A 57,671-nucleotide genomic window follows, 5' to 3' on the forward strand; every position below is an offset into this window, starting at 1 on the left:
CCCTTTGTTCGCACAGCAAGGCCGCGCGACGGCCCCGATGAGCCCGCGTCGCCGCGCTGTTTTACCAAGGAAAATCAATGCCTGAGGTTATTTTCACCGGGCCCGCCGGCCGTCTCGAAGGCCGCTACCATCCGGCCAAGCAGAAGAACGCGCCGATCGCGATGGTGCTGCACCCGCACCCGCAGTTCCACGGGACGATGAATCACCAGATCGTCTATCAGTGCTACTACGCCTTCGTGCATCGCGGCTTCTCGGTGTTGCGCTTCAACTTCCGCGGCGTCGGCCGCAGCCAGGGCTCGTTCGACCACGGCACCGGCGAATTGTCGGATGCCGCCTCGGCGCTCGACTGGGCGCAGTCGATCAATCCCGAAGCGCGCGCCTGCTGGGTCGCCGGCTTCTCGTTCGGCGCCTGGATCGGCATGCAGCTGCTGATGCGCCGCCCCGAGGTTGAGGGTTTCATCTCGATCGCGCCGCCCGCCAATCTCTATGACTTCTCGTTCCTGGCGCCCTGCCCGTCGTCCGGGTTGATCGTCCATGGCGAAAAGGACGCGGTGGTGCCGCCCAAGGACGTCAACACCCTGGTCGAGAAGCTGAAGACCCAGAAGGGCATCGTGATCGACCAGCAGATCATCCCGGGCGCCAACCACTTCTTCGACGGCAAGCTTGAGCCGCTGATGGAGTCGGTGACCAACTATCTCGACATGCGTCTCGCCAACGTGCGCTGACGACCGCGCACGCCTACGACAACGTGCGCTGACGCCATTTGCCCAGACCGGCCGCTGGTTCGCCCCGCGGCCGGTTTTTCGCTAGCAAATCGGCGCTACGGCCGCGCGATCAGGCCGCCGGTGATCGGGATTTTGACCCCGGTGGTCGCCGGATAAGTGAGCGGCAGCCCGCGCAGCGCGCGCACCGCCAAAAATCCAAACGCCTGCGCTTCCAGCGCCTCAGCCGACCAGCCATGCGCGTCCGCGCAGCTCACCGTCGCCGGCGCCAGATAGTCACGCAACATCTGCACCATCACCGGATTGCGGGCGCCGCCGCCGGCGACGATCCAGCTGTGCGGTGGCCGCGGCAACAGCGGCACGATCTTGGCAATCGCCGCCGCGGTGAACGCGGTCAGGGTCGCCGCGCCATCGGCCGGGCTCAGCTCCGGCAGCGTCAGCCTGGCGAACTGGTTGCGATCCAGCGATTTCGGCGGGGCCTGTGCAAAGAACTCCTGCTGCAGCGCCTCATCCAGCCAGCGCTGATCCGGCCGGCCCTGTGCCGCGAGCTGGCCGCCGCGGTCGAACGGCTCGCCGGTGGTTTTCGCGACGAAATCATCGAGCAGCGCGTTGCCGGGGCCGGTGTCGCAGGCGATCAGCAGCTCGCCGTCGATATAGGTGATGTTGGAGACGCCGCCGATATTGAGCACCACGATCGGCCCCGGCAGTTTGAGCGCGCCCGCCAGCGCGCGGTGATAGACCGGCACCAGCGGTGCCCCCTGCCCGCCGGCCGCGACGTCGGCCGCGCGCAGATCGTGCACCACGGGGATGCCGATCGCCTTGGCGAGCTCGGCCGCCGCACCGATCTGCACTGTCAGCTGCTGCGCCGGCCGGTGCAGCACGGTCTGGCCGTGGAAACCGACCAGGTCGATCGCCTGGCGTGCGACCCGTTGCCGCGAAAGAAAGCCCTCGACCGCCTCGTCATGCGCCATGGTGACCATGCGCTCGGCCTCTGCCAGCACGCCGGGCCGGTCCTGGCGGTTGGTCAGCTGGGCTGCGTCCGCCAGCGCCTGCCGCAGCAAGGCGCGCTCCAAATCGCTGTAGGGCCGGTAATCAGAAGGGCCGAGCCGCGTCACCCGCCGGCCGTCGGTCTCGATCAAAGCGACATCGACGCCATCGAGCGAGGTCCCGGACATCAGGCCAAGTGCCGTCATCAGCATGAGCAGAGCTTCCAGCAGGTGGTGCGGACATGGCCGTTCAACCCTTGTCTCACGCAGCCACATCTTATAATGCCACCCGATGCGCTGGGCGGCGTTGCCTTGAGATCGCCCCTCCGTCGTGTCGAAACGGGGGCGACGTAAGAAGATCAGAGTCGCGAAATCATGACTGCATTTAAATCGGACCTCCTCAACCTCCTGCAAAGCCGAGGATTTATCCATCAGATCTCGGATCCGGAGTCGCTGGACGCACTGGCGGCGCGCGGCGAGGTGGTCGCGTATGTGGGCTATGATTGCACCGCGCCGTCACTGCACGTCGGCCATCTGTTGTCGATCATGATGCTGCATTGGCTGCAGGAGACCGGCAACAAGCCGATGGCGCTGATGGGCGGCGGCACCACCCGGGTCGGCGACCCGTCGGGCCGCGACGAGACCCGCAAGATTCTGACCTATGAGCAGATCGACGCCAACAAGGAGACGATCAAGACCACGTTCTCCAAGCTGCTGCGCTTTGGCGAAGGCAAAACCGACGCTAGGATGGTCGACAATGCCGACTGGCTGACCAAGCTCAACTACATCGAGATGCTGCGCGACATCGGCCGTTATTTCTCGGTCAACCGCATGCTGACCATGGACTCGGTGCGGATGCGGCTCGAGCGCGAGCAGGAGCTGTCGTTCATCGAATTCAATTACATGATCCTGCAGTCCTACGACTATGTCGAGCTGGCCAGGCGCCACGGCTGCAATCTGCAGATGGGCGGCTCCGATCAGTGGGGCAACATCGTCACCGGCGTCGATCTCGGCCGCCGCATGGGCACCCATCAGCTGCACGCTTTGACCTGCCCGCTGCTCACCACTGCCTCGGGCGCCAAGATGGGCAAGACCGCGGCCGGTGCGGTCTGGCTGAACGGCGACATGCTGTCGCCCTATGATTACTGGCAGTACTGGCGCAACACCGAGGACGCCGACGTCGAGCGCTTCCTGAAGCTGTTCACGCTGCTGCCGATGGATGAGATCGCGCGGCTCGCCAAGCTGCAGGGCTCGGAAATCAACGAGGCCAAGAAGATCCTGGCGACCGAAGCCGCCGCGCTGATGCACGGCCGCGAGGCAGCCGAGCGCGCCGCCGAGACCGCCCGCACCACGTTTGAGGAAGGCGGCATCGCGCAGGATCTGCCGAGCATCACGATCGCCCGCGCCGAACTCGACGCCGGCATCGGCGTGCTCGCGGCATTCGCGGAAAAGACCAATCTGGTCGCTTCCAATGGCGAAGCGCGGCGCCAGATCAAGGCGGGCGGCCTGCGCGTCAATGACGAACCGGTCACCGACGAGCGCATGGCGCTGACCGGCGCCAACATCAACGCCGACGGCGTGATCAAGCTGTCGTTCGGCAAGAAGAAGCACGTGCTGATCCGCCCGGTGTAAGACCCGAACGGCGAAGTCTTTAAGCTCGATCGCGCCCGCGCGGTCGAGCTTATTCATGCTTGCAAGTGATGAGTGATGGCAGCGATGCGGCGCTACTTCTCACTACTCATGCCAACGGCGATCGATAGCAACCCCTCCGCACGTCATGGCCGGGCTCGTCCCGGCCATCCACGTCTTTGATATTGCAGCGATTCAAGGCGTGGATACCCGCGACAAAGCGCGGGCATGACGTGGTCTTCGCGATCCCGGCTAATTATTGGGGCTGGGAAACTCGTTCGGGTTGTTCTGACGCCCGGTGCCGAATTCAAAAATCTTGCGCAGCACGCCCGGCGCCATCGCCGAGATCGGATTGACGCGCAGCACCGGCGAGCCCGGTGTTCCCACCACTTCGTAAGTGACGCCGATCAGTCCCTCATTGCTGCCGCCGCCCAGGAACAGCCCGACCACCGGGATTTGCCCAAACATGTTGTTGAGGCCGTACATCGGCACGAACGTGCCGCTCATCCGCACCTGATTGCCCGGATAATCGATGCTGCCTTCAATGGTGGCGCCGATCATCGGCCCCTTCACCACGCCTTCGCGAATGGTGAGCTGGCCGTTTTGCCGGGTGAATTCGGCGCGCAACCGTGAAAATGCCAGTCCCGAATTCGCGCCCTGATTGGCGCCCTGGGCGCCGCTGGCGACCACGCGGTCGAGCTGGGTTTCGCCTTTCACGGTGAAGTCGCGGACGTTGAGCAGACCTTCGCGCTCGCGCGGGTCTGACACCGGCGGGTCCATCGCCAGCGACAGCTGGCCGCCATACATCTTGCCGTAGGTGTCGGTGAACCGGAAGAACGAGCCTGCGTCATTGGTCTCAAGATAGATCACTTCGCGGCCCTGCACGCGGCCGCGCAGATCGCCGGTCAGCGAGGTATCGCGGCCCAGCTTGCCGTTGAGCGCAAAGCTGCGGATCGCACCATTGCGGCGCGACAGCTTGGCATCGACGCTGCGCAGCGTCTCGCCGAAATAGCCGGCGACCACGCCGAGCTTGACGTCGATATCGACATCGAACGCCTTGGACTTGCTCTTGGCGTCGTTGTCGCGCCCGGAGATCGCCGATTTGATGAAGCCGCGGCCGTCGAACACGTCGCCGCGCATCGTCACCTTCATCACGCCGTCCGGCGCGCGCTCAGCTTTCAGCGTCGCCTTATCGCCTTCCGAGGGCGCGTAGTTCGGGAAGTTGGCGTTGACCAGATCACCATTCTCGTCGACTTCCAGCGCGCCCTTGATGTTGGCGCCGGCGCCTTCGATCACGATGTCCTCAAACCGGGTGGCCTGCGGCCGCTGCAGCAGAGTGAACACCGCGCGGCTCGACTTGCCCTGCGCCTTGACCCAGCCCGGCAGCACATTGTCGACCTTGGCCGCAGTCAGATCAGCATCGATGCCGAGCCGGGTTTCGCGATCCGGTTCGCTGATCTTGCCCGACAGCTTGACCGGAATGGCGCCGCTCAGGCCGCTGCCGAGATCAAAACCGAGCCGCGCGCGGCTGGCGTCATCGAGCGTGGCCTGCAGCTTGACCTCGGCGTCGCCTTCGCTCGGCTTGCGATATTCCAGCGCGGCGGCCTGGCCGTTGATCTTGACGTCGCCCTTGATCTGAAAGCCCTGGGTGTTGGCCACCACTTTCAGGGCATTCGCCTCGAGCTTCTGGTTCATCACCAGCTTCTCGGCGGAAAAATTGGTGAGATCGGCGGTCACCGCGTAGCTGGTGTCGGCCTTGGTCAGCTCGCGCTTGATCGGCATGCCCATCGCGACCTGCGCCGCCACCATGCCTTTGCTGGTGTTGGGGTCGATCAACGCGCCGCCGACATCGCTGAGCCGATCCGAGGCCAGGATTTCGGCAACCGCCGCGACCTGCCCTTCGACCCGGAACTTGACCTTCGCCGGTGCCGGCTTCGGCGCCATGTCGGGCACCTCGAACACGATGTCCGACATCGTCAGCCGCCGGCCCTGCGCGGTATCAGCCACCGCCTGGCCGATCGTGACCGTCGCCGTGCGCCCGGTCACCATAGCCTTGAGATCGCCCTCGCGGATCGCCGGCATCTCGTCGACCGGACGGATCATCGCGCCGGTGGCGACGATGTTGACCGCGAGCCCCTCATCCGGGATCGGCGGGCCGCGCCGCGACAGATTCTTGAACGGCGAGTTGACGGCGATATCGATGCGCTGGATGGCGCCGCGCGCAATCCGCTCGATCACCCATTCGCGCAGTTCCGGCACGATCAGGATCGGCCACATGCGCTTCAGGGCGCCGACCGACATCGGCGTGCCGGTGAAACCCAGCGTCAGACGCGGTTCGCCGGCATAGTCGATGAAGCCGCTACCGGCGACACCGATCTCGCCATTGCTGATATTGGCCTGGGTGATAGTCATGCGGTGCGCGTCGGTGTCGAAGCGGATGCCGATCGCGATCCGATTGAAGATCAGCGGCGGCTCCTGCTCCGAGCCGGGCAGCACGATGGTGCCGCCGCTCAGACCCAGCTGCCAGTCGTTGGAGCGATCATTGGGCGGCTCGAGATGGGCGAGCAGCGTGACGCGATTGCCGCCAGCCACCACTTTGAACGGCGCAACCAGCACCCGCCGGCCGGCATCCCATTCGACGCTGAGCTCGGCCTGATCGATCGGCATCGGATATTCCGGGGTATCGAGGTCGGTGATGTGCCCGGCCCCGGCCACTAGTTTGCCGCGGAAGAAGGTCGGCACGCCGTCGCGGCCGAGTTCGCCCTTCAATTCGCCGCTGAGCGGCAGATCGGCGGTGTAGGTGAAATCCTTCAGCCGCAGCGCCAGCAAAATGGTCTTGGTGGAGACATTGTTGGCGCGCAGCTCCACCGGGCGCACGCCATTGGTCTGCGGTCCGACCGCAACGCGCAGCGACCAGGCGCGCTTGGGATCATCGCCAGCCTCCGCCTCCTCGCCGACACTCATGACAATGCCGCCGCCGCTCGGCCGGCGCAGGCTCAGCGCGACGTTCTCGAAGGTCAGGCGGTTGCCGCTCTGCTGATCATCGACAATCAGATTGCCGCTCTTGAGGCCGATTTCGTTGAGGTTCTGGCCATCCAGACCGCTGAGATTGAGGCTATCGAGCCAATCCAGCCCGGCCAGCAGGCTGGCAAAGGCTTCGTCGCGGCCATGCGTCCGGACCGCGGTCGCGGGTGCGCCCGGCGATGGCGTTGCGGCCGGGGTGCTGGGCGTCGCGGCGGGCGGCGGTATCACTGTCTTGGCGATACCGGTCGCCAGCGGCCGCGCCGTGTCGCCGGTCGAAACCGTCACCTCGCCATCCGGGGTGATGCGAATCGCGAGCTCGGCATCGACCAGCTTCAGGCTCTCGGCGCGCAGCCGGCCCATCAGCAGTGCAGCGCCGGACAGCCGGACCTCGGCTTTCGGCGCGGTGGCGACAATGGCGCGTTCGCGGTCCCGCACCACGATATTGCGGATGCGCACCGCGACCCGAATCCGGCCGGCGCGCTCGATCTGGGTGCCGCCGATTTCGACGGTGTTGCCATTGCCGAGGTTTTGTTCGATCGCGGCCACCAGCCATGGCGTCGCCAGATCGAGACCGATCGGCCCGGCACCGAGCCGCAGCCACAGGCCGCCAAAGCAGGCGGTAAACAGCGCACCGAGCACGGTGACGGACAGCACGATGCGCGGCAGCCAGCGGCCGCTGCTCAGCCAGCTGACCAGCGAATTGGTGCCGTCGGCGAAACGATGGAGCCGCGCCTGCGGGCTCGACAGCAGCATCCGTGCGCGCTGCGAGCCGTCTTCATCATGGTGATGATCGGGCCAGCCGTGCTCATGCCAACCATCGGGCTCGGATTCGGCACGGGGATGCGGCGTGGGGGGCGGCTCAGTCCTTGGCATAGGCTCTCAATGGGAGCGCGTGCGCGACGCCTGATTGTCCTTCGGCATATGCCCGCTGCCACGCTCCCCGCGCAGCTATCGCGGCCCTGCTGCCAATCCTCGTTCGATTACGAATGTGCATCTCCCGGCCCCGTGAGCCTTGCTCGCAACGGGGACTGCTGGTCACGAATCCGGTGGACCATACCCCGACGCCTACGCGCTTGCCCAGATGCACCTGATTGCCACCACGTCGGTGAACCGGCGATTATTGGCCCGCGGAAAGCGACGAAAGGAAGGCGCATGACCAAGCAACCGCGTAACAATCATTCTAGTTCCGGCGCGACAGCCAAAGCAGCGGCGCCGCGCAGCAGCCGCAGCAAGACGGCCGCGCCGCGCAAGACTGCCAAAAAGGTGGCGGCCGATGACGCGCCAGCGAAGCGCAAGACAGCCTTGGCCTCAGCGTCGCAGGGCGCCGGCGCCAAATCGTCAAAGAGCGCCGCGGCTCCTGCGGCGAGCGGCGCGCTGGCGGAGGGCGACCGCGCTCCAAGCTTCTCGTTGCCACGCGATCGCGGCGGCACGATCGGCCTTGCCGATTTTGCCGGGCGCCAATTGGTGGTGTTCTTCTATCCGCGTGCCGGCACCTCCGGCTGCACGCGCGAGGCGGTCGATTTCACCCGGCTGGCGGCGGAGTTTGAGCGGGCCAACACCGCGCTGCTGGGCGTCTCCGCCGATCCGCCGGCCGCGCAGGACAAGTTCCGCGACAAGTATCAACTGACCATGCCGCTCGGCTCCGACGAGCGCCACGCCATGCTGCAAGCCTACGGCGCCTGGGGCGAAAAAAGCCTGTACGGCAAGAAGTTCGAGGGCATCATTCGCACCACGGTGTTGATCGGCACCGATGGTCGCGTCAAACGCCTCTGGCGCAAAGTCAAAGTCGATGGCCACGCTGAAGCTGTTCTTGCCGCAGCAAAAATGCAGCCGTGAGCGGCTGGTCTTACCCGAATGTTAACTATGAGGGGGTCAAATCCGCCGGCGAACTAAGCCGGCGGATCTGTATTCCGACCGGCGCCTGGAAGCCAAGATGCCTCACCGTTCCGGTCCTCCTCCTCAACCCATGCCGCACTATGGCCAGCACCATGGCCGTCCGCCGCAGCGTTACCCGGCCTCTGCCCATCCGCGCCACGCGGTCGCCGCGGCACCTGGCGGTTACGCGATCGTTCATGCCGGCAGGCAGGTGCGGATCGGGCCGGTGCTGTTCTGGATCGTGGTCGGCTCGGTGGTGCTGCTCGCGCTGTGGACGGCGGCGACCGCGACTTATTTCGCGTTCCGCGACGACGTACTGACCCGGTTGATCGCGCGTCAGGCCGAGATGCAATACGCCTATGAGGACCGCATCGCCGAGCTGCGCGCCAAGGTCGATCGCACCACCAGCCGGCAGCTGCTTGATCAGGAACAGTTCGACCAAAAGCTCGAACAAGTGATGCGTCGCCAGAGCCTCTTGGAGTCGCGCACCAACGCGCTCGGCACGCTGCCGGACGTCGGCATTACCGGCTCGATCGGCAAGCCAGCGCGCCAAGCCCCGATCACCGATTTTGGCAGCTCCAGCATCCCCAAACCGTCGCCGATCAGCGACACCGTGATCTTCGTGGCGCCGCCCGACCGGGAAGCCCGGTTGGAATCCCGCACCCCGAATCGCATTGCCGCCGGCCCGACCCAACTGGCCAAGAACGCCGGCGTCGACAACGTCATCACCAAGCTGCAACGCTCGCTCGATCAGATCGAAAGCCGGCAGGTCGCCGTGCTCAACGTGGTCGAGGAGAGTTTTGAAAGCCGGGCGCGACGCATGCGCGGCGTGCTCAGCGACCTCGGCCTCAATGTTGCGCAGATGGAAGCCGCGACACCGCGCGGCGGCATCGGCGGGCCATTCGTGCCGGTCAAGACGCCGTCCAGCAACAGCGCCAGCTTCGAGAAGCAGCTGTATCGCATCAACATCTCGCGCGCCCAGGTCGAGCGGCTCAACCGCACCCTGGCGCTGGTGCCGTACCGCAAGCCGGTGGTCGGCGAAGTGGAATTCAGCTCCGGCTTCGGCGTGCGCACCGACCCGTTCCTTGGCCGTCCGGCGATGCATACCGGCCTCGATTTCCGCGGCAGCATGGGCGATCCGGTCCGCGCCACCGCGCAGGGCAAAGTGGTCGGCGCCGGCTGGAGCGGCGGCTATGGCCGCATGGTCGAGATCGACCATGGCAACGGCCTGACCACCCGCTACGGCCACCTGTCCGCGATCAACGTCAAGGTCGGCGACGTCATCAAGATCGGCCAGATCGTCGGCGCCGTCGGCTCGACCGGCCGCTCGACCGGCCCGCATCTGCATTACGAAACCCGCATCGACGGCGAGCCTGTCGATCCGCAGAAGTTTTTGCGCGCAGGCGTGCGGCTCGGCGGCGCGGGTTAGTCACGCCACGGCGATTGATACCAACCACTCTGCAAGTCATGGTGGCCGGGCTCGTCCCGGCCATCTACGTCTGTGATTGAGCTGAGCTGTTAAGACGTGGATGCGGCGACAAGCGCGGGCATGACGGGTCTCGCCGGCATCAATCAGCGCCCGTTATAGAAAAAGCGCGCGGCGGGCGATCACAACCCGTCGCGACGTCAGATTCAAACTACAAGCTGATCGACAAACGCCAACGCGATTGCCGTTGCTACACAGGCAATCGCGTCAGCTAGTAAGCGTGATTAATCCACGTCCTCAACGCTGCCCGGCCCGCCGCCGAAGGCGCGCTGTGCCAGCGTTGCGGCCATGAACTCGTCGAGATCGCCGTCGAGCACGCCGGCGGTGTCCGAGGTCTGCACCCCGGTGCGCAGGTCCTTGACCATCTGATAGGGCTGCAGCACGTAGGAGCGGATCTGGTGACCCCAGCCGATATCGGTCTTGGCGGCTTGGTCGGCGGCGGCCTTTTCCTCGCGCTTCTTCAGCTCGATCTCATACAGCCGCGCGCGCAGCATGTCCCACGCCTGGGCGCGGTTCTTATGCTGCGAACGGCCGGCCTGACACACCACCGCGACGCCGGTCGGAATGTGCGTGAGCCGCACCGCCGATTCGGTCTTGTTGACGTGCTGACCGCCCGCGCCGCCCGAGCGCATGGTGTCGACGCGAACATCGCTCTCGTTGATGTCGATCTTGATCGAGGTGTCGACCACCGGGAAGATCTGCACGCTCGAAAACGAGGTGTGACGGCGCGCGTTGGAATCGTAAGGCGAAATCCGCACCAGGCGGTGCACGCCGGCCTCGGTCTTCAGCCAGCCATAGGCGTTGTGGCCGGAGATCTGGATGGTCGCCGACTTGATACCAGCCTCTTCGCCCTCGGTCTCTTCGAGATACTCGATCTTGAAGCCGCGCTTTTCAGCCCAGCGCACATACATGCGCAGCAGCATCGACGCCCAATCCTGGCTCTCGGTGCCGCCGGCGCCGGCGTGGACTTCGAGATAGGTGTCGAACCGATCGGCTTCGCCGGACAGCAGCGCTTCCAGCTCGCGCCGCGCCACTTCCTTCTTCAAAGCTTTCAAGGCGGCTTCGGCTTCGGCCACGACGGCATCGTCGCCCTCGGCCTCGCCGAGTTCGATCATGCCGACATTGTCCTCAAGCTCGTTTTCGACCTTGCCGATGCCGGCCAGCGCATCCTCAAGCGAGGTACGCTCCTGCATCAGTTTTTGGGCCTTTTGCGGATCGTTCCAGAGCTCGGGGTCTTCAGCGAGCTTGTTCAGCTCAGCGAGGCGTGCAGTGGCTTGGTCGACGTCAAAGATGCCTCCTCAGCAGCCCGACTGACTGCTTGATCTCTTCGACGAGCCTTTCGATTTCGGCGCGCATGGGAACTCTATATTGCGAGGGATCGCGTGAAGCGATGTGTTGCCTGCGGTGTAACGACGACTGCGGCAAAGCGCAATCGTCGAGATCGTCAATACAACCCGCCGGTGCCGGGACGCAGAATCATGCGATCGGCTTCAGGCGGCACCGTCACCGAGCGGCCATCGGCATCGGCAACACCGATCACCGAGTAATTGTCCGGCGGCGCGGTGCCCGGCTTGAACGCCTCAAGAATGGTGCGGCCGCTTTCGGGGCCGGCACGCATGCCGCTCTTGGCGTCGACGCGGATCAGCTTGATGCCGGCCGGCACGCGGAACGGCACCGCCGGCTTGTCGGCCAGCGCCAATTTCAGGAAATCCTTGGCGATCGGCGCCGCCAGATGACCGCCGGTCATGCCGCGGCCGAGATTGCGCGGCTTGTCGTAGCCGACATAGATGCCCACCACCACATCGGGCGAGAAGCCGATGAACCAAGCGTCCTTCTCGTCATTGGTGGTGCCGGTCTTGCCGGCAATCGGCTTGCCGACCTCGCGGATCACGGTCGCGGTACCGCCCTGCACCACGCCTTCCATCATCGAGGTGATCTGATAGGCGGTCATCGCGTCCAGCACCTGCTCGCGGCGGTCAACGAGCTGCGGTTCGGCCTGGTTCTTCCAGCCCTCCGGCGCCTCGCAGCCGCGGCATTCGCGCTGGTCGTGCCTAAAGATGGTGCGGCCGTAGCGGTCCTGGATCCGGTCGATCAGCGTCGGCTTCACCCGGCGGCCGCCATTGGCGAACATCGAATAGGCAGTGACCATGCGCATCACCGTGGTCTCGCCGGCGCCGAGTGCGTAGGAGAGATAGTTGGGCAGATCGTCATAGACCCCGAAGCGCTTGGCGTATTCGCCGATCAGCGGCATGCCGATATCCTGCGCCAGCCGCACCGTCACGGTGTTGAGCGAGCGCTGCAGCGCGTTGCGCAGCGTGGTCGGGCCATAATACTTGCCGGTCGAGTAGTTCTCCGGACGCCAAACCCCGATGCCCTGGCCCTGATCGATTTCGATCGGCGCGTCGATCACCACGGTCGAAGGCGTGTAGCCATTATCCATCGCCGCCGAATAGACCAGCGGCTTGAACGACGAGCCCGGCTGCCGATAGGCCTGGGTGGCGCGGTTGAACTGGCTCTGGTCGAACGAGAAGCCGCCGACCATCGCCAGCACGCGCCCGGTCCACGGGTCCATCACCACCATGGCGCCAGACACTTCCGGCAGCTGCCGCAGCCGGTACTGACCCTCGACGCGCGAACCGTCCTTGTTGACCAGCGGGTCGGCATAGATGATGTCGCCCGGCGACAGCACCTGCGACACCGAGCTCGGGGTTTTGCCGCGGCCCGGCCCGGAAGCAGCCTTTGCCCAACGCACGCCATCAAGCGTGATCAGGCCGATCTGGCGCTCCTTGGAGACGGCACCGCCGAGTTCGCGCCCTGGCTGAAAGCCGATTCGAGCCGAGTGGTCCGAGGTCTCCAGCACCACGGCCATGCGCCAGGGCGAGACGTCGGACAGCGATTTCACGTCGGCGAGTTTGAGCCCCCAATCGCCGGACACGTCGATCTTGTTGACCGGGCCACGCCAGCCCTGAGCTTCGTCATAACGCACCAAGCCCGCGGTCATGGTCTGACGCGCGAACACCTGCAGCTTAGGATCGAGCGTGGTACGGACCGACAGCCCGCCTTCATACAGCTTCTTCTCGCCATAGCGCTCGAACACATCGCGCCGCACCTCCTCGGCAAAATATTCGCCGGCGAAAGTGTGCGCCGCATTGGCACGGCTGGTGACGGCGAGCGGGTCCTTGCGCGCCTTGTCGGCGTCGGCCTGCTTGATCCAGCCGTTCTCCATCAGCCGGTCGAGCACGTAATTGCGGCGCTCAATGGCGCGGTCGCGGTTGCGGACCGGATGCAGCGCCGCCGGCGCCTTGGGCAGCGCAGCGAGATAGGCGGCTTCGGCGACGGTCAGCTCGTTGACCGACTTGTCGAAATAGACCAGCGAAGCCGCGGCGATGCCATAGGCACCGAGCCCGAGATAAATCTCGTTCAGATACAGTTCGAGGATGCGGTCCTTGGAATAGGCCCGCTCGATCCGCATCGCCAGCAGCGCTTCCTTGATTTTGCGGGTGAACGACACCTCGTTGGTCAGCAGGAAGTTTTTCGCGACCTGCTGGGTGATGGTCGAGGCGCCCTGCGGCCGGCGATTCGAGCCGATGTTCTGGGCATAGAGCAGCGCGGCGCGCGCCAAGCCCTGATAATCGATGCCGCCGTGCTCATAGAAATTCTTGTCTTCGGCGGCGAGGAAGGCGTTGATCACCATCTTCGGCACCGCCTGGATCGGCAGATACAGCCGGCGCTCGCGCGAATATTCGCCGAGCAGCGAACCGTCGGCCGCATGCACGCGGGTCATCACCGGCGGCTCGTAGTCCTGCAACTGCGAATAATCTGGCAGGTCCTTCGAGTAGTGCCAGATCAGCCCGGCGACTGCCGCAACGCCGACCAGGAACACGATGGTTCCAACGGCGAACAGGAAGCCCATAAACCGAAACAGCAATCGCATTATCGAGATTCCGATCCAACCCGGGTCTAATCCCGGTCTGTCGCGCGCCGACTGGCCAAAACCCGGCAGCAGCCCCCGAAAACCGGGCGCTTGTCATGGCAGCCGACATCAATCGCGCGCGTCGCCTTTGTATAGGAGACGCTGTGGCCAAACTAGGGCTTAGCCACGGTTTTTCAGTTGGGATTGGCGGTCGTCGAGACCACCCGTTTGCCGAAGAAGCCATCGACCGCCTGCGCCACCGCGCCCACGGTCTTGCTGCGCCAATCCTCGGAAACCAGGTGCTTGAGGTCGCCCTTGTTGGTGACATAACCAAGCTCGATCAGCACCGAGGGCACGTCCGGCGCCTTCAACACCCTGAATCCTGCCGACTTGAGCGGCCGCTTGTGCATGCGTGCTGCCTGTTTCATTTCGGCGACCAGAATGCGGGCGAAGCGGTTCGAGAAGGTTTTGGTCTCGCGCTGCGCGAGGTCGATCAGAATGTCGGCGACCTCGGTTGGTTCCTCGGTGAGGTTGACGCCGCCGATCGCGTCCGCCTTGTTTTCGGCGTCGGCCAGCCGCTGCGCCTCGGCGTCCGACGCCTTGTCGGACAGGGTGTAAACGGTGGCGCCCTGGGCATCGCCCTCGCCGCGCGGCAAAGCGTCGGCATGGATCGAGACGAACAGCGCCGCGGAATTGTTGCGCGCCACCCGCACCCGATCGGCCAGCGGAATAAAGGTGTCGTCGGTGCGCGTCATCACCACCCGGTATTTTCCGGATTTCTCGATCTGGTCGCGCAGCGCCAGCGCGAAATCCAGCACCAGCACCTTCTCTGATTCGCCGCTGGCGGCCTGGGTACCGTTGTCGATGCCGCCATGGCCGGGATCGAGCACCACCACCGGGCGATCATCCGGCACTGGCATCGGCACCGGCGCGTCGGCGGCGTTACCGTCGCTGGCGCCGACCGCGGCGCGCAGTTGCGGCCGATCCTCGGACGCCAGCGCTTGCACGAACGCGGTGCGGTCGACCGTTTCCAGTTCCAGCACCAGCCGCGGCGGCTGGCCGTTGGCAGCGCCGAGCACATAAGATTTTTCGACTTTGGCCGGCCCGGTCAGATCGAGCACGATGCGCGAGCCGCCCGGCATCACCAGCCCATAGCGGAATGCCTTGATCAGCCCGCGGCCCTGGGTTCCGGTCCCGGCCGGCAACCGGAAATTGACCTGCGGCAGGTCGATCACCACCCGATACGGATCGGCAAGCACGAAGGCGCGCTGCTGCACCTCTTTGTCGAGATCGAGAATGAAGCGCGTCTGCCGTTCGTCGCCGGCGAGCCTCGCCTCCGATACCACCGGGAAGCTGGCATGGATCGCGCCGGTCGACTCCTGATCGTCAGCCAACGCCAAGCGCGGCGGCGCGAGAAAGGCTGCAACCAACGCCAATCCCAGGACCGCTCCCAACACAAATTTATGATTTGCGCGGCGAGCCAACGATTCCTCTCTCTTCGTGAGGGTGCTTATTGCATTAGAAGTGTACGGTTAACTCGAGTTTAAGCGGCAACGGGTGATTCAGATAGGGCGATATCCTCGTGTGACGCCTCGCTTGCCAGCGCTAGGCATTCGACGTATGTACGAGGAGCTGACGGTATTAACTCACGGTTGCGTCGCATTAGACCTCTTGGCGCACGCCAACACCTCTGCAGTTTTTTCGGCTGAGGTGTTGCGGTTTCCGCCCCCTTCCCGGCAAGCGCAGCGCGCGGCCGGGGTTAGAGCGGCGGTTGATCCAAGGGGTGTCCGATCCCGGTCCCAACAGCACCAGGGACGTTGTGCGGCACGACATGACCAACGATTTCGGCCTTAGGGCCGCGATTTGCGAAAGCCGGCGAAGCGCTTCGGCGCACAACCGCCGTTCAGCAAAACCAGGCGGCCCCCGCCGCCACTCTGATCAGACGGGCCGACGCTTGATGCGCCAGACTGTGTTGCCGACCAAGACCCACGACAAGGACGCGCCGCTGCGAGGCAATAGCTTCGCGCGCTGCGGCGCCCCGGGTCTTCAAGCGGCGCAGCGCTCCGGGTTGCGCTTCGGCCTTTCCTTCACCCCCGAATCAGGTGGACCGTTGCATTGTCCGGCCGCGCCACGTGCGCGGGCCGAGTTGCGCGTCATCCGCCGCCATGAGTCCTCCAATGGCCAACAAAATGCTGATCGATGCCACCCACCCGGAAGAGACCCGGGTGGTCGTGGTCCGCGGCAACCGCGTCGAAGAGTTTGATTTCGAGACCGCCCAACGCAAACAACTGCGCGGCAACATCTATCTGGCGAAGGTCACCCGCGTTGAACCCTCGCTGCAGGCCGCCTTCATCGAATATGGCGGTAATCGCCACGGCTTCCTGGCCTTTAGCGAAATCCATCCGGACTATTACCAGATCCCGATGGCGGACCGTCAGGCGCTGATCGAGGCCGACGAACGCGCCCATCGCGAGGAAGAAGAAGAGAGCGAAAGCCGCTCCAATCGCCGCCGCTCCCGGCATCGCAATTCGCGCCGTCGCGGCAATGGCGAGCGCGTGCAGAGCGAGATCATCGAAGGCGCGCCGCTTGATGCCGAAACGTTGGAGCCGGTCTTTGTTGAAGGCGGCGAGCACGGCGAAGCGTCCGAGCCGAGCGCGGATGACGCGCATGAGCTGGCTGCGGTCGCCGACCAGCACGATGCCGATCACCACGAGGATGCCCACCACGACCAGGACGGCGGCCAGCACGACGAGCCGCAGCCGCACGCGGTAGCCTCGACCGAGCTGCTGCCCGCGGTCGATTATGCGCCGCACCATCAGCCGTTCGCCCATGACGAGCCGGCCGCGCCGCAAGGCAGCGCCGAAGCCGCGCCGATCGCTCCGGAACAGCCCGCCGCTGTTGCATCCGACGCGCTTGCACCGGTGCTTCCCGAAACGGAAGCCGAACAGACCGGCTATGCCGAGGATGCGCCGTTCCCGATCGATCAAACCGCTGTCGCCAGCGAAGCCGGCGCCGATGAGTCGCACGCCGACCATGACGATCATGGCGACGACGACGACGACGATGAGGACGGCGACGACGATGCCGAGGACTCCGAAGAGGACGTCGTCGAGTCGGTCGGCGGCGACGACGTGCTCGAAGAAGTGCCCGAGCGCGCGTTCCGTCCGCGCCGCCAGTACAAGATTCAGGAAGTCATCAAGCGCCGCCAGGTGATGCTGGTGCAGGTGGTCAAGGAAGAACGCGGCAACAAGGGTGCGGCGCTCACCACCTATCTGTCGCTGGCCGGCCGCTATGCCGTGCTGATGCCGAACACCGCGCGCGGCGGCGGCATCAGCCGCAAGATCACCTCGGCGCAGGATCGCTCGCGCCTCAAGGAAGTGGTGCAGGATCTCGACGTGCCGGAGGGCATGGGCATCATCCTGCGTACCGCCGGTGCCTCGCGCACCAAGCAGGAAATCAAGCGCGACTTCGAATATCTGATCCGGATGTGGGAAACCGTGCGCGACATGACGCTGCGCTCGCAGGCCCCGACCCTGGTCTATGAGGAAGGCTCGCTGATCAAGCGCTCGCTGCGCGATCTCTACAACAAGGAGATCGACGAAATTCAGGTGGCGGGTGAAGCCGGCTACCGCGAAGCGCGCGACTTCATGCACATGCTGATGCCGTCCAATGTGCGCGCGGTGAAGCTGTATCGCGACGCCCAGCCGCTGTTCTCGCGCATGGGCGTGGAAAGCCAGCTCGACGCGATGTTCTCGCCGACCGTGCAACTGCGCTCCGGCGGCTACATCGTCATCAACCAGACCGAAGCGCTGGTCGCGATCGACGTCAACTCGGGCCGCTCGACCCGCGAACATCACATCGAAGACACCGCGCTGAAGACCAATCTCGAAGCGGCCGAGGAAGTGGCGCGCCAGCTGCGCTTACGCGATCTCGCCGGCCTGATCGTGATCGACTTCATCGACATGGAGGAGAAGCGCAACAACCGTGCGGTTGAGCGCAAGCTCAGCGAATGTCTGCGCCAGGATCGCGCCCGCATCCAGATCGGCCGCATCTCGCATTTCGGTCTGCTGGAAATGTCGCGCCAGCGCATCCGTGCCAGCGTGCTGGAAAGCTCGACCGAGCCCTGCCCGCATTGCGGCGGCTCCGGCCATCTGCGTTCGGTGTCGTCGGTGGCGCTGCAATTGCTGCGCGGCCTGGAAGAAATCCTGATGAAGGGCGCGACCCACAATCTGGTGGTCCGCACCCGCACCGACGTTGCGCTCTATGTGCTCAACCACAAGCGCGGCCATCTGCGCGATCTGGAGAGCAGCTTTAAGGTCTCGCTGTTCGTCAACGCCGATCCGACCGTGACCGGTCAGCAGTCCTATGTGATCGATCGCGGCGACCAGGTGCACACGCTGGAAGCCGCCAAGGCCACGCTGGCCGCGCAGCTCGCCGCCGTGCCAGCCGACGACGGCTTTGAGGACGACGACTACGAGTTCGAAGCCGAGATCGAAACCGACGAGACCATCGGCCTTGCGGACGAAGCCGGTGCGACCGACGCCGACGGTGACGGCGAAGGCCGCAGCAAGCGCAAGCGTCGGCGCCGTCGTCGGCCGCGGTCGGCGGAAGCGCGCGAAGGCGCTCAGCCGCAGGACGACGATTTCCCGATCGCGCCGCTCAACACCGTCGAAGTCGTGGAATCCGATGAAAGCGGCGACGAGGCCGCCGAGGAAAGCGAAGGCGAAAGCGAAGGCGACACCCGCGCCGATCAGAACGGCGAAGGCGAGCGTCGTCCGCGGCGCCGTGGCCGCCGCGGTGGACGGCGTCGTCGTGGCACTGGCTCGGGCAATGGCGAGGACGCACTGGCGCTGGGCGGCGACGACGAGGCCGCTGGCGACGATCAGGACCTCAATGGCGACACGCCGCAGGCCGACGACACCGACAGCGATCAGGACGACGTGACCGAAGCTCCGTCCGTTGCCGCGCAGCAGCCCGACGACCAGCCGAAGCTGAATGGCGCCGCGCCGCAGGAGCCGCAGCCGGTCGAAGCGCGGGTTGTTGAAGCGCCGTCGGCCGAGGCCCAGCCCGAAGCCGCGCAGGCCGACGAGGGCAGCGAAGCCAACGGTCACGACTCCAAGCCGGCCCGCCGTCGCTCGACGGTGCGCGAGAAGGTCAGCTTCGCTTCGGCACCGGCTGTGGCCGAGCCGCAGCTTGCGATCGATGCCCCGACCGCGCCGGCTGAGCCGAGCGTCGAGGCTGCTGTGGCTCAGGCTCCTGAAGTGACCGCCGAACCGGTCGCTCCGTCCGCGGACACCACTGAGCAGCCCCCTGCTCCGCAGCCCGTGCAGCCGCGCCGCATCGGCTGGTGGTCACGCCGCTTTGGTGGCGGCCAGTAACCGGGCCAACAACTGATACGAAAAAGCCGTCCGGCATCACCGGGCGGCTTTTTTGTTGGTCGATCGAAAAGCGTCGATGGAGTGAGTTTGAGCTTATACTAGCGGCGATTGATGCCAACCGATCCGCACGTCATGGCCGGGCTCGTCCCGGCCATCCACGTCTTTGATCTTGCAGCGATTTTAAGACGTGGATACCCGCGACAAGCGCGGGTATGACGGTCAATGATACGACCCGATGGTATTAGTCGCACGCGCCATCAGTTGCGGCGGGGCGCTCGGTTAGAGCTCTGGTTCTGATGGGGCAGAACCAAAGCTCTAACTTGAAGTTGGTCATCAGCCGGTGGTCACCGCGGTTTCGACATCGGACGGATCGACGGTGCGGTTCAACGCCGCCTTGAGCTTGTTGCGATCCAGCTCGCCCTCCCACCACGACACGAACACGGTGGCGATGCCGTTGCCGGTGATGTTGGTGAGCGCCCGCACCTCGCTCATGAACTTGTCGACCGAAAATACGATCGCCATGCCCGGCACCAGCGCCGGATTGACCACCGAGAGCGTCGCGGCCAGCGTGACGAAGCCGGCGCCGGTGACGCCGCTGGCGCCCTTCGAGGTCAGCATTGCCACCACGAAAATGGTGAACTGCTCACCCCAGGTCAGATCGACGCCGAGCGCCTGCGCGATGAACAGCGTGGCCAGCGTCATATAGATGTTGGTGCCGTCGAGATTGAAGGAATAGCCGGTCGGCACCACCAGGCCGACCACCGACTTCGAACAGCCGAGCCGCTCGAGCTTTTCCATCAATTGCGGCAGCGCGCTTTCCGAGGACGAGGTGCCGAGCACGATCAACAGCTCGTCCTTGATGTAGCCGAGGAACTTGAAGATGTTGAAGCCGATCACGCGAGCGATCAGCCCCAGCACCAGGAACACGAACAGCGCCGCGGTGATGTAAAACACTGCGATCAAACCGATCAGATTGCCGAGCGCCGCCGGACCGAATTTGCCGATCGTGTAAGCCATCGCGCCGAACGCGCCGATCGGCGCCGCCTTCATCACGATGGCGATCACGCCAAACACGGCGTGCGCACAATCGTCGATCACATCGCGCACGCGATGACCGCGCTCGCCGAGCGTCATCAGCGCGAAGCCGAACAGGATCGCAAACAGCAGCACCTGCAGAATGTCGCCTTTGGCAAAAGCGCCGACTACGCTGTCGGGAATGATGTTGAGCACGAAATCGACGGACTTCTGCGTTTCCGCCTGCTTCAGATATTTGACGACCGCGCCGGCATCGCCGGTGGCGCCGAGCCCCTGCCCGATCGGAATGAGATTGCCAACCACAAGGCCGATCAGCAGCGCAAACGACGACACCACTTCGAAATAAAGTAGCGCCTTGATGCCGACCCGGCCGACCTTGCTGGCGTCCTGAATATGCGCAATGCCCGACACCACCGTGCAGAAGATGATCGGCGCGATCACCATCTTGATCAGCTTGATGAAGCCGTCGCCGAGCGCCTTCACCCATTCGTTGGTGGCAAGATCGGGCCACAGCCAGCCCATGAGCACGCCGATGATGATCGCAATCAGCACCTGAACGTACAGAACCTTGTACCAAGGCTTCGATTTGCTTCGGCGCATCGTACCCATGGCATTGATCTGTGTGGTCGACATGGCGATCACTCCATCCGCTCGCAGAATGTGCCTGTCGTTGTCACGTCGGGTACCGTGCCGACCACGGGCAATACGGTCAGCCCAGTCATTGCAAAGCTTGAGCGGCGGCGAAGGCCGCGATCACCGATGACGGCGATCGAGCCCACGTCGGATAGTTGGCAGCAGAAAGGCTCCCAGCGCGTTCTTGATCAGCGCGCCGCCGAGAAATGGCAGGACGCCGACCAGCCAGGCGCGTTCGGCCTCAAACTCAAGACCGTAAGCAAGCCAGGCAAAGCCGAGCGCGAAAATGATGAAATGACCGATCGCCATCACGGCAAACAGCCGCAGCATGGTGCGATCCTCGCCGCGTTCGGCGAGCCAGCCGACCACAAAGGCGGCGGCGACAAAGCCGGCGAGATAGCCACCGCTCGGCCCGATGAGCACAGCAAGACCAGCTGTTGGTCCCGCAAACACCGGCAGGCCGATCGCCCCTTCAGCCACATAGACGAGCACGGTGGCCGCGCCCAAGCGCGCGCCATAGACGGCGCCGATCAGCAGCACCATCAACGACTGCAACGTCATTGGTACCAGCGGCAATGGCAGATTGGCCTTGGCCGAGACCGACAGCAGCGCGGTGCCGAACACGATCAGAACAGCAAGACGCAACCAGTTGGGGAATTGCTCTGCGCGCTGCGGCCAGAGCATCGCCGCAAGCGCGACGTGCCCGCGCGAGCATCGCGGCGCTGAAAGGCTGATCGGCAAACGAATTTCTCCGGAAGGAATTATTCGCAGCCGGCTATAGCGACGAAATGCCGCTCAGATCAAGCTTGGAATCGCCCGACCATGTACAATCGTAGTGATTAACGTCCGAGCCAGCGGCCGATACGCGCCACCGCCTCGCGCATGTCGTCCGCAGAGCGCGCATACGAGAACCGTATGAAGTGCCGGCCACGCACCGGATCGAAATCCGCCCCTGGCGTTGCCGCCACCCGCGCCTCGGCCAACATTCGCTGGGCGAACTCAGCACTATCTGACGTGAACTTTGACACGTCGGCATACAGATAGAACGCGCCATCGGCCGGCAGGAATTCAGTCAGGCCCGCCTGCGGCAAGCCGTTGATCAGAATTTCGCGGTTGAGTTGATAGCCACGCTTGACCGCCTCCATTTCCTCGCGACCTTCAAAGGCCGCGGCGGCTGCGATCTGCGACAGCGTCGGCACCGAGATCGCAAGATTTTGGTGCAGACGCTCGATCGGCCGCACCAAGGCGTCGGGCACCACCATCCAGCCGACGCGCCAGCCGGTCATGCAGAAGTATTTTGAAAACGAGTTGATCACCACCGCATGCGGCGACATTTCCGCCGCACTGACCGCCGGAAATGCGTAATCGAGGCCGTGATAGATCTCATCGGAAATGAACTTGATGCCCTCGCGCTCGGCGACCGCGATCAGATCGGCCAGCGCTTCGCGCGTCATCATCGTGCCGGTCGGATTGCCAGGACTGGCGACCAGCACGCCCTTGAGCGGCGCCTGGCGATGCGCGGCCAGCAGCGCCTCGCCGGTCAAGGCGTAGCGGGTGTCGGCGTGGGTCTCGATCTCGACCGGCACGCAGCCCAGCGCCTTGAGGATATGGCGATAGGGCGGATAGCCCGGCACGGTGACCGCGACCCGATCGCCCGGTTCGAACATGGCCAGAAATGCCAGCACAAACGCCGCCGATGATCCGGTGGTGACCACCACGCGCTCGGCCGGCACGTTGCAGCGATAGACGTCCTGATAGTGCTGCGCGATCCGCGTCCGCAGCGGCGCAATGCCGAGCGCCGACGTATAATCGATGCGGTTCTGATCGAGCGCGGCGTGCGCGGCGGCGATCGCGGCGCGCGGCGCCGGCGCTGCCGGTTGTCCGACCTCGCAATGGATCACATGACCGCCGGCGGCTTCGATGCGCTCGGCCGCGGCCATCACATCCATCACCATGAATGGCGGAACATCGCTGCGCGCCGATGGCGCCAGCAGCCGTGCGAGCGTTTCGCGATTGTGGTCGGTGGTGGTCGCATCCAGCATCGGAATCTGCTATCTCCGGGTGTCTTCGCCGGGCCGGGTGGGCCCGCCGCTGTGCCGCCCCATTCGGCGGCATGCTAGGGCATATCCCGCAAATGAACCGTGGCCAATGACGAAACTGCAAAGCTCCCATCGCGCCCCCTTGCGCCGACTGCTGGGCCAATTGGTGGCATGCGTGGTCACGGTCGCCATGGCGCTGCCGCCGCTGCCGGCCAAGGCACAGGGCCCCGGCCCGCGGCTGCTGCGCGACACCGAAATCGAGCAATTGCTGCGCGACTATACTAGGCCGCTGCTGCGCACCGCGGGGCTCGAGAAGCACAATATTCAGGTCGCAATCATCAACGATCCGAGCTTCAACGCTTTCGTCGCTGACGGCCGCCGAATTTTTGTCAATTACGGCGCGCTGATGCAGTCGCAAACCCCGAACCAGCTGATCGGGGTGCTGGCGCACGAGACCGGGCATCTGGCCGGCGGCCATCTGTCAAAACTGCGCGAGCAATTGGCGCAGGCTCAGACCCAGATGATCGTCGCGATGCTGCTCGGGGTCGGCGCCATGGTCGCCGGCTCCAAGACCGGCCCGAACAGCTCTGGCAGCAATATCGGCATGGCCGCGCTCAGCGCGCCGCAGGAGATGATCCGCCGCAACCTGTTGTCCTATCAGCGCCAGCAGGAGGAAAACGCCGACCGCGCCGGCGTCAAATTCCTGACCGCCACCGGCCAATCGCCGCGCGGCATGTATGAGACTTTTCAGCGCTTCAGCAGCGAAAGCCTGTTCGCCGCGCGCGGCGCCGATCCCTATGCGCAGTCGCACCCGATGCCGGCCGAGCGCGTGCGCGCGCTGGAAGAACTGGCGCGTTCCAGCGCGTTCTGGGACAAGAAGGACGACCCGGCGCTGCAACTGCGCCACGACATGATGCGCGCCAAAACTTCCGGCTTCATGGAAAAGCCCGATACGGTGTCGCGGCGCTATCCGCCCTCCAATGACAGCCTGCCGGCACGCTATGCCCGCGCCATCAGCACCTATCTGCATGGCGATTTGCGCTCGGCGCTGAGCCAGATCGATGCGCTGATCCAGGCTCAACCCAACAATCCCTATTTCCACGAGCTGCGCGGCCAGGCGCTGCTGGAAGGCGCGCGGCCGGCCGAAGCAATCCCGTCGCTGCGCAAGGCGGTGCAACTGTCCGGCGGCGCGCCGCTGATCGAAATGCTGCTCGGTCAGGCGATGGTGGCGAGCAACAACCCGGCCTCGACCGACGAAGCGATCCGGCTGCTGCGCAACGCGCTGGCGCGCGAGAACGAGGCGCCGCTCGGCTACTCGCAGCTCGCGATGGCCTATGGCCGCAAGGGCGACTATGCCCAGGCCGACCTTGCCGCAGCGCAAGCGGCGTTTTTGCGCGGTGACAACAAGACCGCACGCGAACTGGCCGCCCGCGCCAAAACCCGGTTCCCGGTGGGATCGCCGGGCTGGGTCAAAGCCGACGACATCGTCGCCGCCAAGCCGCCGGGCTCTGACAAATAGCGCCGCTGCCCCCAGCCGGCGATCAGGCGGACCAAGCGCCGCGGCGATGGCGGCGCTCCGGCTCTGTCAAGGAGCCCTCCGTTTGTGATAGGGATCGGCCCGAACTCGCCTGTCGACCATGCCCGGGGCTGTGCGCCTCCTGCCGAGGGCGTATGCCGGTTCACATTGCGTCCATGGAGCCGCATCGTCGCGGCTCATTCGCCAATCGAGCAATTCCCAAAAGGATTTCGCCCATGTCCGCCGCCCGCTTCGCCGCTCCTGCCCTGCTCGCATTCGCGCTTGGCGCCATGCCCGCGCTCGCCAGCGAGCCGAGTTTTAGTGATGCCCAGCGCAAGGAGATCGAATCGATCGTGCGCGGCTATCTGCTGTCGCACCCCGAAGTGCTGGAAGAAGTGTCGGCCGAGCTGAACAAGCGCCAGGCGCTCGCCGAGGCCGAGAAGCACAAGGCGGCGATCGCCGAAAACGCCGACACGATCTTCAATTCGCCGCGCGGCGTCACGATCGGCAACCGCGCCGGCGACGTCACCATGGTCGAGTTCTTCGACTACAATTGCGGTTACTGCAAACGCGCCATGCTCGACATGATGGAGCTGCTCAAGGCCGATCCGAAGCTGAAGGTGGTGCTGAAAGAATTCCCGGTGCTGGGGCCGACCTCGATGGAAGCCGCGCAAGTGGCGATCGCGGTGCGCATGCAGGACCCGACCGGCCAAAAATATCTCGACTTCCACCAAAAACTGCTGAACGGCCGCGGCCAGGCCGACAAGGCGCGCTCGATGGCCGCCGCCAAGGATGCCGGCCTCGACATGGCGCGGCTGGAAAAGGACATGGCGAGCCCGGAAGTGCGCGCCACCATCGAAGAAAATTTTAAGCTCGCCGAAGCGATGGGCATGAACGGCACGCCGAGCTACGTGATCGGCAACCAGGTGGTGATCGGCGCAGTCGGCCACTCGACGCTGCGCGAGAAGATCAACATCGCGCGCTGCGGCAAGCCGTCCTGCTAATCACTCGAGTCTGATCTGGCCCACACGAACACGTACGGCGGGTTAGCGCGACGCGCGTAACCCGCCAGCCTTGTCGATTTGACGCCATGTGACGGCGGATGACGCTTCGCTCATCCGCCATACGGGCTACGGGCGCAAAGGGCTGCCCGCCGATCAGGACCGGGCCTATGGATGCGGCGTGGCGGCAGGCCGTTCGCATTCGCTGACATGCAGCCGGTCGGCATGCAGCGACCAATGATCGAGCCGCTCGGACTCGCAAAACCGCTTCTTGGCCTTTTCGCAGGCCTCGCCGCTGTTGTCGGCCTCGACTTCAACGAAGCTCTGGCAGACCTCGGATTGCCGGCCATTCTCCCCAAGGATCTCCTTGAAGAATTTTACGATGTAGAGCGCCATGACCGTGCTCCTGAACCCAGCCGGGTACCACCGGGATTAAGAGTGTCACAGAACTATCGCATAGAGGTCACGACATCGCCACGGCGAACTCTGTGGTTTCGCTGAATAGTGACTACAGCCGCGGGGTTCGGCATCTGATTTCGCCCGGCGCAGGCGGCGTTCAGAAAACAAAATTGCCAGCACTCTCGGAACTCCGGAACGGCCGTCGCTGGTTGTCGTTTGTTCCGCGGGCAGTGCAAACGCGAGGAGAGTGCAATGAATCGTTTCCTGATTTCCGCCGCAGCCGTTGCGATGTTCGCCAGCAGCGGCGTGGTCCACGCCCAGGGAACGGGTGGCGGATCGATGGGTGGGAGTGGTGGCGCCGCCCAGCAGAGCGGCAGCCCATCGTCTCAGGGCGGCGCCAGCTCGCCGAGCAGCCGCGACAGCCTCGGAACCAGTAAGGGTGCCGAGTCGGGCCGCGGATCAGAGCCCGGCATGAAATCGAGCGACTCGATGCGGGATGGTTCTAGATCCAGCCAGACCACCGGCCAAAGCACCGGCAAGGATGGCGATCGGGACCGCGGCCAGCGCGCTCAGGACGGTTCGCAATCCAACATGAAGTCGGATCGCAACAGCACCAAGTCTGACAGCACCAAGTCGGACAAGGACATGCGTTCCAGCGACCGGATGCGCGATGACAATCGCAACGCCGCCGAGCAACGGGGCGATGACGACAGCCGGTCCACCACCACCGGGCAAGCCGGCGGCGGCGCCAAGCTATCGGCCGATCAGCGCACCCGGATCACCACCGTGATCAAGCAGCAGCGGGTCGAGCCGGCCACCAACGTCAACTTCAACATCGCGATCGGCACAAGGGTGCCGCGAGAGGTGCGCTTCCATCCGCTGCCCTCGGAGATCATCACGATCTATCCCGATTGGCGCGGCTATGAGTTCTTCCTGGCCCGCGGTGAGATCATCGTGGTCAATCCGCGCACCATGGAGATCGTGGCGGTGCTGCCCGCCTGACGGGGCCCTTTGCCGGGCAGCCGCGCCCTGCCCCGAGCCCGACCCGGCCTTTCAACGACCTGCACCTCGCCCGCCGCAGTCCGGCGGGCGAGGTTTTGATTCCCGTGACAAGGAATGATCCGCACCAGCGCTCGACACTGCGCTCGCCTTCCGCATGTTACCGTCAGCTCCCCGTCGGCAAGCCGCCAACAGCCTGCATCAGACATTGTCCGGTGCGGCAGGACCACGAAGCCAAGCTGTAAGCTGATGTTCCGGCGGGTTTTCCTGGCGCGGCCCGGCCTTTTACGCAGGGGATAAGCCATAGACTAAAGGTCAGACGTCCCGCGCCCCGGAAAAACCGGCAGCACGAGTTTTGTTGTTTTGCCAATCATCTGGCGGCAAGCCCAAACATGCAGATTTAACGGAACGGCTGCGGCTTTTGTCCCTGGGAGGCTTCCCCTTCGCCGCGAGGTTACATATAACGCGCAGGCAATGAGCGTGCCGGGTGTCCCTGCCCACTGATTGGACAGTGTGGCGCCCGTTCACAGCCTAGCCGCACTGGAAATCAAGATTTCTGGTCACCCTTTTGTGCCGACGCTCCCGGGTGAGCGACCCGAATTGATTGTCGGCCGAACGGTGGAACACCGGAGCTGCCTGCAACGGACCATCGCAGGATGACCAGAACCTGTTCGGGATTGAGATGCCAAAGACCATCTATGTGCTGAACGGCCCGAACCTCAATCTGCTTGGGCTCCGCGAGCCGGAGGTCTATGGACACGCCACGCTGGCGGATGTCGAAAAACTCTGCGTCGAAACGGCGGCCAGCTTCGGCCTCTCCGTCGATTGCCGGCAGTCCAACCACGAAGGCGACCTGATCGATTTCATTCACGACGCCCGCGCCAACGGTGCGGTCGGGATCGTGATCAACCCCGGCGGCTACACTCATACCTCAGTCGCGTTGCACGACGCGGTCGCAGCCGTTCAGCTGCCGACCATCGAAGTGCATATCAGCAACATCCACGCCCGCGAAAGTTTCCGCCACCAGTCCTTCATTGCGAAGGCCGCATTCGCCAGCCTGTGTGGCTTCGGTATCGATGGATACCGGCTGGCGATCAGCGGTCTCGCTGCAAAACTCGGTTTCAGCGCAACAGCCTGACGCCTTCCCTTCACCTCGAAAGTTTGGATCGACCTATGGCCCGCCAGCCTGAAGATACCCCCGCCGCAAAGACCAAGGCTGCCGATGACAGCGTGCTGATTCGCGAACTGGCACTGCTGCTCGAAGAGACCAATCTGACCGAGATCGAGATCGAGCGTTCAGGACTGCGGCTGCGCGTGGCCCGCAACGTCACCGTCGCGGCGACCATGCCGGCGATGGCGGCCAATTATGCACCGGCCGCCGCTGCGGCGCCGGCTGCTCCGGCCGATGTCAGCAAGCATCCGGGCATGGTGCCGTCGCCGATGGTCGGCACCGTCTATGTCGCGCCCTCGCCCGGCGCCAAGCCGTTTATCGAGGTCGGCAGCCGGGTCAGCGCCGGTGACACGCTGTTCATCGTGGAGGCGATGAAGACCATGAATCAGATCCCGTCGCCGCGCGCCGGCACGGTGACCCAGATTCTGGTCGAAGACGGCCAGCCGGTGGAATTCGGCGAACCGCTGGTGGTCATCGAGTAGCAAGCGGGGTTTTGGAGTAGCGGCGCTGGTTAGCGCTCAAAGCCACTGCTCCTGGTCGCGCCTCGCCCTCCTCATTCTCATTGCGCAGTCTGGAACGCCATGTTCGACAAGATCCTGATAGCCAATCGCGGCGAAATCGCGCTGCGCATTTTGCGGGCCTGCAAGGAGCTCGGCATCGCCACCGTGGCGGTGCATTCCACCGCAGACGCTGACGCGATGCACGTCCGGCTCGCCGACGAAAGCGTCTGCATCGGCCCGCCGCAGTCCAAGGACAGCTACCTCAACATCCCGGCGCTGCTGGCGGCCTGCGAGATCACCGGCGCCGATGCCGTCCATCCCGGCTACGGCTTCCTGTCGGAAAACGCCCGGTTTGCCGAAATCCTGGCCGACCATAATCTGCAGTTCATCGGACCGAAGGCCGAGCACATCCGGCTGATGGGCGACAAGATCGAAGCCAAGAAAACCGCCAAGCGGCTCGGCATCCCGGTGGTGCCGGGCTCCGACGGCGGGGTCGGCCCCGACGACGACGCGATGGCGATCGCGCGCGAGATCGGCTTTCCGGTGCTGGTCAAGGCGGCAGCCGGCGGCGGCGGCCGCGGCATGAAGGTGGCGCACACCGAGGCCGACCTGCAATTTGCGCTGTCGACCGCGGCCACCGAAGCCAAGGCGGCGTTTGGCGACGCCTCGGTCTATCTGGAAAAGTACCTGACCAAACCGCGCCACATCGAAATCCAGATTCTGGGCGATGGCCGCGGCGGCGCGATCCATCTCGGCGAACGCGACTGCTCGCTGCAGCGGCGCCATCAGAAGGTCTGGGAAGAAGGTCCCTCGCCGATCCTCTCCCCGGAAGCGCGCGCCCGCATCGGCGGCATCTGCGCCAAGGCGATGCAGGATATGCAGTATCTCGGCGTCGGCACCATCGAGTTTCTCTATGAAGACGGCGAGTTCTACTTCATCGAGATGAACACCCGTATTCAGGTCGAGCATCCGGTCACCGAAATGATCACCGGCATCGATCTGGTACTGGAGCAGATCCGGGTGGCGGCTGGCGGCGACCTGCCGGCGACCCAGGACGAGATCGTCTTGACCGGCCACGCCATCGAATGCCGCGTCAACGCCGAAAACCCGGTGACCTTCCGGCCCTCGCCGGGCCGCATCCAGCGTTACCACCCGCCCGGCGGGCTCGGGGTGCGCATCGATTCGGCGGTGTATCAGGGCTACATGATCCCGCCCTATTACGACTCGATGGTCGGCAAGCTGATCGTGCACGGCAAGACTCGCGCCGAGTGCCTGATGCGGCTGCGCCGCTCGCTCGACGAGATGGTGGTGGACGGCATCGAAACCACGCTGCCGCTGTTCCGGGCGCTGGTGCGCGAGCCGAATATCATCGACGGCGACTACCACATTCACTGGCTCGAACATTACCTGGCTACAGGCGAGACCAAGAACAGCTAAGACAAGAACAGCTAAGACAAAGGCGGCTCCGAGCAATCAGAGCCGCCTTTATTTTATCGAGACAGGTCTGGCGGACGCCTGCCCCGCGACGCCCCATGGCGCGGCCCGATTGGCTGCCCGGACGGGAACCGAAGCCTGCGGTCCGCGTTAGTCCCGGCTCGTGGTGTGAGCGGGGGCAATGTGGAATTGACGTGCAGAGTCAGTCACGAGGCGACGCGATGACGCCTAATCGCGGACGCTGGTTGCAGGTAGCGCTGCTGTCGGCGGCCTTTGTGGTGTTGGTGGCGATTAGTCTGGCCTCCATTTATTGGCTGAACCGCGCGCGCGATGATGCGGCGTGGGTCGCCCATACGCTCGAAGTGGAGAACAACATCTCGCTGGCGCTGGTTCAGATCCGGCGCGCGGAGAGCGCCGAGCGCGGCTATCTGCTGACCGATCAAAAGGAGTTCCTCGACGAATTCGAGGAAGCGGCCAGCGCGATCTTGCCGCGGCTGCAGACGCTGCAGCAGCAAATCCGCGACAATTCCCAGCAGCAACAGGCGCTGCGCGAGATCATGAGGCTGTCGGAAAATCGGCTGGACCAGTTCCGGCAGGTGCTGGAGCTCGGCAAGAACAAGAAGATCAGCGAAGCCACCGAACAGCTGCGCATCAGCGCCGGTCGCGAAACCATGAACCGGATTCGCGAACTGGCCGGCGAGATGCGCCGCGAGGAGCAGCGGCTGTTTCGGGAGCGCACGATCGCCGCAGATCGCAGTCAGTCGCTGGCCGCCGCCGTGACCACCTCAGGTGCCTGGCTGGTGGTGATCTTGGCCACCATCTCGATCGCGCTACTGCGCCGCTCGGCGAAAGCACGCGACGAGGCGGAGGCCAAATTGCTCGACGCCAATCTCAATCTGGAATCGATCGTGACCGAGCGCACCGCCGATCTGCGCGAGGCCAATGAGGAAATCCAGCGCTTCGCTTACATCGTCAGCCACGATCTGCGCTCGCCGCTGGTCAACATCATGGGCTTTACCAGCGAGCTGGAAGAACTGCGCAACGATATTTTTCGGCGTATTGAGACGCTGAGTCGCGATCCGGCCGCAGCGCCCATGCCCGAAACGGCCGACAGTGACAGCGATCCGCAGTTGTCGGAAACCGATCAGAAGCTGTCGCAGGACTTTTCCGAGGCGCTCGGCTTCATCAAGTCATCAATCGGCAAGATGGACCGGCTGATCACCGCGATTCTGGCGCTCAATCGCGAGGGCCGCCGCGAATTCCGGCCGGTGCGGATCGACACCCGCGAACTGATCGAAGGCATCGTCAGCACGGTCGCCCATCAGGCCGCCGAGGCCAATGCGCAGATCCGCGTCGAACCGCTGCCCGAGATCGTCAGCGACCGGCTGGCGCTCGAGCAGATCTTCTCCAACCTGATCGACAATGCGCTGAAATATCTGAAAGCCGGCGCGCCCGGCGATATCGCGATCCGCGGCCGGGAAAAACTCGGCTTTGCGATCTTTGAAATCCAGGACAATGGCCGCGGCATCGATCCCAAGGATCACCAGCGCATCTTCGAGCTGTTTCGCCGCGCCGGCCCGCAGGATCGGCCCGGTCAGGGCATCGGTCTTGCGCATGTCCGCGCCCTGGTGCGCCGCCTTGGCGGAACGATGTCGGTCGCGTCCACCTTGGGCAGAGGCTCGACTTTCACAATCACCCTGCCGACCAAATGGCTGGCAACATCTCGGGATACCTCTAAATGAGCAAACCTGTTACCATCATCATGATCGAGGACGACGAGGGCCACGCGCGCCTGATCGAGCGCAACATCCGGCGCTCCGGCGTCAACAATGAGATCGTGCCATTCACGAATGGGACGGCAGCGATCGACTATCTGTTTGGCGGCGATGGAACCGGTCTTCATCATAAGGGCCAAGCTTTGCTGATCCTGCTTGACCTTAATTTGCCCGATATGTCCGGCATCGATATCCTGCGCCGAGTCAAAGAGAACGATCATCTCAAGTGTTCTCCGGTGGTGGTGCTCACCACCACCGACGATGCCCAGGAGATCAAGCGCTGCTACGAATTCGGCTGCAACGTCTACATCACCAAGCCCGTGAACTATGAGAGCTTCGCCAACGCCATTCGCCAGCTAGGATTGTTTTTCTCCGTGATTCAGGTTCCGCAAGCCGTCGCATGACCGAAACAGCTCCGACGCTCCTCTATATCGATGACGACGAGGCGCTGGGGCAGCTCGTGATCCGCGGGCTGCAGCGGAGAGGCTATCAGGTCGAACATGCCACCGACGGCGAAACCGGCCTCGCCCGGCTGCGCCAAGGCGGCATCGACGTGGTGGCGCTCGACCAATACATGCCGGGACTCGACGGCCTGGAAACGCTGGAGCAGATCCAGCTCATTCCCGACCCGCCGCCGGTGGTGTTCGTCACGGCCTCGCAGGATTCGGCGATCGCGGTCACGGCCTTGAAGGCCGGCGCCGCCGATTACCTGGTGAAAGACACTATGGGCGATTTCGTGCCGCTGCTGCATGTCGCGGTCGAACAGGCGATCAAGCAGGCGCGGCTGCGCAAGGCGCGCGACGAAGCGGTCGCCGAGGTTCATGCGTCGCGCGACCGTTATGCGGCGCTGGCGGCCGAGCGCGAATTGCTGCTGCGCGAGGTCAATCACCGCGTCGGCAACTCGCTGCAAATCATCGCGTCGCTGCTCCATCTGCAAGCCTCGTCAACGCAGCAGGCCGATGTCAAAGCGGCGCTGACCAACGCCATGGGCCGGGTCGCCGCGGTCGCGCAGGTGCATCGCCGACTCTATACGTCGCAAGATCTCAACAGCGTGCTGCTCAATCAATATCTCGAAGCGCTGCTGGAAGACCTGCGCCGCTCGGCCGAGGGCAACCGGATGTCGCGGCTCACGCTGCACTCCGATCCGGTCGAGATCGATCCCGACCGCGCGGTCGCGATCGGCATCATCGTCAATGAGCTGATCATGAACGCGGTGAAATACGCCTATCCGGATGGCTCGGGGCCGATTCACGTTGCGTTGCGCGGCAACGGCAATGAGGTCGAACTGTCGATTGCCGATGACGGCGTGGGCCTCGCCGCAAAATGCCCCGACCCGCGCTCAACCGGGATGGGCCAGCGCATCGTCAGCGCGATGGCGAGCAAACTGGAAGCCAGCGTCGAACGCGACCCCAATCATGCAGGCACCCGGATGGTGCTGCGTTTCCAGCGCCAGAAGCCCCCTCCTCCCGATGTCAGCCGGGCGCCGCAGGGCGCGGCGCAGAACGCCGACTGATCCGGCCCACCAGCGACGATTGAGCGGCGATCAGCCACGGTATTCGGTATTCGCGGCCGGCGCCGGCCTTGTTAAGATGTGGAATGACCAGCCGCGATCCCTCCACTTCCGACATCACCCCGGAAATGCTGCTGCGCGCCTATACCTGCGGCATCTTTCCGATGGCAGAGAGCGTCGACGACCCGACGCTGTTCTGGGTGGAGCCGGAACAGCGCGGCATCATCCCGCTCGACGGCTTTCGGGTGGCGTCGCGGCTGGCGCGCACCGTGCGCTCCGATGTGTTCACCGTCACGGTCGACCAAGCATTTAGCGCGGTGATCGACGGCTGCGCCGAGCCGCAACCGGGCCGCGAGGGCACCTGGATCAATCGCCGGATTCGCGAGCTCTATATTGGGCTGTTCGAGATCGGCCACTGCCACAGCGTCGAGGTCTGGCAGGACAGCGATCTGGTCGGCGGACTATACGGCGTCAGCCTCGGCCGCGCGTTTTTTGGCGAGAGCATGTTCCACCGCGCCCGCGATGCCTCGAAAGTGGCGCTGGTGCATCTGGTGGCGCGGCTGCTTGCCGGCAATTTCGTGCTGCTCGATACCCAGTTCGTCACCGATCATTTGCGCAGTTTCGGCGCGATCGAAGTGCCGCGGCGACGTTATCGGGTGATGCTGGACGTCGCGCTCAAGGGCCAGGCCAACTTCGCGCAATTGCCGATCGCGCAGCCGGTTCTAGGGGCGCGGGCGCTGGAAATCATTGCCGCGACCCCTCCGCCGATCAAGCTGCGATAGCCTATCGCTCAGCGCGTTGCGGCTGGCCCGAAAGGGTGCCGAGCCGATGGCCGATCAGCCCTCAGGATCAGCGATAAGGAGGCGGATAGGCTGGTGCTTGCTGCGGCGGATAGACCTGCGGCTGCGGGCGCGGCTTGGGCGGCGCGCGCTTCTGGGCCGGCGGCGGCGGCGCGGGCTTCGGCTGTGCGTCGGCCTGGCCGGCGGCCACCGTGGTCTCCGGCGCTTTGCAGTCCGTCAGCCAGATATCGTAGATCGGGTGCTCGACGCCGTGCAAACCGGGGCTGGCCGCGAACATCCAACCCGAGAAGATCCGTTTCACCTCGCCTTGCAGCGTGATCTCATCGACCTCGACAAAGGCGTCGGTGTTGGCGGATTCGGTCGACGGCCGCGTGTAACAGGCGTCGGTCTTCACCCGCAGCGCACCGAACTGCACGATCTCGCCGATATCGACGTCGAAATTGATAATGCGGCCGGTGATCTTGTCGAGACCGGAGAACACCGCCTTCTTATTGACGATCTTCTGGGCCGGCGGCTCGGTCACCACCTCATCGCCCGGCTGCAACGTCGCCGGAACCGGCGGCGCGGTGGTTTTGGGCTGAGGCTGGGCAGCGCCGCTCGGCGCGGCGGCAACGCCAGGCGCTGGCGGCGGCACGGCGGCCGCAGGAGGCACCGCGGCATTAGGAGCTGTTTGCGGGGGCGGCAGCGCGGCGCCTGGCGGCGGCGGCAGCGGCTGCGATTGCACCGGGCCAGGCAGCGCGCTCTGTCCCTGCCCGTGCCCCGGCAACGGCCGGTTCGGGGTCGGCAACAGCCGGCCTTGCGGCGGCAAATCCGGCACCTCTTCCTCGTCTTCGTAAGCGCCACCGCGCGGCACATTGCCCGGCGGCCGCAGCGGCGGATCAGAGAAAATGGTGCCGATTTGAGCGTCAGCAGGTGTCGCCGATAGCATCATCGGCGCTGCCAACAGCGCGGCCAAACCAGCAATACCAAAAAATCGCAACATCTCGCGCGGCTCACAGCGACGAATCAAGGCTCGCGACATTGTACAGCCGTGATGAGGACTTCCCGGGCCGCTCGCGGCTTTTCCGTTAACACGCCGAATACGGCGGGGAAAGGGCGGCGCGGACCAGCGGCGCTGGTTGTGAACCGTCCACAGCCCAGCTGGTCAGTTCAGCTGTTGATTGAGATATTGGGGCCGACGAAGTGCGTTCGACAATGGACCTTGCAGTCATGACGGTGAAACTCGATCCAGATGCCGAAGCGGTTTACCGGGCGTTCCAGCTCGCGGCCCGGCCGCCCTTGGATACGCTGACGCCGGAGCACGCGCGCCAGCTGTACCGGCAAAGCGCCGCCGAGGCCTGCCCGGACTCGCTGGAAATGGCGTCGGTCAATGATTGCATGATTCCCGGACCGGCCGGCGATCTCGAAACCCGAATCTACACCCCGAAGAAGCTGCGGCAACAGGACGGGCTCGCGCCCGGGCTGGTGTTCTTTCACGGCGGCGGCTGGGTCGCCGGCGATCTCGACAGCCATGACGCGGTGTGCCGCTGCATCGCCGACAGCGGCGAGCTGATCGTGGTCGCGGTTCATTATCGGCTGGCGCCCGAGCACAAGTTTCCGGCCGCGGTCGAGGACGCCATTGCCGCGGCGAAATGGGTGTCGTTCAACGCCCATGTGCTGAAGATCGACCCCGCCAAACTGTTCGTCGGCGGCGACAGCGCCGGTGGCAATCTCGCGGCGGTGGTGTCGATCGAGGCCCGCGACCGCGCCGACCCGATGTTTGCCGGGCAAGTGCTGATCTGTCCGGCGACCGACTTCGCATTGACCCAGCCCTCGCATAGCGAGGCCGAGACCAGCGTGCTCACCACCCATTCGCTGATCCGCTGGTTCCGCGATCACTATCTCAGCGCCGATCACGACGCCCATGATTGGCGCGCGTCGCCGGCCCAGGTCGATGACCTCGCCGGTCTGCCGCCGACCTACATCGTCACCGCCGGCGCCGATCCGCTGCGCGACGAAGGGCAGGACTACGCCAAGCGCCTGGAGCAAGCCGGCGTCGCGGTGGTGCACCGCTCGTTCCCTGGTCAGTTCCACGGCTTCGTCACCATGGGCAAGCTGCTGCCGCAGGCCAATGTCGCGATCGCGGAAATCGGCGACTGGCTGAAGCGGATGTCCTGACGCCGCGCTGATCCTCGGCACGGCAACGACGCCGCGGCGCTGTTACTTCTCCAGCACTTTGCGCACCTGCTCGGCGAGCTGATCGATCCCGAACGGCTTGCCGAGCAGCACCACGCCGGGATCGAGCACGCCGTTATGAACCACGGCATTGCGGGTGTAGCCGGTGGTGAACAACACTTTCAAATCGGGCCGGCGCCGGCAGGCTTCCTCGGCGAGCTGCTGACCATTCATGTCCGGCATCACGATATCGGTGAACAGCAATTCGATCTGCGGATGCTGCCCCAGCAGCGCCAGCGCCGCCGCGCCGCCATCGGCGGCAAACACCTGGTAGCCGAGCGAGGTCAGCGCTTCGACGCTGAAATCACGCATCGCCGCTTCGTCTTCGACCACCAGCACCGCGGCGCCCTCCGCCGCCGGAGCCTCCGCGCGCGGCATTGCGACGGGCAGGTCGCCCTGCTCCAGCATGCGCGGCAGATAGACCTTTACGGTCGTTCCGCGCTCTAGCTCGGAGTAGATCTTGACGTGGCCGCACGACTGCCGAATGAAGCCATACACTTGGCTCAGTCCCAGGCCTGTGCCCTTGCCGACCTCCTTGGTGGTGAAGAACGGATCGAACGCTTTCGCCATCACTTCCGGTGTCATGCCGGTGCCGCTATCCGACACCGCGATCATCACGAATTGCCCCGGCGACACGCCAAAATTGGCGGCGGAATAGGCATCATCGAGATAGAAGTTCTGAGTCTCGATGGTGAGACGGCCACCATCCGGCATGGCATCGCGGGCATTGACCGCAAGATTGAGCAGCACGCTGGCGAGCTGATTGGGATCGGCATGAACTCGCCATAGCCCGCCGGCCAGCACGGTTTCCAGCCGGACGTTGGCGTCGATACTATGGCGCAGCAGCTCCGACGTTTCGGCAACCAACCGGTTGGCATCGACAATCTGCGGATTGAGCGGTTGCTGCCGGGAAAATGCCAGCAGTCGCTGGGTCAACGCCGCCGAGCGCCGCGCGCCGTCCATCGCGGCATCGATATAGCGTTTCACCAGCGGCGATGGATCGCCAAGCTTGCGGTTGAGCAGTTCCAGCGAGCCGATCACCACCGCGAGCATGTTGTTGTAGTCATGGGCGATGCCGCCGGTGAGCTGGCCGACCGCTTCCATCTTCTGCGATTGCCGCAGTTGTTCCTCCGCCGCCAGCAGCGCCAGCGCCTGCTGCTTTTCGGCGGTGATGTCGCGGCCATAGGCATAGACCAGTCGATCTTCCAACGAGGTGTTCCAGGAGATCCAGCGGACCTCGCCCGACTTGGCCACCACGCGGTTCTCAAACGCGGTCAGGTTGTCGGATCGCACCGCAGTCGCCAGCGCTTCTTCTGACTGTGCCAGATCATCAGGATGGACGAATTTGCGAAAATCACTGCCCAACAGTTCGTCCGGGGCATAGCCGAGCACGCGCGTCCAGGACGGGCTGACGGCGCGAAACACGCCGTCTTGATCGACCACCAGCAGCAGATCGCGCGAATTCATCCAGATGCGATCGGCGCGGCGCCGCTCGCTATCGAGCGCCTCGACATTGGCCAGGGCACCGGAAATCTGCCCGGCGATCAGCTGCGAGAAGCCGACGATATCGTAATCGCGCGGCCGATAAGGATTGAGGCCGAGTACCAAGGTGCCGAACGGCTTGCCGGTGCCGCGCGTGATCGGTAGCAGCAACGCCTCGCTCGGTGGAATCTGCCAAGCGCCGCGCGGCAGATGGTGCGACAGCCCCTGCAGCGCAATGCGCCTTGCGCTGACGCTGCCTTCAAAACCCTGCAGCGGCCATTCCACGCCGAGCAGCGGCTGAGCCTCGCGGCTCAAAGCTTCCGCACGCCAGCCTCCGGACGGTTCCAGCAGATAGATGAGGCCAAAAGGAAAATCGCGATTGTTGAACGCGAGCGCGGTCCGCACCTCGCCGATCACCTGATTGATGGTCTGCGTTCCGATCAGCCCGTCAGCGAGCGCACGCAGCGTATTGAGCCGTCGCTCGCTGATCACGCGCTCGGTCTCTTCGGTGACCACGCACATCAAGCCTTCGGTCGCGCCAGTGTCGCCGCGCAGCGGGCTGTAGGAGAAGGTGTGGTAGGTTTCCTCCAAATAGCCATTGCGGTTCAGCAGCAGCAACAGCGCCTTGTCCCAAGTGGCGATGCTATCGACCATCACCGAACGGATGCGGTCCTCGACATCGGCGAACACTTCGCGCCAGACTTCGCGCATCGGCTGGCCGAGCGCTTTGGGATGTTTGGCACCGAGCGTCGGGATGTAGGCATCATTGTAGAAGAACGCGAGATCGGGCCCCCAGCCGAGCCACATCTCGAAGCGCGATGTCAGCATCATGCGCAGTGGAACTTTGAGCCCTTCGGGCCAGCTGGTCGGCGGCCCAAGCGGCGTCGACGCCCAATCATGAGCGCGCATTAGCTGGCTGAGTTCACTCGCCCCGGGAAAAATGTCGGCAAGTATCGATGACGAGGGCAAGCCTTGGTTCCATCGCATGCGGACACACCTGTGAGGCTATAGCAGAGCCGGACGATGCGAACCAGATGCGACCATGATTGCCAAGCGCGGTCAATGGTGCGCCGTCGCGCGGGACGCGCGGCGCAGCGCCTGCGGCGGCTGCTCAAAGGCACGGATGAAGGCGCGTCGCATCCGTTCGGGATCACCAAAGCCGGTTGCCTGCGCAACGCGCTCAATACTACTTGCCGAGGATTGCACCATCGAACGCGCCGCTTCGATCCGCAGCCGCTCCACGGCTTTGGCTGGCGTGGTTCCGATCTCGGTGATGAAGGCGCGCGCAAAATGCCGCGGGCTCATCGCGACCCGCGCAGCAAGTTCCTCAACGGTGAGCCGCTGATGAAGATGCGCACGCACCCAATCGAGCAGCGCGCCGAACCGGCCAGCCGGCGACTGCAACTCCAGCTATGACGAGAACTGCGACTGACCGCCGCTGCGGCGGTGATACACGACCAGCTGCCGTGCGGTCTGCTGCGCAATGGCATCGCCAAAATCCTCGGCGATGATCGCCAAAGCGAGGTCGATGCCGGGCTGATACCCGCCGAACTCCAAATCGCACCGTCGCTGAGATGATCCAGCTGATCCTGGAATATGACCCGGCGCCGCCATTTTCGGCCGGCTCGCCGCAGAGCGCGGCACCGGAGACGCTGGCCAAACTGAGAGATCTGACCGCCGGCGCCCGCGAGCAGCGTCAGGCCGCGATCGAACGCGCGGCCCGCAGGCTGGCCACAGCACAGGTTTGATCGAGCAGCGGCGCCGTTAGGCCGACGGCGTCCAGGGCTGATAATCGCCGGTCGCTTTCGGGCGCCGCCCGCTGGCAAGCGTCGAGCCGGACGGACGATACGCGCCCGCCGTTCCGGTGAGGTTGGGCTGATGCGGCTTTTCCCACTCGCGCGGCGTGTAGTGCTCCGCGGTCGGAGGCACGTCAACCGAGTGGTGCAGCCAGCCATGCCATGCCGCTGGTACGCTGGTGGGTTCAGTATAGCCATTATACAGCACCCAGCGGCGCTCGAAGCCCAGCGACGGATCGATCTTGCCACCCTTGGTCCGGAAATAGCGGTTGCCGGACTCATCGACGCCGACCAGTTCGCCGAACCGCCAGGTCCAGAATTGGGTGCCGAAGGTGAAGCCCGTCCACCAGGTAAAAAACCGGAGCAGAAACAATTTCATACCGTGTCCTCGGATCGCCGGGAGTTTCGTGATGCCACCGGCTGGCAAGAATGTCCAGCGGCGTTCGCGCGCTGCGGCAGCATGCCGTGGTTTCTCCGCAATCTGTTCAGGGCATTGTCAGGCGTCAGGACCTATTCTCGGCGAGGTATTCGCAAGACTGGCGGGCTGAACGAACGACGGGAACGACCCGCTTGAACTGCGGTTGAACCCGTCTGTTGAAAGGAGTTGACGATGATCAGTGCGAGAATTCTCACAAGCGCGGCCGTGGCCGCGTTGCTGACAATCGGCCTGCCTGGAGCGGTGGTTGATGCCTCGGCGCAAGGCGGCCCCTCGGTCGGCGGCCCGTCAGTTGGTGGCGGTGGAAGTCCAGGCCCGAGTGTCGGAGGCGGTGGCGGACCGTCGGTCGGCGGCGGTGGTCGAGGTGGTCCGATCGTCGGTGCCGGACCGTCGGTCGGCGGTGGTCGAGGTGGTCCGATCGTCGGTGCCGGACCGTCGGTCGGCGGCGGCCGAGGTGGTCCGATCGTCGGTGCCGGACCGTCGGTCGGCGGCCCAGTCGCAGGTCGTCCGGGCTGGCAGGGTGGCAGACCCGGCTGGCATGGCGGACGACCGGGATGGCACGGCGGCGGCTGGCGTCATTACCATAACCGCGGCTTCTACCCGGGCTATGCGACCGGGTTTGGGTTCGGGTTTGGCAGCCCATACTACTATTATGGGACGCCTTACACTTATTACGATTATGAGGACGACGAGCCGGTGGTCGCCATCAATAGAGACCGGCGCACGGTCGACTATTGCAAGCGTCGCTTCAAATCCTACGACCCTCGGTCGGGAACTTACCTCGGCTATGACGGCCGACGGCACCCCTGCCCCTGATCGTCGATCCTGAACTCGATTTGCTTGCAGAGCAGCGCCTCTTGGGCGCTGCTCTTTGCATATCACTTGAAGCGCGGAGACCGACGCGGAACGGTCCTGACCGCCTTGGCTGCGACAATCCGCAGCCTCATGGTTGCTATTTGGAAACCGCAATTTCAACATTTCGGTCGCAATCTGAGCCGACAACGAATCCCACCATCGAATCAGATCTGAGGACCGATCGGTTTGTCCCTTCTCTCGTCACCGCCAAGCGGCGTGCTGGCAGTGTCAACGACGGCGCTGCGCGGTTCGGCGGCAACGCTCGCTCTCCTGATCGGCCTGGGCTGCTCGCTGGAAGCGGTCGCTGCGGCCAAAGTCCCCCTGCCCAAACCGCGCCCGATCGCCCGGCAAGCGACGCCCGCAGCGACATCCGACCGAGTACCGCTCGCCACCGCGACATCGCGCGCGCCGGCGCTGGAGCCGGCGACCCGGCAACATGCCGTCACCGCCGCCAAGCCGGCCAAACGAATCGCCCCGGCCGCCCTCGCCGCCACCACCAGCACCTCGCAGGCCGATGTCGAGACGCTGGAAACCGTGATCGAACTGATCCGCAAGCGCAATCCGGCCGAAGCAACCCAGGCGGCCGCCGCGATTTCCGATCCGGTGGCGCGCAAACTCTCGGAATGGCTGATCCTGCGCAGCGATAACAATGGTGCCAGCGTCGAACGCTATCGCGCATTCCTGGCCGCCAATCCGAGCTGGCCGTCGCAGACCTTCCTGCGCCGCCGCACCGAAGCGGCGCTGTGGGACGACAAGCGCGACGACGCCACCATCCTCGGCTATTTCCAGAACGAGACGCCGATTTCCGGCAAGGGCAAACTGGCGCTGGCCCGCGCGCTGCTGACGCGCGGCGACCGCCGCGAAGCCGAGCGGCTGGTGCGCGACGCCTGGCGCAGCGATTCCATGTCCGAAACCATGGAAACGCTCGCGCTGGAACAGTTCGGCGCGTTGCTGTCGGGCAGCGACCACAAAGCGCGTATGGACTACCTCGCCTATGGCAGCGACGGCGACGGCGCCCTGCGCGCCGCCCGTCGCCTCGGTCCGGGCTATGTGGCGCTGGTGCGCGCGCGGCTCGCGCTGGCGCGCAAGACACCGAATGGCAAAGCGCTGCTCGACGCCGTGCCGCACGAATTGCGCAGCGATCCCGGTTATCTGTTTGCCCGCATCCAGATGCTGCGCCGGGACGAGGAGTTTGAGGCGGCTGCCAGGCTGATGCTGAGCGCGCCGCGCGATCCCGGCCGGCTGTACAATCTCGACGAATGGTGGATCGAGCGCCGCCTTTTGGCGCGCAAGATGATCGATGTCGGCGACTATCGGTCGGCCTATCTGATCGCCCGTGACGCGGCGCTGCCGGCCCGCGACATTTACAAGACCGAGCAGGAATTCACTGCCGGCTGGATCGCGCTGCGTTTTCTGAAAGATCCGGCGACGGCCGCGCAGCATTTTGCGCGGATCGGCGTCGGCAGCGTCAACCCGACCGCGCTGGCGCGCGCCGGCTATTGGCAGGGCCGCGCCGCAGAAGCCGCCGGTCGCAGCCAGGAAGCCCGCCAAGCCTATGCAGCCGCCGCGCAGCAATCGACCAGCTATTACGGCCAGCTGGCGCGCGCCAAGCTCGGCCTGCCGCAGATCGAGCTGAATGGCCCGCTGCGCGGCCGCGGCGCGCAGCTGGAGGTGGTCCGCGCCGTGCAGCTGCTTTACGCGCTCGACGAACGAGAGATCGCCGTCCCGATCTTCGCCGACATGGGCGAGAACGGCGATCCCGACGCCTTGGTGGGCCTGGCGGAGCTGGCTGCCCGCAACAATGATGCCCGCGGCATGCTGCTGGTCGGCAAGGCCGCGCTCAACCGCGGCCTGCCGTTCGATCACTACGCCTATCCGCTGGTCGGCATTCCGCAATTCCGTCCGATCGGCCCGGAGGTCGAGCGCAGCGTGATCTATTCGATCGCGCGCCAGGAAAGCGCGTTCAATCCGGCAGTGGTGTCGCCAGCCAACGCTTATGGGCTGATGCAGGTCACCCCGGATGCCGGGCGCTATGTCTGCAAGAAATATGGCGCCACTTTCGATCTGGCGCGGCTGAAAACCGATTCGGTCTACAACGCCGCGCTCGGCGCCGCTGAACTCGGCGGCCTGCTGGACGACTATCGCGGCTCCTACATCCTGACCTTCGCCGCCTACAATGCCGGCCGCGGCAGCGTGCGCAAATGGATCGAGCGTTATGGCGATCCGCGCGACCCCAAGGTCGATGCCGTCGATTGGGTGGAGCTGATCCCATTCTCCGAAACCCGCAACTATGTGCAGCGCATCATGGAGAATCTGCAGGTCTATCGCGCCAGGTTCGGCGGCGGCACCAGATTGCAGATCGAAGCCGATTTGCACCGCGGCGCCGGCGGGGACTGATTCCGGAACGGCTGGCCCCGTGAATGAGGTCGTGAGCGCTGAAAGGCGGCGGCCGTAGCGTGGCCGGAAGGCTCCCCAGGCTTAGCTCCAAATGAGTTCGCAGGAACTGCGTACTTATACCAACGGCTCCGACCATTGACTCGTCATGCCCGCGCTTGTCGCTGGCATCCACGTCTTGAAAGCGCTGCAAGATGAAAGACGTGGATGGCCAGGACAGAACCTCGCCATGACATGCGGATCGGTTGGTATCAATTGCCGTTGCTATCAATTGCCGTTGGTATTAGGCCGGCGCCAATGTTGGCCTGGAGCTAGCCTATGTGGCGAAAGCCGAGTGCCGTGCCCGATCCGCCGAAGGCGCCCCGATCTGACTCAACGGGAAACTTCCCACTCAACATGAATAGTTCAAGCTAAGCGATTAACAATTAACGCTATTTAACCTCAATCGCCGGTCACGCGGGTCCGACCCGTCCGCAGGCATCACCAACAACCGCTGCCGCCAAATGAAAAACCCCGGCGGTTGCCCGCCGGGGTTTCGAGATCGTAGGTCTTTTCAGACCAGAGCTTAGAAGGTGCGCTGCGCACGGAGCAGACCGGACCAGGTATCTTGATCCTTGAACTCATAGGTCCGAACCGGCTTACCAGCACCAGGCCCCCCAGTGATAAAGCCAGAATTGTTCTGATCCAAGTGTGTATACATAACTTCACCCGAGAAGGTCAGCCCCCTGACCGGAGTCCAACGGGTAACAGTTCCGATCTGCGAGATCGCGAAGTCCGGGTTGCAATTTCCTGCAGCGAACGGAGCAGTGAGGGCTTGAGCAGTACAAATCAGGTTAGAACCGCCGCCGCCCCAGTTAACCGAGGTGTAGGCACCGAACAGCGAAGACGACCAAGTCGGGCTCCAGTTGTGGTTGAATGCACCGCGAACGCCCCAGATGCTGGACAACTCGATACCAGTCTGATTGCCAAACACACCATCGCCCGAGGTCGCGTATGCGATGCTCTGGTAAGCCGCCGGATTACCAGTACCACCGAACATCGCAAAGTTATTCGGGCTCACGCCGCCAATCACGTAGCGGCTGGCACCGTGCGCATAAGTGGCGGTGATGTTAACGCTGTCGCCGGGGCCGGTCGGCAGATTCTTGAGCGAGAGGGCTGCCTGAACAGCGTAGCCCCACTTGTCGCCTGGATGGCCAAGCGTTTCATCGAGGGTCGCCCCAGCACCGCGGAGAGCACCGCTCGTGTAGTAGCTCGCCCGAACCTGATGCGCAGCCGCCGACAACTGGAACAGACCCCAAGCCTGGTCAACGCGGATCTGACCAACGATATCCGGAGCCTGGACACCTGCGTAGCTGTTCACGCCGGGAACACCCGCGAGATAGAGCGGACCAGCCGTAGCAGCGACAGCCGGGATAGCATCAACGTTATACAGACCACCCTGCAGATAGGCGCTCTGATCTTCCAACGAGATCGCCGCCGACACGCCGTTGCCGAACTGCATCGTGTACGAAATCTGGTTGATACCGGTCACGTCATCGTAACCGCCGATCAGGAACGAGGTGTTGTTGCCCGGATAACCGGTCCAGGGCGTATCGAACTGAGACACGGCCTTACCGATCGTGAACCCGGCGAACTGGATGAAGGCATAGTACACGCCGACCGAACCGCCGGCGATCGAGTCTGAACCAGTGGTCCAGTTGAACACCGCATCAAAATAGGTGCGAACCACGCCGTATTCGGTGGCGGTGCGGGTGTCGATGTTGATGTCTTGCCGCGACCGGAAGATGTAGTCGTTCTTCAGGCGAGTGCCCTTGCCGGCGTCGCCAGCCCAGGCTGGCGCATTGTAGGCGCCCGAACCGTTGAAGGTCACGTCGGCGCGCAGATAGCCGCCGAGCTTGATGCAGGTGTCGGTGCCCGGGATGTAGTAGAAACCAGCGCCGTACAGCGAGCAGACCTTCACGTATTCGACCGCCTTGGCCTTCAACGGGAGATCGGCCGCTTGAGCTCCGCCCATCGCGACCAGGGCCGCCGCTGAGCCGAGGATAAGGCTCTTAACCATCTTCATGTAAACCTCCAAGTTTGCTCTGTAGGGATGGTTCCGAACCTGCTCGGTGTGTCCCGAAGGTTGGTTCCCTGCTCCCCCTGAAAGCCCGCTTAGTCTGCTTCGCGTCTTTGGACACACCCGCTGAACGCGAGGGACGTAAGCGAACCGTCTAAACGGGGCGACCTCGGGATGCCCCCCTCCGTCGCAGACATGACAATTACTCAACACCCGACTACGCGCAACAAAGGAAAGGCCCCAAGCGGAACTGAGCCCCTGCTTTTCGAACCGGTGTTGCACAAATAACACGGATCAGGTGCTGCACCGCACCAATAAGCTCATGATAAAATGAGGTTTTTCAATTCTGTCCGCGACGCCATCGGAAAGCGTGGCTCTCAGGCCACGGTTCGCTGGACAACTACTCAAGTGGCCCAACTACCCGAATCGCAGCCTTTGACTGTGGAGAAGTGCCGCGCCGAAACTGGCATCATGACACGGCGCGATGGCGCGGAACGCCCTTGGTCCGCATCACAGTCGAACGGCAAAAGCCATGCGCCGCACGGATGCAGCGCATGGCTTGCCCTTGAGGTTAGAAGTTCCGCTGAGCGCGGATCACGCCGGACCAGGTGTCCTGATCCTTGAGTTCGTAGCGAGCGCCAACCGGCTTGGTACCACCCGCATTTACCGCCCCGGTCACGCCCGAGTAGTTCTGGTCGAGCTGGGTCCACATCACTTCGCCGGTGAAGGTCAGGTTCTTGACCGGAGTCCAGGCGGTACGGGTACCGATCTGGATGATGTTGAAGTCCGGGCTACCGACAACGCCGTTGCCGAGCTTGTTCTGCAGCGCCGCGTTGTACATCGCTTTGCCCGTACTGCTGTATTCCAGCGAGCTGTACGAACCGAAGATCGAGGTCGCCCAATTCGGGTTCCAATTGTGGTTGAAGGCGCCGCGGATACCCCAGGCCTTGGTGGTTTCGATGCCGAAGCCGTTGGCGAAGATGCCGTCCGCCGCAGCACCAAAACCGACGCTCTGATAGGCCAGACCGCTGCCACCGAACATCGAGAAATAATTGTCCGTGGTGCCGCCAATGACGTAGCGCGAGGCGCCGTCAGCATAAACGGCATCGATGTTCAGGGTGTCGCCAGCCCCGGTCGGCAAGTTCTTCAGCTGCAATGCCGCCATCACCGCGTAGCCCCACTTGTCGCCAGGGTGGCCTGTCGACTCGTCGGTCGGCACATAATAGGACGCCCGCACCTGATGAGCAGCCGCACCCACCTGGAACAGACCCCAGGCCTGCTCGACACGGATTCGGCCAACAATATCCGGCACCTGCACGCCGGCGTAGTTGTTTACACCGGAGCCAAGACCGCCGAGATAGGAAGCCGCATCACCCGCGTAGCCGCCGGCCGCATTGTTGATATTGAACAGCTGCGACTGGCGATAGCGGGACTGGTCTTCCAGCGAAATCGTGCCCGACACGCCATTGCCGAACTGCGCGGTGTACGAAATCTGATTGATGCCGGTGGAGACGTCGTCACCGCCGAGCAAGTTCGAGGTGATGTTGCCCGGCGTGCCGTTCCACGGCGCCGAGAACTGCGACACCGCCTTACCAAAGGTGAAGCCGGCGAACTGGATGAAGGCGAAGTAGACACCAAGCTCACCGCCGGCGATGGTCGAGCTGCTTCCGCCACTGGTCCAGGTGAACACCGCGTCAAAATAGGTGCGCACCACGCCATATTCGGTGGCCGTGCGGGTGTCGATGTTAACGTTCTGGCGCGAGCGGAAGATGTAGTCGTTCTTCTTGCGATTGTCCTGGCCGGCATCCTTGTTCCAGGCCGGCGTGCCGGTCATGCCGGAGGCATTGAACGCCACTTCGGCGCGGGTGTAGCCGCCCAGCTTGATGCAGGTGTCGGTGCCGGGGATGTAGTAGAAGCCCGCGCCATACAGCGAGCAGACCTTCACATACTCGACCGCCTTGGCTTTGAGCGGCAGATCGGCCGCCTGCGCGGCCCCGATGGTCAGCAGGCTGGCCGCCGAACCGATGATGAAGTGTCGAATTGACATGGTCTCAAACCTCCAAGTTGCTGTCGGGAGGATGCCAAGGTCGGCCGCCCTCGCCTGTCATGATTCAAGCCTTGAGCAACGTCCGGCGGCGCGTGCGGCGGCCAGTGCTGGCAGGCTTAATACGTGCTCGAGAGTGCCCCCTCTGCCGTGCGCTGGACGTTAGAGGCGATCAGCCAATCGAAGATGACAGTTGAGTAAAAATCCGCAGTATGCCACGGTTTGCGCAGCCATCGTTGCTCAAAAACCACGGATTGTGACAGAGAAGCGACCGGGATCGTGCGGCCAATCCCGCAGCATCGGCGCTGCTAACAACAGCCCTGCAACGTCGGCGGACAACCACAGATTCTGCAACCAAGCGTCGATTTGATCGGCGCCTAATTGCGCAAGCGGACGCTACGCCGCGCAGCGCGATTCGCGGATGGCCACACCGCGGCGATCGTGCCGCTACTGGCCGATATCAATTGATCAGAACTGAGTGTGCAGCCGCGTTGCGATCACCGACACTGGGCCGCGATCGCGGTTGTAAGCCGGGTTGGCGATATACTGATAATCCGCCGTCAGCCGCCAGGAATAGACCGGCAAACTGTAATAGGCCTCAAGCACCCGCTCGCTGCCGGGATTGGGCAGACGGCCATCGCCAATAATGGCGGTCATGCCGCCAGCATCGAGATAAGCGATCCGCGACGCCGAGATGTTGTGAACCAACCCACCAAGGCCGAACGTATCGTCCGCCCGCCCCCACAGCCGCCCCGAGACCGAGAGCCCCGCCGACAGCGTGCGGTCGGCATCGGTGAAGGCATTGGTCTCGAGATTCGGGCTGGAGAAACCGGCGCGCGCAAACATGCCGATATCATCGGTCAGCTGCTGCTCGAGATTAGCCGACACGCCGGTCTTGCTGGTGTAGCGCCGCACCATATCGATGCTCGGCGTGGTGCCGGTGATCTGCCCCTGCCGCACGGCGTCGTCGAACCGGCCGAGCCGGGCGCGGTTCAGGAAGCCGGTAACCATCACCTTGCCGGCGCGTCCAAAGACATTGTAGCGGCGCTCGATCTCGCCGACGACCTGGAACTGGCTGAATGACGGATCGAGATCGGTGCTGTTCGGCGTGGCCGGCAGATCGAACAGGCCGGCCCGCATTGTCCAGGCCCCGGTGTACCATTCGACCGCGCCGCCATAGGTGAACGCCCAGGCATCGGCGGCGTAGTCGAAGGTGGTGGCATCGACCAGGCCCCAGTTCAGGAAGTCGACGCGCGGATCGTGGGCATAGCGGTTGACGTCAAAAATATCGCCGACCGAAAATTTGCCGGTGGTGATCACCACCCGATCGGGCGATTGTTTGCCGGCAAACTGGTTCGGACCGCCGGAAATGGTCTCGGTCGCCTCGCCAAGATCGATGGTCTGGCGCACGAAATAGCGTGTCAGCCGGGCATAGGGATAGTCGGAGCCCACCTTGTAGGACTCGGCACTCGGAAATGCGGCGACGCCAAAAGTGCCGCTCAAACCATAGCCTTGATCGATCTCAGGATTGACCCAGGCTTCCGCGCCTTCCCACAGTTTGGTACCGATATAGAGCGTGGTGTCCCAGGTCTGGCGGGCCTGGTTCGGCAAAAGACTGTTCGTGCCGCGATAGGGCGAACGGAACGGCAATGCGTATTGCCACGTAAAGGTGGTCTGGCCGTGGAATGCGAAGCGATCCAGTTCGATCGCATCGACCCCGCGGGTGAAGATATCACTTTTGCCGAGATCCTCGCCGATCCGATAGTTGAGCCCGAGCCGCAGGCTGTGCAGCATCAGATCGGACTGAACGCGCTGTCCCGCGGCCGGGAAATCGACGGCATCCTTGCCAAAGCCGCTGGCCAGATATTCGACGCGCGCGCTCCACGCCGGCGCCAGCGGCACCTCGACGCCCGCGCCCGCCGCCCAGCCGAGCCGCCACAGCAAGGCGGTCTCTTGCTGATCGGCGGCCGGATTATTCCAGTGCAGCCGATCATAGCTCCACGCAAATCCCGCGGTGGCATAAGGCAGCCAGCCGTGAACTTCGTAGCCAAGCCGGCCGCGCACCGTGCCCGACACTACGGTCTGGGTCTGATATTCGCGCGTGCCATCTTGCGGCAGCGCGAAGCTTTGGCTGCCGTGGATCAGATTCGGCGTCACGATGTCGGCTTCGACACCGAGCAGCCATCCCGAGGGCAGCACGAAATTGTAGCCGCCCTGCAAACCCAGGGCATAGCTGCCGCTGCCGCGGAACGCATCGAACATATCGAACAAGCCGATGGTGCCCGAGGGCCCCTGCGCCGCCGCCCAATGCGAGTCGCCGGTGAGGTGGCTGAAGTGGCTGCCAACATAAAAGCCGCGCCAATCGAACCGATCGAGTCCCGCAGCAGCTGGCGGCGCCTTGACCGCGATCTCGTTGCCCAGCGCAGGCGCCGCGATCAACATCGCGAACACACCCTGCATAACTGCCTGCCGCATGGGTTTTACTCCTCGACTCACACTCAAGCCCGCCCCGTATCACAATGCCCTGGCGCCGACCGCCAAATCCGGACGACCTGGACAATTTTCCTGTGGGTGTCGCCGGTCGGCCACAACCTCGCCCACGCCGCCGAAGCGATGCCGATCGTTGACGACAGGCGCATGACAGGGTGGCGCCTGCTATGCGATCCGCTGTGGTGTTGACCGCCATTGCGGGTGGTCCGCTGCAAATCCGATCGTCGCTCCCAGCAAATCACTGAAGCTCTGCTTCAATGGCACCCGATTCGGATTGACAACAATTCGGGGCTTGACTAGGTCGCCCGCACAGCCGGCTTCCCGAGCGAACCGGTTTCGTTCCCGTCGGACAACGCCGCAATCGACAGTATTGTGGCGCCGGCGTCAGCAACTTCAGCAAGTCGATCCACGGTGCCGCGCATGCCAGCTCATGTCGTTACGCCGCCCTCGCTCGGGCGCAGCTTTGTGCCGAACCTGTGGGACATTGTCGCCCTGGTGCTGATCGTCGGCGTGATGGCGCTGGTGGTCTATGGCGGCGAACAGATCAATGTGCCGCTGTCGGCGCTCGACAACCCTGCGGTGTCGCTCGATCCGTGGAATCTGCCGGAATATGCGCTGCGCACCACGCTGCGCATGCTGACCGCGATCGCCTGTTCGCTGCTGTTCACGCTGGTCTATGCCACGGTGGCCGCCAAGAGCCGGCGCGCCGAGATGGTGCTGATCCCGCTGCTCGACATTTTGCAGTCGGTGCCGATCCTCGGCTTTCTGACCTTCACCGTCGTGTTCTTCATGAGCCTGTTTCCGGGCCGTGTGCTCGGCGCCGAACTCGCTTGCGTGTTCGCGATCTTCACCAGCCAGGCCTGGAACATGACGTTCAGCATGTACCAGTCGATCCGCAACGTGCCCAAGGATCTGGAGGAAGCCTCGCGCAGCTTCCATCTCAGCGCCTGGCAGCGGTTCTGGCGGCTCGACGTGCCATTCGCGATGCCCGGGCTGATCTGGAACACGATGATGTCGATGTCCGGCGGCTGGTTTTTCGTGGTCGCCTCGGAAGCGATCACGGTTGGCAATTCCACGGTCACCCTGCCCGGCGTCGGCTCCTATGTCGCGCTCGCGATCCAGCAGCGCGATCTTGCCGCGATCGGCTACGCGCTGCTGACCATGCTGCTGGTGATCATCGCCTATGATCAGTTGTTGTTCCGGCCGATTGTGGCCTGGGCCAACAAATTCCGCTTCGAGCAGACCTCGTCGGGTAATGAGCCGACCTCCTGGGTGCTCGATCTGTTTCGCCGCACCCGCGCATTGCGCGCGCTGTCGGTGCCGTTCGATGCGGTGACCCATTCGATCTCGAACTGGCAATTCCGGATGCCGTGGCGTTGGCCGCGCGGCGTCGCGCCAAAATGGTTGTCGAGGCTGCTCGATGTGCTCTGGGTGCTCGGCATCGGCGTCGGCGCCTTCTATGTCGGCTGGCGTATCTATGGCCAGCTGTCAGAGACGCTGGCGTTCGCCGACGTGTTGAACGCGGTCGGGCTCGGTCTGATCACCCTCACCCGCGTTGTGGTGCTGATCGCGCTCGCCAGCCTGATCTGGGTGCCGATCGGGGTCTGGATCGGACTGCGCCCAAAACTGGCCGAGCGCGTGCAGCCGATCGCGCAGTTCTTGGCGGCGTTTCCGGCCAATCTGGCGTTTCCGATCTTCGTGGTCGGCATCGTGCAATACGGCCTCAACCCGGACATCTGGCTGAGCCCGCTGATGATCCTGGGCACGCAATGGTACATCCTGTTCAACGTCATTGCCGGCGCCAGCGCCTTCCCGAATGATCTGCGTGAGGCGGCCAGCAGCTTTCATCTGCGCGGCTGGCGCTGGTGGGTGAAAGTGGTGCTGCCCGGCATCTTCCCGTACTACATCACGGGCGCGATCACCGCGTCGGGCGGCTCCTGGAACGCCTCGATCGTCGCCGAGGTGGCGAGTTGGGGCCAGACCCAGCTGCAAGCCACCGGGCTTGGCGCTTACATCGCCGGCGCCACCGTGTCGGGTGATTTCCCGCGCGTGGTGCTCGGCATCACCGTGATGTGCGTGACGGTCACGCTGTTCAATCGGCTGTTCTGGCGGCCGCTCCACGCCTTTGGCGAACGTCGCCTGCGGCTCGGCTGAGGAGAAACGAGATGGTCGAGGATCGCATGACCGCCGATCTCATTGAGCTACGAAACGTCTCGCGGCTGTTTCCCAAGGGTAGCGGCGAAGACCTGGTGGTGCTGGAAGACGTCGATCTGACGCTGCGCGCCGGCGAAATCGTCGGCCTGCTCGGCCGCTCGGGCTCGGGCAAGTCAACGCTGCTGCGTATCATCGCCGGCTTGATTTCGCCGTCGGGCGGCTCGGCGCGCTGCCGCGGCCAGGACATCAACGGCCCGCCGGATGGCGTGTCCATGGTGTTTCAGTCCTTCGCGCTGTTCCCCTGGCTGACCGTGCTGCAAAACGTCGAACTCGGCCTGGAAGCGCTCGGCATCGATCGCGCCGAACGGCGTTCGCGCGCGCTGGCCGCGATCGACCTGATCGGTCTCGACGGCTATGAATCCGCCTATCCCAAGGAGCTATCGGGCGGCATGCGGCAGCGCGTCGGCTTTGCCCGCGCGCTGGTGGTTCATCCCGATCTGCTGCTGATGGACGAGCCGTTTTCGGCGCTCGACGTGCTCACCGCCGAAACGCTGCGTACCGACCTGATCGAGCTGTGGGTCGAAGGTCGGCTGCCGATCAAATCGGTGCTGATGGTGACCCACAACATCGAAGAAGCGGTGCTGATGTGCGACCGCATCCTGGTGTTTTCATCCAATCCTGGCCGGGTCGCCGCCGAGATCAAGGTCGAGCTGCCGCATCCGCGCAATCGTCTCGACCCGTCGTTCCGGCAGCTGGTCGACAGCATCTATGCGCGCATGACGCAGCGCCCCGAGCCGCGTGCCGCGACGATTGAGGGCCTGCCCGGCACCGGCGTCGGCCTGGTGCTGAATCACATCTCCTCCAACCTGATGGCCGGTCTGATGGAGACGCTGGCGCGCGAGCCCTATAACGGCCGCGCCGACCTGCCGGTGCTGGCCGAGACCTTGCAGCTCGAAGCCGACGAATTGTTCGTGCTCGCCGAAACGCTGCAACTGCTGCGCTTTGCGCAAGTCAGCGAGGGCGACATCGTGCTGGCCGAACCGGGCCGGCGCTTTGCCGAACTCGATACCGACGCCCGTAAAAAGCTGTTTGCCGAACATCTGATCACCTATGTGCCGGTGATCGGCCTGATCCGGCGCGTGCTCGACGAGCGGCCCTCGCACACCGCCCCGGCCGCCCGGTTCCGCAACGAGCTCGAAGACTATATGTCGGAGGACTATGCCGACGAGACCTTGAAGACCATCGTGTCGTGGGGCCGCTACGCCGAGCTGTTCGCCTATGACGAACAGTCCGAGCTGTTCAGCCTGGAAAACCCGCACTGACCGGCCAAACCGGCGCCGCTCGACCGGCGCCCGGCGCTCCGCTATCGTGGCCGCAACGGCGCAGCACGCATCTTGCGCCGGCGTTCAGGGGGAGGACGGCCGATGCAGCGGATCACCATGACGCTCGACGGTGAATTGATGGACGAGCTCGATCGCTTCATCGCGGCGCGCGGCTATCAGAACCGTTCGGAAGCGATGCGCGATCTGGTGCGCGCCGGCCTGCAGCGCGAGCGCGAGGACGCCAGCGCCGCACCCGCCGCCGAGGCGCCGACCTGCATGGCGGCGCTGGTCTATGTCTACGATCATCACATCCGCGAGCTGTCGAAACGCCTCGCCCATACCCACCACGATCATCATGATCTGTCGGTCGCAACGCTGCATGTTCATCTCGACCATGACAGCTGCATGGAAGTGGCGGTGCTGCGCGGCGACACGGCTGCGGTCCGCCACCTCTCCGAGCATGTGATCGCCGAGCGCGGGGTGCGCCATGGCCGGCTGGTGACCATTCCGGTCGATCTGCGCAGCGAGCAACACGCCCATGGCGAGCACAGCCATCACCATCAGCACGCTTACGTCAAAGAGGCCGGCTAAACGCCGGTTCCGTCACCGCACCGAAAAACGCACCGGCACCGAAAAGCTCATCTGGGCATGCGGCACGTCATCGGGGAATGACGGCAGCGGCTGGGCGCGCTGGATCATCGCCATGGTCTCGGCATCGAGCGCGCCATAGCCGGATGACGACGCCAGCCTGCTGCTCAGCACCCGGCCGTTGCGCGCCACCACAAAACTCAGCATGGCCGTGCCCTGCTCGCCCGCCGCCCGCGACGCCGCCGGATATTGCTTGAAGCGCTGCAGATGCGCGGCCAGCAGCGCCCGATAGGACGGCAGCGACAGCGCCGCCTGGGCGCCGGCGACCGAGCCGGTCAGCGTTGGTGCGCTGCGCTCGGCGCGCGGCGCGGCGCTGGTGCGCGGCGCCGGCGGCTGCTCGGACTGGTGCAGCTTGGCTTCGCGCTGCCGCTTGACCGGCTTCTGACGCGCCACCTGCTGCTTGCGCTGCTCTGCGGGCTTCTCCGCAGGCTCAATCTTGTCGGCCGCCGGCAGCGTCACCACCGGCGCCGGCTGAGGCGGCGTCGGCGCTATTGCGGCCGCCGCGGCGGTGTCCGGCTCAGGCTCGGGCGGCGGTGCCGATTCCGCAGCCTGCTGCATCTCGGGTCCCGGCGCCAGATCGAGCGGCGTGGTTTGCGGCGACGCGGACGCTGGCGCCAGATCGATCAGGATCGCGGCGGTCGGCGATCCGGGCGGCGGGCTCGGCACCTGCAGCGCCAGCGCGGCGGCAACGGCCCCGGCGTGCAGGCCGACGATCACCGCGGCCGACAACACCCAGCGCGAGGTCGCGCCGCGCTCACCCAACACATGCAGTGCCAGACAATTGCCGCCGATGGTGTTGCTCATGGCATCGCTCCACTACCTTCCAGCCCGACCAACGCCACCTTGAGATAGCCGGCGTCGCGCAGCAGGTTCATTGCCGCCATCAGCTCGCCATAGCTGACGGCCTTGTCGGCGCGCAGAAACAGCCGCTCGTCCTTGTTGCCCTTGGTGGCGCCATCGAGCGCACCAGCCAAACCCTCGCGCGCCACGATCTGTTCGCCGACCGCGAGCGACAGATCCGATCGCAGCGACACAAACACCGGCTGCTCCGGCCGCGGCTGCGGCTGCGCGGTGCTCGACGGCAGATCAACGCCGAGATCGACGGTGGCGAGCGGCGCGGCCACCATGAAGATGATCAGCAGCACCAGCATCACGTCGATGAACGGCGTGACGTTGATCTCATGCGCCTCAACCAGATCATCATCGCCGCCGCGGCGCCTCACCCATCCGGCCATGGCCTACCTCACCGCCCGCACCGAGCGCGTGGTCGCGCGCGTGCCTTCACGGCCAAGCATCAGCACAATCTGGGCAGCGGCATCGCCGAGCAGCGCGCGATAACCGGAAATCCGCCAGGCAAGATGGTTGTAGATCACCACCGCCGGAATCGCGGCAACGAGCCCGAGCGCGGTCGCCAGCAACGCTTCGGCGATGCCGGGCGCGACCACGGCCAGATTGGTGGTGTGCGCTTCGGAAATGCCGATGAAGGCATTCATGATGCCCCACACCGTTCCGAACAGGCCGACGAACGGCGCGGTGGCGCCGATCGTCGCCAACAGCCCGGTGCCGATGCCGATGCGCCGCGCCGCCGCGGCTTCGACCCGCTCCAGCCGCAGCAGCACCCGTTCCTTGAACTCGGCGCTCTGCACCACGCCCGACGACAGCCGGGCTTCGCGCCCGACCGTCCGGATCATCTCGGCAACCGCGTCGCTCGCCTCGCCGCAATCCGTTTCGGCCTGTTCGAGGCTGCTGTCGCTTTCCAGTGAACGCAGCCGGCCGCGCGCCAAGGCCAGCTCGCGGTGCAGCTCGATCGATTTGGCCAGCCACACCGTCCATGCCGCCAGCGAAGCTGCCGCCAGTCCGACCATCACCACTTTCACCACCACATCGGCATTTTGGAACATGCCCCATGGCGACAAATCGCGCGGCAGCGACGCCGCATCCGGCGCCGCCGCTGCCGATGTCGCGGTAAGGCCGAGCAGCACGATCACCGCGCTGGTCATTGCTAGCTGTCGCCGCGCAGCGATCAGCTGATTGCGCCCCGTCATCTCCGGCACATCCTTATCGTCGCTACGCCGCTTGCTTGGCTTCCAGGCTGGCCGCCAGCGCTCTGAACTGCGCGAGCTGGTCGGCGCGCAGCTCCTTGGCTTCGTCGCGGCCGACAAACACCTTGAACATGATGCCGCCGTGCTGATTGAGGAACGCGATGAACGCGGTGGCCTTGCCCATGAACGGCCGCTCCACAAAGGCAATCGCCGCGCAATTGTCGTGACGGAGGTGACCGTGCAGTCCCTTGGGCTGCATCAGATTGAAGTAACCGCGCGACAGCTCGCCAGGCGGCACGCTGCCGGTGAATTCAAAGATCGCGTCGTCAGTGTGCACGATCAGAGTCACCTCGCCCCAGCCGGAGATTTCCTCCATCACCGTGGCAAAGGCTTCGCCGAGTGCGAACTTCACCATGCCGGCCGGCAGCGCTTCCAGCACCGCCCGCGGTGCAATCTGGCGTTCCTTGGCCACCTCCTCGATCACCGCGCCAGGGCGCTGCGCCAGATAGGTTTTGAGATCAGCCAGCGTCGTTTCGGTGGTCATCGTTATTTCTCCCTGCATTATGGTCAGGCCGCAGCGTCGGCTTTGGACTCGGAACGGATCACCTCAAAGCCCTCAAAGCGCGGATGGCCGAGATAGAGGCTCTCGCCACTGTCATTGCCGGCGCGGGCATGGGACCGGCGGAATTGTTCAGAGCTGGTCCAGGCTTCAAACGACGCCTTGTCGGCCCAGCTGGTGTGAGTGGCATACAGCGTGTGATCGTCGAGCGTTGGCCCCTTGAGCAGCCGGAATTCGATGAACCCTGCCATGTCGTTCAAATACGACTCGCGCGTCCGCCAGATCGCCTCGAAAGTCGGCTCCGCGCCGATCCGCACCTGAAATCGGTTCATGGCAATGTACATCACGCCTCCTTGCTTGCTGCTTGCTATTATCCGCTGGCTATGCAGCGCCGCCGCCGGTGATCGGCGGCGGCACTCCGTATTTGATCAGGCGCCCCCAAAATGCACTCTCAGGCCGCCCTTGTAGACAATGCCGGGACCGGGGCTGCTGAACAGCACGTCGTTCTGGGTCGAACCATCAACTGACGACCCCGGGATCGCATAAGGCCGGTAATACGCGTTCAGCAGGTTATCGATCGAGAAGTTGAGCGTGATATCGGCGGTCGGCCGATAGGCCACGTTGAGATTGACGAGGTCATAGGCGGTCGACGGCAGATAGCCCGGAATGGTCGGTGTAGCCGCGTACGACGCCCATTGCGCGGCGATCGTCAGTTGCCGGTCGAGCAGCCGCACGCCGCCGCCGGTGACGATCTTGCGCGGCTGCACGGTGGCGAGCGCGACGCCGGTTTCGACATTGTTGCCTTGCTGCCAGGTGCCGGTCACGCCGACAAACCACATGCCGGCATCATAGGCGGTCTCGAACTCGACGCCTTCGATCCGCACCTGGGGGATGTTCTGGTACTGATAGAACTTGCTGTACATGCCGAACATGGTGGCCTGCGGTGCCGAGCCCACCATCTCGATATAGTCGTCGACGTCGTTGCGGAACACGTTGATCTTGCCGCGCAACGTGTCGCCTGCGGCGAAGACGTCGTTGTATTTCAGGTTGACGCCCGCTTCCTTGTTCTTGCCGACTTCCGGACGCAGGCCCGGATTGGGCAACAGGCAGAACAGCGCCGCGCGGCCATCCGGGCAGATGAAGATCGGCGGACCGCCGCCGGTCGAGTGGCTGCCGGTCACCAGCGTTTCGGTGATCGACGGCGCGCGATAGCCTTCGGCATAGCTGACATAGGGCGTGACGCCGGCGAGCGGCGTGACGCCGATCGTGATCTTCGGCGACAGCCGGCTGCCGCTGGCGCTGGTGGTCAGCGATGACAGCTCATAATGGTCGTAGCGCGCCGCGCCGATCA

44 protein-coding genes and 1 pseudogene (1 of these 45 only partly in view) are annotated in these 57,671 nt (G+C 64.4%); 22 read left to right on the forward strand and 23 right to left on the reverse strand.

Annotation, left to right across the window (positions count from 1 at the left end; translation table 11 throughout):
- The first annotated feature begins 77 nt into the window (after window positions 1–77).
- The gene (locus BJ122_RS06870) at window positions 78–725 is read left to right on the forward strand and encodes an alpha/beta hydrolase (RefSeq protein ID WP_027277051.1); all 648 of its coding nucleotides are present in this window, start codon (window positions 78–80) and stop codon (window positions 723–725) included.
- Window positions 726–820: 95 nt separating this feature from the next.
- Here BJ122_RS06870 and BJ122_RS06875 read toward each other — a convergent pair whose 3' ends face one another.
- The gene (locus BJ122_RS06875; RefSeq protein WP_110780368.1) at window positions 821–1,921 is read right to left on the reverse strand and encodes an anhydro-N-acetylmuramic acid kinase; all 1,101 of its coding nucleotides are present in this window, start codon (window positions 1,919–1,921) and stop codon (window positions 821–823) included.
- Window positions 1,922–2,083: 162 nt separating this feature from the next.
- On the opposite strand from BJ122_RS06875, the gene tyrS reads away from it, so the two are divergent.
- Complete coding sequence (gene tyrS / locus BJ122_RS06880) at window positions 2,084–3,340, forward strand: tyrosine--tRNA ligase (RefSeq protein ID WP_110780369.1); 1,257 nt, start codon at window positions 2,084–2,086, stop codon at window positions 3,338–3,340.
- Window positions 3,341–3,589: 249 nt separating this feature from the next.
- Here tyrS and BJ122_RS06885 read toward each other — a convergent pair whose 3' ends face one another.
- Window positions 3,590–7,234 (reverse strand): YhdP family protein, encoded by a 3,645-nt coding sequence (locus BJ122_RS06885; protein ID WP_110780370.1) that lies wholly within the window; start codon window positions 7,232–7,234, stop codon window positions 3,590–3,592.
- A gap of 279 nt (window positions 7,235–7,513) precedes the next feature.
- On the opposite strand from BJ122_RS06885, the gene BJ122_RS06890 reads away from it, so the two are divergent.
- Both BJ122_RS06890 and BJ122_RS06895 read left to right on the forward strand, forming a co-directional pair.
- Entirely contained in the window at window positions 7,514–8,197 is a 684-nt protein-coding gene (locus tag BJ122_RS06890) for a peroxiredoxin (protein ID WP_110780371.1), read from the forward strand.
- A 97-nt stretch (window positions 8,198–8,294) separates the two neighbouring features.
- Window positions 8,295–9,665, forward strand: a complete 1,371-nt coding sequence (locus BJ122_RS06895; RefSeq protein WP_110780372.1) for a peptidoglycan DD-metalloendopeptidase family protein — start codon at window positions 8,295–8,297, stop codon at window positions 9,663–9,665.
- Window positions 9,666–9,946: 281 nt separating this feature from the next.
- Here the strand turns inward: BJ122_RS06895 and prfB are convergent.
- The 3 genes from prfB to BJ122_RS06910 all read right to left on the reverse strand — a co-directional run bounded on the left by prfB (window position 9,947) and on the right by BJ122_RS06910 (window position 15,119).
- A protein-coding gene (prfB, locus tag BJ122_RS06900) for a peptide chain release factor 2 (RefSeq protein WP_110780373.1) occupies window positions 9,947–11,078 on the reverse strand; the annotation gives its coding sequence in 2 pieces (ribosomal slippage) (window positions 9,947–11,008 and window positions 11,010–11,078; 1,131 coding nt in all).
- Between the two features lie 88 nt (window positions 11,079–11,166).
- The gene (locus BJ122_RS06905) at window positions 11,167–13,656 is read right to left on the reverse strand and encodes a penicillin-binding protein 1A (RefSeq protein WP_110780374.1); all 2,490 of its coding nucleotides are present in this window, start codon (window positions 13,654–13,656) and stop codon (window positions 11,167–11,169) included.
- A 173-nt stretch (window positions 13,657–13,829) separates the two neighbouring features.
- Window positions 13,830–15,119 (reverse strand): N-acetylmuramoyl-L-alanine amidase, encoded by a 1,290-nt coding sequence (locus tag BJ122_RS06910; RefSeq protein WP_110780375.1) that lies wholly within the window; start codon window positions 15,117–15,119, stop codon window positions 13,830–13,832.
- Window positions 15,120–15,812: 693 nt separating this feature from the next.
- Between BJ122_RS06910 and BJ122_RS06915 the strand changes: the two genes are divergently transcribed.
- Complete coding sequence (locus tag BJ122_RS06915) at window positions 15,813–19,013, forward strand: Rne/Rng family ribonuclease (protein ID WP_110780376.1); 3,201 nt, start codon at window positions 15,813–15,815, stop codon at window positions 19,011–19,013.
- A gap of 333 nt (window positions 19,014–19,346) precedes the next feature.
- Here the strand turns inward: BJ122_RS06915 and BJ122_RS06920 are convergent, their stop codons facing one another.
- From BJ122_RS06920 to BJ122_RS06930, 3 genes are all read right to left on the reverse strand, one after another.
- Window positions 19,347–20,681 carry a dicarboxylate/amino acid:cation symporter gene (locus BJ122_RS06920; RefSeq protein WP_110780377.1) on the reverse strand — a complete coding sequence of 445 codons (1,335 nt, stop codon included), beginning with the start codon at window positions 20,679–20,681 and terminating at the stop codon, window positions 19,347–19,349.
- 120 nt (window positions 20,682–20,801) lie between these two features.
- The gene (locus BJ122_RS06925; RefSeq protein WP_110780458.1) at window positions 20,802–21,365 is read right to left on the reverse strand and encodes a biotin transporter BioY; all 564 of its coding nucleotides are present in this window, start codon (window positions 21,363–21,365) and stop codon (window positions 20,802–20,804) included.
- Between the two features lie 155 nt (window positions 21,366–21,520).
- Window positions 21,521–22,723 (reverse strand): pyridoxal phosphate-dependent aminotransferase, encoded by a 1,203-nt coding sequence (locus BJ122_RS06930; protein WP_110780378.1) that lies wholly within the window; start codon window positions 22,721–22,723, stop codon window positions 21,521–21,523.
- A gap of 106 nt (window positions 22,724–22,829) precedes the next feature.
- Here BJ122_RS06930 and BJ122_RS06935 point away from each other — a divergent pair, with 106 nt between their 5' ends.
- Together BJ122_RS06935 and BJ122_RS06940 are read left to right on the forward strand one after the other, a co-directional pair.
- A complete protein-coding gene (locus BJ122_RS06935; protein WP_103010727.1) occupies window positions 22,830–24,239 on the forward strand; it encodes a M48 family metalloprotease in 1,410 nt (469 codons plus the stop codon).
- Between the two features lie 233 nt (window positions 24,240–24,472).
- Window positions 24,473–25,240: a DsbA family protein gene (locus BJ122_RS06940; protein ID WP_110780379.1), complete on the forward strand. Its 768-nt coding sequence runs from the start codon at window positions 24,473–24,475 to the stop codon at window positions 25,238–25,240.
- 165 nt (window positions 25,241–25,405) lie between these two features.
- Here the strand turns inward: BJ122_RS06940 and BJ122_RS06945 are convergent, their stop codons facing one another.
- The gene (locus BJ122_RS06945) at window positions 25,406–25,633 is read right to left on the reverse strand and encodes a hypothetical protein (protein ID WP_027277036.1); all 228 of its coding nucleotides are present in this window, start codon (window positions 25,631–25,633) and stop codon (window positions 25,406–25,408) included.
- Between the two features lie 255 nt (window positions 25,634–25,888).
- On the opposite strand from BJ122_RS06945, the gene BJ122_RS06950 reads away from it, so the two are divergent.
- The 8 genes from BJ122_RS06950 (at window position 25,889) to aat (ending at window position 33,807) form a co-directional block, all read left to right on the forward strand.
- Entirely contained in the window at window positions 25,889–26,638 is a 750-nt protein-coding gene (locus tag BJ122_RS06950) for a DUF1236 domain-containing protein (protein WP_110780380.1), read from the forward strand.
- 679 nt (window positions 26,639–27,317) lie between these two features.
- Window positions 27,318–27,773: a type II 3-dehydroquinate dehydratase gene (gene aroQ, locus BJ122_RS06955; RefSeq protein WP_110780381.1), complete on the forward strand. Its 456-nt coding sequence runs from the start codon at window positions 27,318–27,320 to the stop codon at window positions 27,771–27,773.
- Between the two features lie 35 nt (window positions 27,774–27,808).
- Entirely contained in the window at window positions 27,809–28,288 is a 480-nt protein-coding gene (gene accB, locus BJ122_RS06960) for an acetyl-CoA carboxylase biotin carboxyl carrier protein (RefSeq protein ID WP_110780382.1), read from the forward strand.
- Window positions 28,289–28,387: 99 nt separating this feature from the next.
- Entirely contained in the window at window positions 28,388–29,743 is a 1,356-nt protein-coding gene (accC, locus tag BJ122_RS06965; protein ID WP_110780383.1) for an acetyl-CoA carboxylase biotin carboxylase subunit, read from the forward strand.
- A 218-nt stretch (window positions 29,744–29,961) separates the two neighbouring features.
- A complete protein-coding gene (locus BJ122_RS06970; protein WP_110780384.1) occupies window positions 29,962–31,482 on the forward strand; it encodes a sensor histidine kinase in 1,521 nt (506 codons plus the stop codon).
- A complete protein-coding gene (locus BJ122_RS06975) occupies window positions 31,479–31,919 on the forward strand; it encodes a response regulator (protein ID WP_110780385.1) in 441 nt (146 codons plus the stop codon). The genes BJ122_RS06970 and BJ122_RS06975 overlap by 4 nt, the downstream gene beginning before the upstream one ends.
- Complete coding sequence (locus tag BJ122_RS06980) at window positions 31,916–33,028, forward strand: sensor histidine kinase (RefSeq protein WP_110780386.1); 1,113 nt, start codon at window positions 31,916–31,918, stop codon at window positions 33,026–33,028. The genes BJ122_RS06975 and BJ122_RS06980 overlap by 4 nt, the downstream gene beginning before the upstream one ends.
- An 83-nt stretch (window positions 33,029–33,111) precedes the next feature.
- A complete protein-coding gene (aat, locus tag BJ122_RS06985; RefSeq protein WP_110780387.1) occupies window positions 33,112–33,807 on the forward strand; it encodes a leucyl/phenylalanyl-tRNA--protein transferase in 696 nt (231 codons plus the stop codon).
- A gap of 67 nt (window positions 33,808–33,874) precedes the next feature.
- Here aat and BJ122_RS06990 read toward each other — a convergent pair whose 3' ends face one another.
- Window positions 33,875–34,807, reverse strand: a complete 933-nt coding sequence (locus tag BJ122_RS06990; RefSeq protein ID WP_110780459.1) for a DUF2155 domain-containing protein — start codon at window positions 34,805–34,807, stop codon at window positions 33,875–33,877.
- Between the two features lie 227 nt (window positions 34,808–35,034).
- On the opposite strand from BJ122_RS06990, the gene BJ122_RS06995 reads away from it, so the two are divergent.
- Window positions 35,035–35,982: an alpha/beta hydrolase gene (locus tag BJ122_RS06995; RefSeq protein ID WP_110780388.1), complete on the forward strand. Its 948-nt coding sequence runs from the start codon at window positions 35,035–35,037 to the stop codon at window positions 35,980–35,982.
- 42 nt (window positions 35,983–36,024) lie between these two features.
- On the opposite strand, the gene BJ122_RS07000 is transcribed toward BJ122_RS06995, so the two are convergent.
- Entirely contained in the window at window positions 36,025–38,349 is a 2,325-nt protein-coding gene (locus BJ122_RS07000; protein ID WP_245407642.1) for a GAF domain-containing hybrid sensor histidine kinase/response regulator, read from the reverse strand.
- Between the two features lie 231 nt (window positions 38,350–38,580).
- A pseudogene (locus BJ122_RS19540) lies at window positions 38,581–39,152 on the reverse strand (GlxA family transcriptional regulator); the annotation flags it as partial.
- Here BJ122_RS19540 and BJ122_RS19545 point away from each other — a divergent pair.
- Entirely contained in the window at window positions 39,096–39,269 is a 174-nt protein-coding gene (locus BJ122_RS19545) for a hypothetical protein (RefSeq protein WP_245407650.1), read from the forward strand. The pseudogene BJ122_RS19540 and the gene BJ122_RS19545 sit on opposite strands and share 57 nt — an antisense overlap.
- A 16-nt stretch (window positions 39,270–39,285) precedes the next feature.
- Here the strand turns inward: BJ122_RS19545 and BJ122_RS07010 are convergent, their stop codons facing one another.
- Together BJ122_RS07010 and BJ122_RS19790 are read right to left on the reverse strand one after the other, a co-directional pair.
- Entirely contained in the window at window positions 39,286–39,696 is a 411-nt protein-coding gene (locus tag BJ122_RS07010) for an NADH:ubiquinone oxidoreductase subunit NDUFA12 (protein ID WP_110780390.1), read from the reverse strand.
- 345 nt (window positions 39,697–40,041) lie between these two features.
- Window positions 40,042–40,293 carry a hypothetical protein gene (locus BJ122_RS19790; RefSeq protein WP_347337800.1) on the reverse strand — a complete coding sequence of 84 codons (252 nt, stop codon included), beginning with the start codon at window positions 40,291–40,293 and terminating at the stop codon, window positions 40,042–40,044.
- 156 nt (window positions 40,294–40,449) lie between these two features.
- Between BJ122_RS19790 and BJ122_RS19795 the strand changes: the two genes are divergently transcribed.
- Entirely contained in the window at window positions 40,450–40,569 is a 120-nt protein-coding gene (locus BJ122_RS19795) for a BA14K family protein (protein WP_347337801.1), read from the forward strand.
- Window positions 40,570–40,794: 225 nt separating this feature from the next.
- A complete protein-coding gene (locus BJ122_RS07020) occupies window positions 40,795–43,005 on the forward strand; it encodes a lytic transglycosylase domain-containing protein (RefSeq protein ID WP_110780392.1) in 2,211 nt (736 codons plus the stop codon).
- 562 nt (window positions 43,006–43,567) lie between these two features.
- Here the strand turns inward: BJ122_RS07020 and BJ122_RS07025 are convergent.
- The 3 genes from BJ122_RS07025 to BJ122_RS07035 all read right to left on the reverse strand — a co-directional run bounded on the left by BJ122_RS07025 (window position 43,568) and on the right by BJ122_RS07035 (window position 49,580).
- On the reverse strand, window positions 43,568–45,067 hold the full coding sequence (locus BJ122_RS07025) for a porin (protein WP_110780393.1): 1,500 nt from the start codon (window positions 45,065–45,067) through the stop codon (window positions 43,568–43,570).
- Window positions 45,068–45,632: 565 nt separating this feature from the next.
- A complete protein-coding gene (locus BJ122_RS07030; RefSeq protein WP_110780394.1) occupies window positions 45,633–47,108 on the reverse strand; it encodes a porin in 1,476 nt (491 codons plus the stop codon).
- A gap of 465 nt (window positions 47,109–47,573) precedes the next feature.
- Complete coding sequence (locus BJ122_RS07035; RefSeq protein ID WP_110780395.1) at window positions 47,574–49,580, reverse strand: carbohydrate porin; 2,007 nt, start codon at window positions 49,578–49,580, stop codon at window positions 47,574–47,576.
- A gap of 435 nt (window positions 49,581–50,015) precedes the next feature.
- On the opposite strand from BJ122_RS07035, the gene BJ122_RS07040 reads away from it, so the two are divergent.
- From BJ122_RS07040 to nikR, 3 genes are all read left to right on the forward strand, one after another.
- Entirely contained in the window at window positions 50,016–51,749 is a 1,734-nt protein-coding gene (locus BJ122_RS07040) for an ABC transporter permease (protein ID WP_110780396.1), read from the forward strand.
- A gap of 11 nt (window positions 51,750–51,760) precedes the next feature.
- A complete protein-coding gene (locus BJ122_RS07045) occupies window positions 51,761–53,071 on the forward strand; it encodes an ABC transporter ATP-binding protein (RefSeq protein WP_110780397.1) in 1,311 nt (436 codons plus the stop codon).
- A gap of 102 nt (window positions 53,072–53,173) precedes the next feature.
- Entirely contained in the window at window positions 53,174–53,662 is a 489-nt protein-coding gene (gene nikR / locus BJ122_RS07050) for a nickel-responsive transcriptional regulator NikR (protein ID WP_110780398.1), read from the forward strand.
- Between the two features lie 12 nt (window positions 53,663–53,674).
- Here nikR and BJ122_RS07055 read toward each other — a convergent pair whose 3' ends face one another.
- The 6 genes from BJ122_RS07055 to BJ122_RS07080 all read right to left on the reverse strand — a co-directional run.
- Window positions 53,675–54,523: an energy transducer TonB gene (locus tag BJ122_RS07055; RefSeq protein ID WP_110780399.1), complete on the reverse strand. Its 849-nt coding sequence runs from the start codon at window positions 54,521–54,523 to the stop codon at window positions 53,675–53,677.
- On the reverse strand, window positions 54,520–54,954 hold the full coding sequence (exbD, locus tag BJ122_RS07060) for a TonB system transport protein ExbD (protein WP_110780400.1): 435 nt from the start codon (window positions 54,952–54,954) through the stop codon (window positions 54,520–54,522). The genes BJ122_RS07055 and exbD overlap by 4 nt, the downstream gene beginning before the upstream one ends.
- Before the next feature lie 3 nt (window positions 54,955–54,957).
- Window positions 54,958–55,764, reverse strand: coding sequence for a tonB-system energizer ExbB (exbB, locus tag BJ122_RS07065; RefSeq protein WP_110780401.1), 807 nt, complete (start codon window positions 55,762–55,764; stop codon window positions 54,958–54,960).
- A 22-nt stretch (window positions 55,765–55,786) separates the two neighbouring features.
- Window positions 55,787–56,305, reverse strand: a complete 519-nt coding sequence (gene hutX, locus BJ122_RS07070) for a heme utilization cystosolic carrier protein HutX (protein WP_110780402.1) — start codon at window positions 56,303–56,305, stop codon at window positions 55,787–55,789.
- Between the two features lie 23 nt (window positions 56,306–56,328).
- Window positions 56,329–56,664: a heme-degrading protein HmuQ gene (gene hmuQ, locus BJ122_RS07075; RefSeq protein WP_110780403.1), complete on the reverse strand. Its 336-nt coding sequence runs from the start codon at window positions 56,662–56,664 to the stop codon at window positions 56,329–56,331.
- An 84-nt stretch (window positions 56,665–56,748) separates the two neighbouring features.
- Window positions 56,749–57,671, reverse strand: partial view of a TonB-dependent hemoglobin/transferrin/lactoferrin family receptor gene (locus BJ122_RS07080; RefSeq protein ID WP_110780404.1) — the 3' end only. The gene runs 1,402 nt beyond the window's last position; 923 of the gene's 2,325 nt are visible here — the last part of the coding sequence; its start codon lies beyond the right edge, outside the window; it ends in the stop codon at window positions 56,749–56,751.

It is taken from the genome of Rhodopseudomonas faecalis, from assembly GCF_003217325.1.
GTDB classification, from domain to species: domain Bacteria; phylum Pseudomonadota; class Alphaproteobacteria; order Rhizobiales; family Xanthobacteraceae; genus Rhodopseudomonas; species Rhodopseudomonas faecalis.

Bases quoted from the DNA above. Each gene is read 5' to 3' on its own strand.
- BJ122_RS06870 (WP_027277051.1), top strand. From the start codon at position 78: ATGCCTGAGGTTATTTTCACCGGGCCCGCCGGCCGTCTCGAAGGCCGC.
- BJ122_RS06875 (WP_110780368.1), bottom strand. From the start codon at position 1,921: ATGCTGATGACGGCACTTGGCCTGATGTCCGGGACCTCGCTCGATGGC.
- tyrS (WP_110780369.1), top strand. From the start codon at position 2,084: ATGACTGCATTTAAATCGGACCTCCTCAACCTCCTGCAAAGCCGAGGA.
- BJ122_RS06885 (WP_110780370.1), bottom strand. From the start codon at position 7,234: ATGCCAAGGACTGAGCCGCCCCCCACGCCGCATCCCCGTGCCGAATCC.
- BJ122_RS06890 (WP_110780371.1), top strand. From the start codon at position 7,514: ATGACCAAGCAACCGCGTAACAATCATTCTAGTTCCGGCGCGACAGCC.
- BJ122_RS06895 (WP_110780372.1), top strand. From the start codon at position 8,295: ATGCCTCACCGTTCCGGTCCTCCTCCTCAACCCATGCCGCACTATGGC.
- BJ122_RS06905 (WP_110780374.1), bottom strand. From the start codon at position 13,656: ATGCGATTGCTGTTTCGGTTTATGGGCTTCCTGTTCGCCGTTGGAACC.
- BJ122_RS06915 (WP_110780376.1), top strand. From the start codon at position 15,813: ATGGCCAACAAAATGCTGATCGATGCCACCCACCCGGAAGAGACCCGG.
- BJ122_RS06920 (WP_110780377.1), bottom strand. From the start codon at position 20,681: ATGTCGACCACACAGATCAATGCCATGGGTACGATGCGCCGAAGCAAA.
- BJ122_RS06925 (WP_110780458.1), bottom strand. From the start codon at position 21,365: ATGCTCTGGCCGCAGCGCGCAGAGCAATTCCCCAACTGGTTGCGTCTT.
- BJ122_RS06930 (WP_110780378.1), bottom strand. From the start codon at position 22,723: ATGCTGGATGCGACCACCACCGACCACAATCGCGAAACGCTCGCACGG.
- BJ122_RS06935 (WP_103010727.1), top strand. From the start codon at position 22,830: ATGACGAAACTGCAAAGCTCCCATCGCGCCCCCTTGCGCCGACTGCTG.
- BJ122_RS06940 (WP_110780379.1), top strand. From the start codon at position 24,473: ATGTCCGCCGCCCGCTTCGCCGCTCCTGCCCTGCTCGCATTCGCGCTT.
- BJ122_RS06945 (WP_027277036.1), bottom strand. From the start codon at position 25,633: ATGGCGCTCTACATCGTAAAATTCTTCAAGGAGATCCTTGGGGAGAAT.
- BJ122_RS06950 (WP_110780380.1), top strand. From the start codon at position 25,889: ATGAATCGTTTCCTGATTTCCGCCGCAGCCGTTGCGATGTTCGCCAGC.
- aroQ (WP_110780381.1), top strand. From the start codon at position 27,318: ATGCCAAAGACCATCTATGTGCTGAACGGCCCGAACCTCAATCTGCTT.
- accB (WP_110780382.1), top strand. From the start codon at position 27,809: ATGGCCCGCCAGCCTGAAGATACCCCCGCCGCAAAGACCAAGGCTGCC.
- accC (WP_110780383.1), top strand. From the start codon at position 28,388: ATGTTCGACAAGATCCTGATAGCCAATCGCGGCGAAATCGCGCTGCGC.
- BJ122_RS06970 (WP_110780384.1), top strand. From the start codon at position 29,962: ATGACGCCTAATCGCGGACGCTGGTTGCAGGTAGCGCTGCTGTCGGCG.
- BJ122_RS06975 (WP_110780385.1), top strand. From the start codon at position 31,479: ATGAGCAAACCTGTTACCATCATCATGATCGAGGACGACGAGGGCCAC.
- BJ122_RS06980 (WP_110780386.1), top strand. From the start codon at position 31,916: ATGACCGAAACAGCTCCGACGCTCCTCTATATCGATGACGACGAGGCG.
- aat (WP_110780387.1), top strand. From the start codon at position 33,112: ATGACCAGCCGCGATCCCTCCACTTCCGACATCACCCCGGAAATGCTG.
- BJ122_RS06990 (WP_110780459.1), bottom strand. From the start codon at position 34,807: ATGTTGCGATTTTTTGGTATTGCTGGTTTGGCCGCGCTGTTGGCAGCG.
- BJ122_RS06995 (WP_110780388.1), top strand. From the start codon at position 35,035: ATGACGGTGAAACTCGATCCAGATGCCGAAGCGGTTTACCGGGCGTTC.
- BJ122_RS07000 (WP_245407642.1), bottom strand. From the start codon at position 38,349: ATGCTGACATCGCGCTTCGAGATGTGGCTCGGCTGGGGGCCCGATCTC.
- BJ122_RS19545 (WP_245407650.1), top strand. From the start codon at position 39,096: ATGATCCAGCTGATCCTGGAATATGACCCGGCGCCGCCATTTTCGGCC.
- BJ122_RS07010 (WP_110780390.1), bottom strand. From the start codon at position 39,696: ATGAAATTGTTTCTGCTCCGGTTTTTTACCTGGTGGACGGGCTTCACC.
- BJ122_RS19790 (WP_347337800.1), bottom strand. From the start codon at position 40,293: ATGCCAGCCGGGTCTGCCACCCTGCCAGCCCGGACGACCTGCGACTGG.
- BJ122_RS07025 (WP_110780393.1), bottom strand. From the start codon at position 45,067: ATGAAGATGGTTAAGAGCCTTATCCTCGGCTCAGCGGCGGCCCTGGTC.
- BJ122_RS07030 (WP_110780394.1), bottom strand. From the start codon at position 47,108: ATGTCAATTCGACACTTCATCATCGGTTCGGCGGCCAGCCTGCTGACC.
- BJ122_RS07035 (WP_110780395.1), bottom strand. From the start codon at position 49,580: ATGCGGCAGGCAGTTATGCAGGGTGTGTTCGCGATGTTGATCGCGGCG.
- BJ122_RS07040 (WP_110780396.1), top strand. From the start codon at position 50,016: ATGCCAGCTCATGTCGTTACGCCGCCCTCGCTCGGGCGCAGCTTTGTG.
- BJ122_RS07045 (WP_110780397.1), top strand. From the start codon at position 51,761: ATGGTCGAGGATCGCATGACCGCCGATCTCATTGAGCTACGAAACGTC.
- nikR (WP_110780398.1), top strand. From the start codon at position 53,174: ATGCAGCGGATCACCATGACGCTCGACGGTGAATTGATGGACGAGCTC.
- BJ122_RS07055 (WP_110780399.1), bottom strand. From the start codon at position 54,523: ATGAGCAACACCATCGGCGGCAATTGTCTGGCACTGCATGTGTTGGGT.
- exbD (WP_110780400.1), bottom strand. From the start codon at position 54,954: ATGGCCGGATGGGTGAGGCGCCGCGGCGGCGATGATGATCTGGTTGAG.
- exbB (WP_110780401.1), bottom strand. From the start codon at position 55,764: ATGACGGGGCGCAATCAGCTGATCGCTGCGCGGCGACAGCTAGCAATG.
- hutX (WP_110780402.1), bottom strand. From the start codon at position 56,305: ATGACCACCGAAACGACGCTGGCTGATCTCAAAACCTATCTGGCGCAG.
- hmuQ (WP_110780403.1), bottom strand. From the start codon at position 56,664: ATGTACATTGCCATGAACCGATTTCAGGTGCGGATCGGCGCGGAGCCG.